We start from the raw sequence: 56297 nt of genomic DNA, 5'->3' as shown, positions 1-56297 counted from the left end.
TCGGCATCTACGCGATGGTCCCCGCCGTCCTCCTGAGCGTGCTGTGCATCCTGGCCTTCAACGGTCTGGGCAGGGTCAGCATCCACACGGACCGGCGCCCGACCGCTCTCACGTCGTCCGGCGCCACCGGCCGATCCGAGGCCCGGGGCCGCCTAGAATCACCACGGCGCACGCAGGACACGTGATGGGGGCATGGGCATGGGCAGACGCAAGGGCAGCGCGGTCAGGGAGCGCAACGCGCAGACGCCGCCACCCGCACCCGAGCCGTTGCGGGTCGCGGTGGCCGACAGCCACACCCACATGGACATGCAGACCCCCGGCGTCGAGGAGATCATCGCGGCGGCGCAGGCCGTGGGCGTGACCCCGCTCGTGCAGGTCGGCGTCGACCTGCCCTCCTCCCGCTGGGCGGCCGAGGTCGCCGCGAAGCACCCCGGCAGGGTGTGGGCGGCGGTGGCCCTGCACCCGAACGAGGCCCCCCGCGTCGTGCACGGTGACGGCGCCGAGGGAGTGGAGCCGGACGACACCGACTGGGCGGGCAAGGCGCGACCGGCCGGGGGCGTCGAGGCGCTGGAGGCCGAGCTCGCCGAGATCGACGCGTTGGCGGCGCTGCCGGAGGTGGTCGCGGTCGGGGAGACCGGGATGGACACCTTCCGGACCGGCCCCGAGGGCGCCCGGGCACAGGAGCTGTCGTTTCGCCGCCACATCGCCATCGCCAAGAGGCACGGCAAGGCGCTCATGATCCACGACCGTGAGGCGCACGAGGACGTCCTGCGCGTCCTGGAGGAGGAGGGCGCACCCGAACGGGTGGTCTTCCACTGCTTCTCCGGGGACGCCGAGATGGCGCGGGTGTGCGCGGAGCGGGGCTACTACATGAGCTTCGCGGGCAACGTCACCTTCGCCAGTGCCGAGCACCTGCGCGAGGCGGCGGCGGTCGCCCCACCGGAGCTGGTGCTGGTGGAGACCGACGCCCCCTTCCTCACTCCCAAGCCCTACCGGGGGCGGCCCAACGCCCCCTACCTGATCCCGCTGACCCTGCGGGTGCTCGCCGAGACCAAGGGCATGGGCGAGGACGAGCTGGCCGGGATCGTCGCCGACAACGCCCGGCGGGCCTTCCGGTTCTGACAGGGCCCCGGACGCGCCGCCAACCGGTTCGTACCGGGCGGTGACGGGCGGCGAACAGCGGGCCGGGACCGAACGGCCCCGGCCCGCCAAAGCCTAGTATCCGCGCTTGAGGCGGCCCGCCTCCCGGCCCTCCCGGGTGTTGCGCTTCGACTCCTGGCGCCGGGCGGCGCGCATACGCGCGTCGCCGCGGGACCGGTTCCACTCCGCCTCGCGGCGCAGCTTGAACCAGCGTTCGAGGCGCCGGGAGTCCAGCTCCCCCTCGTCCACGGCGGCGCGGACGGCGCAGCCGGGCTCGGTGTCGTGGGAACAGTCCCCGAACCTGCACGCGTCGGCCAGAGCGTTGACGTCCGCGAAGGTGCGGTCCACTCCGGTCTCGTCCCCGGGCACGTCGATGCGGCGTACCCCGGGGATGTCGAGGAACAGCGCGCCCCCGGGCATGGGGATCAGCTGGCGGTGGGTGGTGGTGTGGCGGCCGCGCCGATCGTCGCGGATCGCCCCCGTCTCCATGACCGTGCGTCCGGCCAGGGCGTTGAGCAGGCTGGACTTTCCGGCGCCGGAGGTGCCGAGCAGGACCCAGGTGGCCCCGGGGCGCAGGAGGGCGGACAGCTCCTCCAGCCCCTCACCGGTGTGCGCGCTGACGGCGTGCACCTCGGCCCCGGTCGTGACCGACGTGACCAGTTCGACCACCTCGGGGAGACGGTCGCCGGCGAGTTCGGACTTGGTGACCGCCACGACCGGTGCGGCGCCGCTGGTCCAGGCGAGGCTGAGGAACCGCTCCAGGCGGCCCACGTTGGGACCCTGGTCGGCGGCCTCGCAGATCAGGACGGCGTCGACGTTGGCGGCCAGGACCTGGTCGTGGGAGTCCTTGGCCACGCCCTGGCGGACGAGGGTGCCGGAGCGTTCCAGCACGGCCTCGACCAGCCAGGTGTCGCCCGAACGGCGGACGGCCACCCAGTCGCCGGTGGTCGGAGCGGTGGCGGGGTCGGTCTCCGCCGCCCTGCGCACCTCGGGTGCGAGCGCGGCGGTCGCGTGCTGGGGCAGCCGGACGCCGACGGCTCCCCGGCGGGCCTCGCTGACCCGGGCCGGGAGCAGGGCGTGCGGTGATCCGCCGGTGGCGGCGTCGAAGGCGGCGGCCACTCGGGAGTTCCAGCCCAGTGTGTCGAGCGGGTGGGTGGTACGGCCCTCGGTGTTGGTGTTGGTGTTGGTGCTGTGGTGACTCACGTTGCTCTCTCCGTGGAGCGCGAGCCGCCGCGGGGCGCGGTCTAGGGCTCGCTGACGAATGCGGTGCGGATGCTGGGGCCAGGCATGAGGCGGGCCATGGGCGTGCTCCTCTCGTCAGCGGCCGACGCGGACCGCGTGGCACGCACCGACCCTAGGGCAGGGGGCCGACGCCGTGCCAGCGATTTTCCCGGGGCCGTTCAGCGGCGCCGGGTCCACACGTCGTCGGTGGGGCGGGGTGCCACCGGTACTCCGTGGCGCGGGGTGTAGGCCTCCCCGGTGCCGGGTTCGGCCCGGTCCGGTGCGCGTTCGGCGGCGCGGGAGTAGTCCCGGCGCTCGTTCTCCTCGTCGTCCCCCAGCAGGAGGAAGAGGCTACAGATCAGCAGCAGGACGAACAGGCCGGTGATCACCGGCAGCAGGAGGTCCCACGCCTTGGCGCCGTCGGGGGCGCCCACAGGGGTGAAGTCGGGCGGGACGATCCGCATCCCGGCCATGCTCGTGTAGTGGGTGGCGGTGACGGCGGCCGCCAGCACTACCGAGGCGAGGACGGTCCCGGGCAGTCCGCGCGTCCGGCGGGCGCACCACAGGGCCGCGGTCCCGGCGACCACGGCGATCACCGTCGACACGGCCATGAGGTACGGGTCGTGGTGCAGGGTGCCGTGCAGGTTCATCGCGGCCACGCCGACGTGGTGCATGGCGACGATGCCGAGGCCGACGAGCAGGCCGCCGCCCAGGACGCGCACGGCGGTGGCCCCGCGCTGGAGTGGAAGCAGCGCGACCCCGGTGACCAGGACGGGGACCGCTCCGCTGAGGACGGTCAGCGGGACGTCGTAGCGCAGCGGGGTGCCGGGCACGGAGTAGCCCAGCATCGCGACGAAGTGCATGGCCCACACGGCCATGCCGCCCAGGGCCAGGGCGGCCAGGGCGTGCCACTGCCATCGGAAGAAGCCGGTCGTGCGGCGTGCCCTGGCGGCGAAGGAGAACCCGAGGAAGGCGCCGATCACCGAGATGGCGAAGGCGATGGTGGGGGTCGGCCAGCCTTGGGGGAGGAGTTCGGTCACGGTCCCAGCTCTCTGCATTCCATGACGTGGGTCACAGATGTGGCCCCGTTCATGGAGAGTAGGGACGCGCCGCCCCGTTGACCAGGGGGTACGTCGACGATCCGTTGGCCTGATGTGGCCAATGGGGGTGGTGGGGCGCGCCGGAGGGCTCAGTCCCGGTGCGACCGCAACCCTGCGAAGGCGATGCGGCACAGGGAGTCGGCGATCTCCTCGCACGACATGCCCCGGTCCGGCTTGTACCACTCCACGACGGAGTTGACCATGCCGAAGAGCAGTCGGGAGGCGACGGCCGGGTCGACGTCGCTGCGGATGTCGCCGTCCACGACGCCCTCGCGCACCAGGTCGGCGATGAGGTGGTCGAACCGGCGGCGCCGTTCGAGGGCGTGCTTCTCCACCTCGGTGTTGCCGCGCACCCGCAACAGCAGGGTGACGTGGGGGAGTTCCTCGACGAGCACCCGGACGCTGCCGCGCATCACGTGTTCGAGCCGCGCGATGGCCGGGCCGGTGGTGGCGCCCTCCTCGCGGGTGACCTCGAACAGCGCGTCCATGGCGAGGTCGAGGGACTGGCGCAGCAGCTCGGTCTTGCCGGTGACGTGGTGGTAGATCGCGGACTTGGTCACCCCGAGGGCGCGGGCCAGGTCCTCCATGCTGGTCCCGTCGTACCCGCGTTCGTTGAACACGCGCGCGGCCACGCGGAGCACGGAGTCGGCGTCGTGCCCGGGGCGGCCGGAGCGGCGCCTGCCGGTCTGTTTCGGGGCGGCTGGTTCGGGTGCGGAAGATCGGGACACGGTTGTCGAATCTACCTCGTGACGGGGTCGGACGTGCGCGGGGTCGGTGGTCCGGCCGCGTCGTCCTCCTGAGCACCGGCTCACTGAACGAACGGTCGGTAGGTATCCCACCCTAGACCCGGGGACGCGGTCCGGGAAGGGTGCGCACCCGCGACGACCTCGGCTTCCCGCGGTGCCGGTGCGCGCGGCCTCGTCCGGCGGCCCCTCGCGGCGTCGTCCGGGCGAGGGGAGGCGCCCGTATTCCCGCGTGGCTGGATGCGGCCACGCGGTGTTAGGGATGCGTCAATCCCCTTGTGATCGCTCGAGCACCAGGGGTAGCTTTTACCCGCTTTGCTGGCAAATGTCGTTTTGTTCGTGAAACGGAAAAAGAGCACATGGCCATCACCCGTCGCGGTGCCTTCAAGGCATCGCTGATCGGCGGCGTCGGCGCCGCCGTCGCCACCACCATCCCCGCCTCCGTGGCCTGGGCCGACACCCCCTCCGCGCCCCCCGTCGCCCGCGACGCCAAGGAGGCCCTGCGCCTGCTCAAGCGGGGTAACCAGCGCTGGGCGCGTTACGCGTCCACGCACCCGAACGAGAGCCGGTCCCGCCGGGCCCAGCTCGTCGACGGCCAGGCCCCCTTCGCGACCGTCCTCGGCTGCGCGGACTCCCGGGTCCCCCCGGAGCTCGTCTTCGACCAGGGGCTGGGCGACCTCTTCACCATCCGCTCCGCCGGTCAGGTCCTGGACGGCTCGGTGCTCGGGAGTCTCACCTACGCCGTCGAACACCTGCACACACCGCTGATCGTCGTCATGGGCCACCAGAGCTGCGGCGCCGTCGACGCCGCCGTGCAGGCCCACCGCACCGGCCAGCTCCCGCCCGGGCACGTCGGCGGCCTGGTCGCCGAGATCCTGGAGGTGGTGGAGTCCACCCCCGACGACGGTGAGGACTTCCTCGACGACTGCGTCCGCGCCAACGCCGAGCACATCGCCCGGCTGCTCGCCGAGGACCCGGAGATCGGCGAGTTCGTCACCAACGGCGAGGTGGAGATCGTCGCCGCCCGCTACGGGCTGGAGGACTCCCGGGTCTCCTGGCTCTGACGTCCGCTTCCATCCCTCCCGCCCCTTCCGCAGCCACCCTCCACCACGTTCCCCGCCGGCCCCGCCCCCGTCCCTGACCGTGCCCCGCCACCGTTCCGCCACTGGCCAGCCCGTCGCCTATGCGGGAGAATGCCGGTGACCATCCCCCAGCGGACCAGGGAGACCCGGTATGTTCCGGATCGCGATCAGTCGGCTCAGCGACGGCGGACAACGCATCACCCCCGAACACCGGTGCACTGCCCTGTCCGTGGACGAGGCGGTCCTCGCCCTCCGGAAGCACCTGCCCACGGTCGACACCAGTGCCTTCGGCAGCGACGCCGTCCAGCGCTCGGTCAACCGGGTCAACGACTTCCGGCACGACGTGGCCACCTCGGACGGCGGACGCTACCGGGTGGTCATCGCCCCGATGATGTGAGTCCGGTGCCACGGCGACCCCGTGGCACCGGACGGCACGGCCTGCCTCGGGTCGCCGACGACCCGGTCAGCCCGACCCGAACGCCGCGTCGAAGGACGCCGTAGGCGGGTCGAAGGCGTTGGCCCGCACGAACCGCACCGCCTCCGCCGCCCCCGCCAGCCGGTCCATGCCCGCGTCCTCCCACTCCACGGAGAGCGGTCCCTGGTAGCCGATCGAGTTCAGCACCCGAAAACACGCCTCCCACGGCACGTCGCCCCGGCCCGTGGACACGAAGTCCCACCCCCGGCGCGGGTCGCCCCAGGGCAGATGCGATCCGAGCCGTCCGTTGCGGCCGTTGCCCACGCGCTTGCGGGCGTCCTTGCAGTCCACGTGGTAGATCCGGTCGCGGAAGTCCCACAGGAACCCCACCGGGTCGATGTCCTGCCACACCATGTGGCTGGGGTCCCAGTTCAGCCCGAACGCCTCACGGTGCCCCACCGCCTCCAGCGCCGCCTCGGTCGACCAGTGGTCGTAGGCGATCTCCGACGGGTGCACCTCGTGCGCGAACCGCATGCCCACCTCGTCGAACACGTCCAGGATCGGGTTCCACCGGTCGGCGAAGTCCCGGTAGCCCGCCTCGATCACGTCCGCGCCCACCGGCGGGAACATCGCCACGTACTTCCAGATCGCCGACCCCGTGAAGCCCACCACCGTCGACACCCCGAGGTTCGCGGCGGCGCGGGCGGTCAGCTTCATCTCCTCGGCGGCGCGGCGGCGCACGCCCTCGGGTTCACCGTCGCCCCAGACCCGGGAGGGCAGGATGTCGCGGTGGCGGTGGTCGACGGGGTCGTCGCACACGGCCTGGCCCAGGAGGTGGTTCGAGATCGCCCACACCCCCAGGCCGTGCCGTTCCAGGATCTCCAGGCGCCCGCGGACGTAGGCGTCGTCCACGGCGGCGCGGGTGACGTCCAGGTGGTCGCCCCAGCAGGCGATCTCCAGGCCGTCGTAGCCCCAGGAGGCGGCGAGCGCGCACACCTCGTCGAAGGGCAGGTCGGCCCACTGGCCGGTGAAGAGGGTGACCGGTCGGGTCATCGGGCTGCCTCCAGAGTGGCGGTGGATGGGCGGGGCCGGTCGGCTCCGCCCCGGGGGCGGTCGGTTCAGGGCGGGGTCGGCCCCGCCGGTGCCGGCACACCGACGAGGCCGAGCATGAGGTCGCGCACCTCGGCGGCGGCGACGCGGTCGCGGGCGAGCCCCGGCTCGCTGCACAGCACGAGAGGCCCGTCCTGGGGGTCGTCGTGGGGTCGCCCGTGGGTGCCCCGCACACAGCCCGGGTCCAGGGGGACGACGTTCATGGCGTAGCGCAGGCCCACCCGCTTGCGGACGAGGTTGGCCGCCGCCCTCGCCTTCACCAGCGGGTCGGCGGGGTTCAGGAAGAGCTCGGCCGGGTCGTACCCGGGCTTGCGGTGGATGTCCACCCCGCGCGCGAAGTCGGGCGCGGACCGGTCGTCCAGCCAGTAGTAGTAGGTGAACCAGGCGCCCGGGCGGGCGAACAGCACCAGCTCCCCCGAGCGCTCGTGGTCCAGCCCGTACCCCGCCTGGGCCTCGCGGTCCAGGACCAGGTCGACCCCGTCCAGCCCGCGCAGGAGCTCGGTGACCCTCGGCAGGTCGGCGGGGTCGCGGACGTACACGTGCGCGCACTGGTGGTCGGCGACCGCGAAGGCCCGGGAGGCCCACGGGTCCAGGTACTCCATGCCCTCCTGCGTGTACACCTCCAGGAGTCCTTCGCGGCGCAGCAGCCGGTTGACGTGGACGGGCCGGTCGGCGGGGGTGATGCCGTACTCACTGAGCACCAGGACCGCCGCCCCGGCCGCCTCGGCGTCGTCCAGCAGCGGAGCGAGGGCGGTGTCCAGGTCGCCCACCGCCCGCCGGGCCTGCGCGGAGTCGGGTCCGAAGCGCTGGAGGTCGTAGTCCAGGTGGGGGACGTAACAGAGGGTGAGGTCGGCCCGGGGCAGGAGCCTGCGGGTGGCGGCCACGATCCACTCGGTGGAACGGAGGGACGCGGTCGGCCCCCAGTAGTGGAAGAGCGGGAAGGGCCCCAGCTCGGAGGTGAGCTCGTCGTGCAGCTCGACCGGCCGCGCGTAGCAGTCCGGTGACTTGCGGCCGTCCGCGTGGTACACCGGCCGGGGTGTGACGGTCCAGTCGGTGGTGGCGCCCATGGCGTACCACCAGCAGACGTTGGCGGTGCGAAAGCCCGGGCGGTGGCGTCGGGCGGTCTCCCACACCTTCTCTCCCCCCACCAGCCGGTTGTGCTGCCGCCACAGGTGTACCTCGCCCAGGTCCCGGAAGTACCAGCCGTTGGCGACGGCCCCGTGCTCGGCCGGGGCGGTCCCGGTGAGGAACGTGGACTGCACGGTGCACGTGACGGCGGGCAGCACCGTGTCCAGGGGAGCGCTCCAGCCGCGCTCGGCCAGGGCGCGCAGGCGTGGCGCGTGTTCGAGCAGGCGGGGGGTGAGCCCGACCGCGTCGACGACGAGGAGGCGGCTGGTCATGGGGCGTGGTTCCCTTCCGTGGCGGGCGCGTGGTGGGCGGGTACGGTGCGGAGGCCGGGGGCCGGGAGCCGGAGGCCCGCGGCTCAGAGCGGAACGAGCCCGAGCGCGGTGAGCCGGTCGCGCGCCCAGGCCAGTTCGGCGGCGATCCCGGCCACGAGCCCCGCCTCCCCGACCGGTCGTCGCTCCTCGGGCAGCACCGTCCAGGTGTAGGTCTCCACCTCCACGTGGTCGGTACGGGCGCCGCCGGGTCCCAGCAGGAGGGAGAGGGTGCGGTCGAGGTGGTCGGTGGTGCCGCGCAGGGGAGCGGCGGCGGGGGAGTGCAGGGGCGCGTGGAAGTGGGTGCGCCAGGGGCCCCGGCCCTCCAGCGGGCGGGGGCCGCCCAGGGCCTCGTGCAGGTCGTCCCTGGCCAGGGGGCGGCCGTCGACCAGCTCTCGGGTCTGGTGCAGGAACCGGTCCTCCGCGAAGGCGGCGAGGGCGGACCGGGTCGCGGGGTCGTTCGGGTCGGGCGCCTCCACGGCCGCCGACGCCTGGGTCTTGACCACCGGTAGCCCGGCCTCGGCCAGGCGGTCCAGGGCGGGGCCCGGTTCCTCGAACCCCACGGCCAGGTGACAGGTGTCCAGGCACACGCCCACGTGCGGGGGCGGGTCGGCGAGCAGGCGGACGGCGTCCTCGCTGGTCTCCACCGCGCAGCCGGGTTCGGGCTCCAGTCCGACCCGTACCGGGCGCCCGGCTCCGGCGAGCCTCTCCAGTGCGGCGGAGAGTTCCGCGAGGTGGCCTCGCGCTGTGTCCAGCCTCGCGGCGTCCCAGGGGTCCCGCCAGGCCAGCGGCAGGGTGGAGACGCTGCCGCGCGCCGCGTCGTCGGGCATCAGCCGGGCCAGCACCCGCGCGCAGTCCACCGTGTACTCCAGGCGGGCGCGCTCGGTCCAGTCCGGGGAGTACACCGCGTGCTTGACGACGGGTGCGTGGAACCCGGTGTAGGGGAAGGCGTTGAGGGTGACCGTCTCCAGCCCGGCGGAGGCCAGTCCGGCGCGCAGCCTCTCGGTGAGCGCGGGGGAGGCGGCCAGCTCGCGGGCGAGCGGCGCGGGCAGCCACAGGCCCAGACCGAGCCGTTCGGCGCCGAGCGCGGCCCGGACCCCGCCGCCGAACACCCGGATCTGGCGCAGGACGCCGTCCAGGTCCTCGGCGGGGTGGACGTTGGTGCAGTAGGCGAGGTGGACGACGGTGCCGTCGGGGTGCCGGAACCTCACGCGGCGCCCCCTGGTGCGACGGAGCGCGGGTCCGGGGGCGGCTCGGTGTCCGGGCGCTCGCCGCGCAGGATCGAGTTGCCCGAGAACGTGCCCCCGGCCTCCGGGCCCGCGCCGTCCTCCAGCAACAGGCGGCCGCTCCTCCCGAAGAACTCGACCGGGTTGCGCCACAGCACGCGGTCCACGTCGTCCTCGGTGAACCCCGCCTCCAGCATCCGCCGCCCCGTGTACGCGGTGGTCAGCGGGTCGCTGTGCCCCCAGTCCGCCGCCGAGTTCACCACGGTGCGGTCCAGGCCCCACTCGGACAGCACGCGCACCATCCGTTCCGGCGACATTTTCGTGTCGGGGTAGACGGAGAAGCCCAGCACGCACCCGGAGTCGCGGACCATCTCCACGGTGGTCTCGTTCAGGTGGTCGACCAGGACCGTCTCGGGGGCGATCCCCGACTCCTCGACCAGCCGCAGGGTGTGCCGGGTCCCCTCGACCTTGTCCCGGTGCGGCGTGTGCACCAGCACCGGCAGCCCGAACTCCCGAGCCAGCTCCAGCTGGTGCCGGAACGCCTTCTCCTCCTCGGAGGTGCGCGAGTCGAACCCCACCTCGCCCACGGCCACCACGCCGTCCTTGGCCAGGTAGCGGGGGAGGAGGTCGAGCACCCCGGTCAGACGGGGGTCGTTGGCCTCCTTGGGGTTGAGCGCGATCGCGCAGTGGTGGCGGATGCCGAACTGGGCGGCTCGGAAGCGCTCCCAACCGACCAGGCCGTCGAAGTAGTCCCGGAAGGAGCCCGCGCTGGTCCGGGGCTGCCCGAGCCAGAAGGCGGGTTCCACCAGGGCGCGGACCCCGGCGTCGTACATCGCCCGGTAGTCGGCGGTGGTCCGCGAGGTCATGTGGACGTGCGGGTCGAAGATGCGCATGACGCCTCCAGTCAGTGGGGGTCGGGGCCGGACGGGCGGGCCTGGTCGGGTGCGCGGGGGAAACGCCCCAGGAGCGGGTGGACGTCGGCGGGCACCGCCCGTCCCGCGCGCTCGCGCTCGCGGGCGAAGTCCGCGCACATGCGGGCCAGTTCGGCGTCGGCCCGCTCGCGCATGCCCGCCACCAGGCGCAGCGGGACGCCGACGAACAGGCACTTGAGAACGGTCTGGCGCCAGGAGTGGTCGTCCAGCAGGGACTGTGCCCCGCTGGCCGAGGCGGCCGCGACCAGTCGGGTGTCGTTGGTGCGCAGGGCGTCCGCGAGCAGGCGGCGCGTGGTGGCGGCGACCTCCGGCGCCCCGGTGTCGAGGGCGTCGAGTCCGCGCAGCACGGCGCGGCGCTCGTCGGCGTCGCCGTGGTCGTAGAGGGCGTCGACCTCCCGGGCCAGGCCGCCCGGGGGCAGCGCCGTCGCGAGGGTCCGGAGCAGTTCCACCCGGACCAGGTCGTCCAGGGTCGGGCCCTCGGTTCCGGTGGGGTCCCCGGAGGGGCCGGGGCCGCGCGCGACCCGGCGGGCGGCGGACGGGAAGAGGACGGCCACGCGCCCGGGGCGCTCGACGACCTCGGCGCGCATCCGGGCCAGCTCGGTACGGGCGGGTTCCGCCAGCAGGTCGTCGACGGCTACCACGCGGCGCCTCCTCGTTCCGGTCGTCGTGTCCCACGGCTCACGTGCGTCACTTCACTCACCATCACTCGTGCCCCTCCCGCCCCCGCGCCCCTCCAGCACCCGCGACCAGGCCGTGTCGAGCGCACGCTTGGAGCGCGCGGCCACCAGCGGCGCCGCGTGCCCGTGCCGGGGCAGTTCCACCGAGGCCAGCCCCGTGTACCCCACACGGTCCAGGGCGGCCAGCACCCCGGCCAGGTCGAGGTCGCCCTCACCGAACTCCAGGTGTTCGTGCACGCGCGGGCGCATGTCGTCCAGCTGCACGTTGGCGATCAGGTTCCCGGCGCGGGCCACCGCCCCCTCGGGGCCGTCGGGCTCGTTGCACACCCCGTGCCCCACGTCCAACGTCACCCGGAGCCGTTCGGGCCCGCCCAGCGCGCGCCGCAGCTCCAGGACGTCCTCCAGCCGCTCGGCGAACATGCCCGGCTCGGGCTCGAACGCGAGGTCGACCCCGAGCCCGTCCGCCGTCACCAGCACCTTCTCCACCCCGGACAGCAGCCGGTCCCGGCCCTCCTCCCGGGTGACACCGGCGGGCAGGACGCCGGACCAGAACGACACCGCCTCCGCGCCCAGCGTGTGCGCGATCCGCACCGCCCGGCGCAGCAGGTCGACCCGCACGTCGCGGTCGCGGTCCGACACCAGGGTGGGTTCGTGCTTGCGGCGCGGGTCCAACAGGTACCGGGCCCCGGTCTCCACCACCACCGCCAGCCCCAGCGCGTCCAGCCTGCGTCCGACCGCCGCCACCCGGGCGTTCACGTCAAGGGAGAACGGGTCCAGGTGCGGGTGGTCCAGGGTGAGGCCGACCCCCGCGTACCCGAGGTCGGCGATGATCGCCAGCGCGTCGTCCAGCCGGTGGTCCCAGAACCCGTTGGTGCCGTACCCCAGCCTCAGCTGCCCGCTCACGTGACCGACACCGCCCTGGCCGCCCGCGCGGTCGCCGGGGCCCCGGCGGACAGCGCGCACGCGGTCTCCACCGCCCCGTACCGGGACAGCAGCGCCGACTGGAGCGGGATCATCCCCCGGATACCCGTGCCGGTCGCCGCGCGGACCGGACCGGCCCCGGGGTCGGCCAGCGCCCGGGCCTGGGCCCACCCGACTGTGGTGGCGAACGCGCCCGCGAACGCCCCCGCGGCGAGCTCGCCCACCCTGCCCCGCGCGGTGACGGGGGCCGTGCGCGCCGGACACGCGGCCAGGACGGCCCCGGCCAGCGTGCACGCCAGCGACCCGGCCGCAACGCCCGGCCGGGTGCCGTGCACCTCGCCACGGCTCAGCGCCGTCACGCCGTAGGTGTGCACGGCCATCGCGGCGGCGGGCAGCACGGCCGCGCCCGGCCGGTCGCCGGCGCCCAACAGCACGTCCAGCCCCCGGTTGACCGCCATACCCAGTGGAGCCAGCGGCGTGGGCTTGAGCACGAGGTCGTAGGCCCACACGGTGCCCGCCAGCGCGGTCGCCACCCGTGCGGTCCGGCCTCCCCCGGCCAGCCCGGCGACCGTGACTCCCGCCGCCGTGAGTCCCGTGGCCACGGCCAGGGCCTGGCCCGGGGTGACGTCCCCGGAGGGGAGCGGGCGTTCGGGGCGCTCGACCGCGTCCAGGTCGCGGTCAGCGTAGTCGTTGAGAGCCATCCCGGCCCAGTACAGGCACGCCGAGGCCACCGGGAGCGCCCATACACGGGGCTCGCGCAGCCGGCCCGCGGCGGCCGCCCCGGCGAGGCTGTCACCGAGCACGGTCAGAGCGGCGGGCAGGCGCACCAGACGGGCCAGGGCGCGCGGTTCCGGGAACCTCCGAGACCGGCTCATCCGCGCCCCGCCCCCTCCGCCGGTGCCGCGCACCAGGCGGTCAGCTCCTCCCACTGCGCCGACAGCCCGTGCACGTCGCTCCCGGCCGGGTCCTTGAAGAAGAACCCCAGCTCCGGCACCGGTCCCGCCCGCCCGGTCCGGTGCGCGTGCGCGATCAGCCGGGCCAGGTCCAGGACCAGCGGCGCGGCCAGCGCCGAGTCGTACCCCGACCAGGTGAACTGGAGGCTCATCCGCGCCCCCAGGAAGCCCTCGAAGGACACGTGGTCCCAGGCGGTCTTGGTGTCGCCCAGGTCCGGAACGTAGTCGACGTGCAGGGGGCCGTCCACGGGGTGCCCCAGCATCCGTTCCAGCCCCCGCGCCTTGGAGGCGGTCTTGCTGTCGTTGCTGGCCGGGTCGGCCAGGGTCGCGCCGTCGCCCCCGCCCAACAGGTTGGTGGACGACCACGAGCGCACCCGCAGCGCCCGCGCCGCGAACATGGGCGCCAGCGCGCTCTTGACCAGGGTCTCCCCGGTCTTGCCGTCCGACCCCGCCCACGGCAGCCCGAGCCGTTCGGCCAGGGAGGCCAACGCGGGCGGTCGGGGGCCCGCGTTCGGAGTGAACTCCACGAACGGACACCCCGCCCTCAGTGCGGCGTACGCGTACACCGAACTGGCCGGGACCCGGGCGGTCCCCGCGTCCAGGGCCGCCTCCAGCACGTCCGGGTCGTCCAGTTCGGGCACGCGCTCCGGAACCGGCTCCGTACTGGACAGGTCCACCACCACGACCCGCTCCAGGCACTCGTCCTCGGCGAACGCGCGCAGGTCCCGCTCCAGCCGCTCCACGTGGCAGCGGGCGAACCCCTCGCCGCGGGGCGCCACACCCGCGCGAATCCGCCGGTCCACGGCGTCGAGCTCCTCCGCGAAGGCCTCGGGCAGGTGCGCCGGGACCACACCGGCCCGGGCCAGCGGCACCGCGCTCTTGACCAGGGGGGTCTCGGAGACGTCGTGTCCGCCGAAGACCAGGTCGCCGAGGCCGGGCAGGTCGGCGTCGGCGAACTCGGGGCGTTCGGTCACGCACCCCGTCCGCTCGGCGGCACCCGCCCGTACGGCCAGGGCGCCCAGGACGGCCGTGGTGGCGACCGACCCGCGCGCCCCGACCAACCACACTCCGATACGTGTCATGTGCTCCCCTGCTGGTTGTCGTGCTGGTACTGGTCTCCGGCGGGCCGCGCCCCGGTGGTTCCGGAGCGCGGTCCCGCCCGGGCGGTCGTTCCGGCCGTCGCCGCGTCGGTCCCGCGTGTTCGTCCTGTCCGTCTTGTCCGTCCCGTCAGTGGTCGTCGTGGGCGGGCGGACCGTCCCCGGTCGCCCCCTCGCCCTCCTCCGCCTCGTCCGGCTGGAGCGCCCCGCTGGCGGGGTCGGCGGGCAGGTACAGGTGGATGTGGCCGTGCCCGGCGTCCACGCTGACCATGTCGAGCTGGGTGGCCGCCACCGACCAGGCCGTCACCGCCTGGTCGCGCAGGTCGGCCGCGAGGTCCAGCAGGTCCGTGCGCTGGTCGTCGTCGGCCTGGGAGGCCGCGTGGTAGGCGCTCAAGGCCGAGCCGAGCAGGTCCACCGAGCCGTCCAGCCCGGCGACGGTGACGTTGAAGTCGGTCCGCCCCGACTCGCTGAGCTCGAAGTGGGCCCCGGCGTCGCGCACCGTGCCCAGCCAACCGTCGATCTCCTCGGAACTCGGAAACTCCTCGGCAGGGGCCGAGCCGTCGGCGGGCAGCACCCCGTTGAGGGACTCCAGGGCGGGGACCAGTTCCTCGTGGGCGGCCCTGGTGTGGCCCACCAGGCTGGCCACCTGGTCCACGTGGCGGGCGTCGGCGGAGGCCTCCAGCTCCGCCACCCGGGCGGGGTCGGGGGTGACCTGGTCGTCCCCGCCTCCGAAGAAGAGCACCACCGAGGCGACGACGGCGCCGACCAGCAGCACGGAGCCGCCGGTCAGCCACCAGGTGGTGGGGCTGGCGTTCGAGGTCCGGACCCTCTCGGTCCCCTCCGGGGCGGCGTTCTTCGCGTCCTCGGAGGACGGGGTCTTCCCCTGCTGGCTGCTCGAGGGATCGGTGCTCACGGGCACCTCCTGTCAGGTTGACACTGGCCGGGTCATGGGCGGCGTGTGCCGTGCGAACGACGCCGCGGGGGTGTGGCGGGGCCGGGGGGCGGCCCCGCCACGACGCGATTTCCGCGCTACTGCCGATCCGGGGTTACTCGGGTGGTGCGGTCAGGTGTTCGAGGCCGTCGGCCAGGCGCCCCAGCTCCTCTCGGGTGTCGGCGTCGGCGACGCTCTCGGCGGTCCTACGGAACCGGTCGAGGGAACGCCCCGCCTGCGCGGGCCGGTCCATGCTCACGTGGTGCTCGGCCAGTTCCAGCTGGCGGGTGAGGCGGGTGGCCTCGGAGAAGCTCAGGGAGCCCTCCTCGGCGAGCTCGCCGAGCCGCTCGTGGACCTCGGCGAAGGTGAACTCCTCCACCTCGTCCTCCAGGTCGGTGACCTGCACGTCGCGGAACCACACGAGGTCGTCCGCGCCGTGGTTCTGGAGCCCGACGCGTCCCGACGACAGGTCGCGGTCGGGGTCGGTGCTCTCGAACTCGTTGACCAGCTCACCGTTGACCCACACGCGGATCATCGGGTCGCTGACCTCGATCTCCATCGTGTTCCACTCGCCCACGACCTCCGGGTGGGAGGTGGCCGCCTGGAAGTTGTAGACGGCCCCGGTCCGGGTGAGGGGGTCGCCCGCGGGCGCGCCGAACGGGTCGATCTGGATCTCGTAGCCCTCGTTGACCGCGACCCACGGGTCGTCGCCCGGGTCGGGGAAGCCGACGAAGACACCGGAGTTGTCGGACTCCTCGTGCGTGAGGTAGTCCAGCTTCAGCCGGTAGGAGCCCAGCTCGTCCTCGTGCCAGAGCAGGCCCATGCCGCCCTCGGTCTGGAGGACGCACCCGTCGCCGCCGTCGACGACCTCGAAGCCGCCCGGACCCGCCATGGTCCAGCCGTCCAGCGACTCCCCGTCCCACAGGGCGCGGTACCCGTCGTCGAGGGACGGCGGGGCGCACTCCACGGGGCCCGGGTCGTCGCCGACCGTGATGGTGTGGGTGGCGGAGGTCCCGGTGCGGCCCTCGCCGTCGGTGGCCACCGCGCTGACCGCGTACTCACCGTCCGGAACGTCGGTCCAGGCGGCCTCGTAGGGGCCCTCGGTCACCGTGGCGACCGGTTGCCCGTCCACGAGGAACTCCACCTCCTCGATCCCGGCGTCGCCGTGGTCGGTGACCTCGGCCGCGAGCGGCACCTCCTCACCGGCCCCGAAGGACGCGCCGTCGGCCGGGCTGGTGAGCTCGGTCTCGGGCCCCTCCTCGTGGCCGCCGTCGTGGTCGGCGTTCACGTCGAAGTAGTTGACGTTGAACAGCGCCTCGTCCCCGGCCCCGTCGTTGACGAACACCAGGTGGAGGTCGATGGTGCCGCCGGGGTCGGTGACGTCCTCCATCGTGACGTCGGTCCACTCCTGCCAGCCGCCGGTGGGTTCCACGTCCACCGAGCCGACCAGCGTGCCGTCGGGGGAGTCGGCGCGGGCCTCGATGGTGCCGCCCGCCCCGTCCGACGCCACGCGGAAGCCGATCCGCTCCACCCCGTGCAGGTTGACCGGGTCGTAGGCGACCCAGCCGCCGTGGTGGACACCGCCGATGTTGCGCAGGCCGCCGTTGGGGTCCTCCGTGGACTCGGTCATCACCCCCTCACTGGAGGTGAAGTACTGCGCCTGCATCCGCGACGGGTTGAGCTTGACCCCGTCGCTGCCGGTCAGGGACGGAACGCCGTCCCCGCCGCGGTCGGTGTACTCGGCCTGGAGCACCCAGAAGATGTTCATGTCGTGGCCGTGGCCGCCGTCGGTCCCGGTGACGCTCACCCCCTCGCAGCCCTCGTACTGGGTCCAGGGGTGGGCGTGGGTGTCGTGGCCCAGCGACGAGGTCACCTGCACGGTGTCGCAGTCGATCCCGTCACCGATCGACCCGTCCTCGGCGTCCTCCACGGTCACGTCGAACGGGATCTCGTCGCCCCAGTCGAAGAACTGGCCGTCCCGGGGCGTGTCGAAGGCGACCTCCGGCGCGGTGTTGCCCGCGGTGATCGACACCGTCGCCGTGCCCGTGCGCTCCTCGGTGTCGGTCACGGTGAGGCTGACGTTGTACCGGCCCGCCTCCTCGAAGGTGTGCGTGGGCGACACCTCGGTGGAGGTGGTGCCGTCACCGAAGTTCCATGCGTGGTCGAAGGCCAGGCCGCCGGGGTGGAAGGAGTCCTCACCCGAGAACTCCACCGTCAGCGGGGCGGGGCCGGAGGTGGTGCTGGCGCCGATCCGCGCCACCGGGCTGTTGCCCGACCCGGAGTAGTCGATACGGGAGATCGCCGAGTCCTCGGAGCCGCCGAACCAACCCGAGCCGTACTCCAGCACGTACAGGGCGCCGTCCGGGCCGAACTCCATGTCCATGGGGTTGGCCAGGTCGATGTCCGGGACGGTCTCGGTGATGTCGAGGACGCCGCCCTCGTCGTCCAGGTGCACCTGCTTGATCCACTGGCGGCTCCACTCGTACAGCAGCGGGACGCCGTCGTAGTACTCGGGCCACTTGTTGTCGGAGTCCAGCTCCGGGTCGAAGGCGTAGGCCGGGCCGCCCATCGGTGCGCCGCCGCCGGTGCCCAGGTGCGGGAACTCCTCCGACTCGTCGTAGCCGTACCAGATCGCAGCCGGGGAGACCGGGGGCAGCTCCGTGAGCCCGGTGTTGCGGGGTGACTCGTTGACCGGGGCGTCGCAGTCGAACTTCTCCCCGGACGTGCCTGACCCGAAGTCGTACTTGTTGTAGGCGGAGTTGTCGCCGATGCAGTAGGGCCAGCCGATGTTGGTCGCCTCGGTGATGTGGTGCCAGGTGACCGTGTTCTCGGGCCCGCGCTCGGGGTCGGCCGCGGGCGCGTCCGGGCCGTAGTCGGCCAGGTAGACGCTGCCGTCGGTCTGGTCCACGGAGAACCGGAACGGGTTGCGCAGGCCCATGGCGAGGATCTCGGGGCGGGTCAGGTCGGGGTCGGAGCTCTCCTCCGGGAACAGGTTCCCCTCGGGGATCGTGTACCCGCCGTCGTCGTCCACCGCGATCCTGATCAACTTGCCGCGCAGGTCGTTGGTGTTGGCCGAGCTGCGCTGGGCGTCGAAGGCCGGGTTACGGCTCTCCCGCTCGTCGTGCGGGCTGAACCCGTCCGAGCCGAACGCGCTCGTGTCGTCGCCGGTGGACAGCAGGAGGTTGCCGTCCGGGTCGAAGTCGATGTCGCCGCCGACGTGGCAGCACATGCCCCGCGTGGCCTCGACCTCCAGGATCACCTGTTCGCTGTCCAGGTCCAGTACCGGTTCGTCACCGTCCACGAACTGGAAGCGCGACAGGTTGTTGTGCGCCTCGAAGGGCGCGAAGTCCTCCGGGTCGCCGTTCTCGGGCGCGGCCCCGGACGGGACTCCGTCGACCACGGGCGCGTAGTACAGGTACACCCACCCGTTCTCCTCGAAGTCCGGGTCGAGCGCGATGCCCTGGAGCCCGTCCTCGTCGTGGTCGTAGACGGGGACGTCCGCGAGCGCGTCGGTGCTGTAGGTCTCGGGGGACCACAGGGCCACCTGGCCGTCGCGGGAGGTGTGCATGACCCGGCCGTCCGGGAGCACGGCCATGCCCATGGGCTCGCCGACGTTCTCCTCACCCTGGGCGAGCGTGACCTTCTCGAAGTTGTCCCACTGGGTGGCGCCGCAGTCGCCCTCGGCCCGTCCGGCCGCCCACTGGAGGCCGCCCAGGAGGTGGGCGGTGAACTCCGGCTCGGAGTACGACTCGACGGTGTGGCCGCCGCCGGTGTACCAGGAGCGCCCGCCGTCGTACACCTGACACCAGGCGATCGGGTGGTCGAACCCCATCTGCCCGGCCGGGTCCACGACGTCCTCGTAGGAGGCCTCGTTCAGGCCCGCCAGAACGTGCACGTCACCGCGCGGGCTGACGTCGTAGTCGTACCACTCGTCGTGCCGGTCCCAGCTGGCCGGGAGCATCGAGGTGGAGGGGTGGGCGCGGTCGTTGACCATCACCTCGGCGTCCTGGGTGCCGGGCGGGTGGCTGGCGAAGTACGCCCCCACCAGGTCGCCGTACCACTCCCAGTCGTAGTGGGTGTCGGACGCGGAGTGGACGCCGACGTAGCCGCCGCCGTTTTGGACGTACTCCTCGAACGCGGCCTGTTGGCCCTCGTCCAGGACGTCGCCGGTGGTGGAGAGCCACACGACCGCGTCGAAGCGGGCCAGGTCCTCCGGGTTGAAGATGTCGGCGTCCTCGGAGTGCTCGGTCTCGAAGCCGTGCTCCTCGGCGAGGGCCTCGTACAGGGCGACGCCGTAGGGGATGGAGTCGTGTCGGAAGCCGGTGGTCTTGGAGAAGACGAGCGCGGTGAACGGCTCCTGCTCCTCCGTGTCGGCCTGGGCGGGGACCGAGGTCAGTCCGAGGGCCAGGGCGACGCTCGCCGTCAGGGCGCCCAGCGTTCGTAGGGGTCTCTTGATCACGGGAAACCTCACCTGGGGGTGGGGGGGTCGATGAGTCCGTGCGGCGTGCCGGCGCCGACGGCAGGGACGGGGGCCGCGTTCGCGTGTACGGCGGGGGCCGTACGGCGGGTGCGAACCGTCGCGGAGTTCCTGCTATCGCGTTCGGAAGCGGGGGGTGGCCGCCTCATCGGTGTGATCAGTCCACGGCGGTTCCTTTCGTCGGGGGCAGGGAGGAACGTGGGCGGGACCGGCTGCTGGCATTCTCGGGTGTGCCGGTCCCGATGACCAGGGGTCTCGGGTGACCTGTTGAGGCCCCTGGGTTCACGGTCGGTAACCGTTCCAGGTGAAGCGGGGCAGGGGCCTCTCGGTCATTCGTACAAACCTGGGCGGATGGGGCCTTTCGGTCGGTCCGTGTGGTCCTCGGCCGCGGGTACGTCGACCCAGCGGCGCTCGCGGGCCGAGACCAGGACGGCCTCGGCCAGCACGGCCGCCCGGAGCCCGTCCGCGAAAACGGGGAGCCCCTCGGGCTCACCACCCGCGACGGCGGTGCCGGTGTCGGCGACCAGGGCGTTGAAGCAGTCCTGGTAGCCCTGGGGGTGGCCGACCGGCAGCGTGACCAGGCGGGCGGCGTCGGCGCTGAGGCCCGGGTCGTCGCGGGAGACGGTACCGGTGCGCTCGCGCCCGCCCGCCCAGAGCGTCTCGGGGCGCTCCTGGTCGAAGCGGAGCGAACCCTCGGTACCGGAGACCTCCAGCACCAGCTGGTTCTTGCGGCCGGGGGAGACCTGGCTGACCACGGCGGTGCCGACCGCGCCCGACTCGGTGGCGAACTGGAGGGTGACCAGGTCCTCCGTGGTGACGGCGCGGCCGCCGTCGGTGCCCCGGCGCTCGTTGAACCGGGAGGTCTGCGCGCAGACGGAGGAGATCCGGTCGCCGGTGACGAACTCCATCAGGTCGCACCAGTGCGATCCGATGTCGCCGAACGCCCGGGTGGGTCCGCCGACCGCCGGGTCCACCCGCCAGTTGTCCTCCTCAGGGCGCAGCAGCCAGTCCTGGAGGTAGCCGCCGTGGACGAGCCCGACCCGCCCGACGGAGCCGGAGGCCACCCGGGCGCGTGCCTCGCGGGCCATGGGGTGGAAGCGGTAGACGAAGGGGACGACGGCGGTCAGGCCCGCGTCCCGGGCCGCCCGGGTGAGGTCCCGCGCGGTGGACGCGTCGGTGGCCAGCGGCTTCTCGCAGACCACGTGCTTTCCGGCCGCGAGGGCGGCCAGACTCAGGGGGGCGTGCAGGTGGTTGGGGGTGCACACGTGCACCACGTCGACGTCGGGGTCGCGGACGAGTTCGAGGGCGTCGGCGTGCGCGCGCCCGGCACCGTGGGAGGCGCTGAAGGCCTCGGCCCGGGCGAGGGAGGACCCGGCGACCCCGACGACCTCGCCGCCGTTGGCACGGACCGCGTGGGAGTGGACCCGCCCCATGAAGCCGGTACCGATCACCGCGGCGCGGTAGGTGGAGGGGGCGGTCGGTTCGGAAGCAGGCGCTGAGCCCAGACCTGTGACCTTCTTCACTGACATGTCCGAGACGTTACGTCTGACTTATGTCGAAGGTCAAGCATAAGTTGCCGGATGTGGACAAAATAGATGAATGACGGTCACTCAATAGATCCTGTGCTTCACTGGTCCCATGACGGAAGACGCGCTGACAGGCCCCGAGGGACCGGGGGCGACACCCCTGCGCACCCCGGCCGCCACCGCCGCGCCCGGCGCCGGGACCCTTCTCCGGCTGCTGCGCGACGGCCGCCCCCGCACCCGCTCCGAGCTGGCCGCCGTCACCGGCCTGGCCCGCTCCACGGTCACCCAGCGCGTGGACGCCCTCCTGGCCAGCGGGCTCATCGGCCCGGCCGGGGAGGCCGTGTCCACCGGAGGGCGCCCGCCCACGACCTTCTCGTTCCGCCCGGACGCGCGCGTCGTCCTGGCCGCGGACCTCGGCGCCACCCACGCCCGGCTCGCCCTCACCGACATGTCCGGCACCGTGCTCGCCCAGAACCGCGCCGACATCGACATCGCCCAGGGACCCGAACCCGTCCTCGACTGGGTCGTGGACCACGGCCGCGCCCTCCTCGACGGAGCCGGACGCGGCACGGACGACCTCCTCGGCGTCGGCGTGGGCCTACCCGGGCCCGTCCAGCACTCCACCGGGCGCGCCGTCAACCCGCCGATCATGCCCGGCTGGGACGACTTCGACGTGCCGGGCTACGTGCGCGGCCGCATTTCGCGGCCCGTGCTCGTGGACAACGACGTCAACATCATGGCGATCGGCGAACACCACGTCGCCTGGCCCACCGCCAGCCATCTCCTCTTCGTCAAGGTCGCCACCGGCATCGGCTGCGGGATCGTCAGCGAGGGCAACGTCTACCGGGGCGCCCAGGGAGCCGCCGGGGACATGGGGCACATCCACGTGCCCAGCGGCGCCGACCGGCCCTGCCGCTGCGGGAACACCGGCTGCCTGGAGGCCGTGGCCAGCGGGCACGCGCTCGCCGAGGCGCTCACCGCCCAGGGGGTGCCCGCCTCGGGAGCCCGCGACGTCGTGGAGCTCTCCCGCAACGGTTCCGTCCCGGCGCTGCGCGCCCTGCGCCAGGCCGGGCGCGACGTCGGCGAGGTCCTGGCCGCCTCGGTGAACATGTTCAACCCGTCGGTCATCGTGGTCGGCGGCGCGCTGGCCATGGCAGGCGACCACCTGCTCGCCGGGGTGCGCGAGGTCATCTACCAGCGGTCGCTGCCGCTCGCCACCGAGAACCTCAGCATCGTCTCGTCGAAGGCGGGGGAGGGCGCGGGCGTGATCGGCGCGGCCGTCATGGTGATCGAGCACTGCCTGAGCCCCGACCACGCCGAGTCCCTCGTCATGGGAGCCTGACCGCGTCGGGGCCCTCCGTGGCCTGGAAACACGCCATGAGCCAGAGGGCCTCGGACATGTTCAGGACGACGTCGCCGATCGTCGGCACGCTCATGACCGTGCCGAAGTCCCCGGCGGTGATGTGCTGGGGTGCCCAGCCGAGGTCGCTGTGGAGCAGGGTGGCACCCGGTTCGCCGAACCGCTTCCAGAAGATCAGAACCTCCTCGTACACGTTGACGAAGTGCAGGACCTGGTCCGTGTCTCCGAACTCGACCCCGGCCATTTCGCCCAGCTGTGTGTGGACGGCCCGCATACCGCGGAAGCGTCCGACGTAGGCACGCACCCGCGCGACGAAACGGTCGATGGAGTCCTCGTCCAGTCGATCGTCCGGATCGACCTTGATCGCGGGAAGCTCCTCCCCTTGCCGCCGGGCCAGACGGAGCTGGTCCGTGGCGTTGGCCCAGTAGAGGCCACCGGTGTCGGGGTCGTACACGACACACAGCACCGGCACGTTGCCCTCGGACCAGGTGGCGGCGTGCTGCCTGACCGGGACGGCGTAGCCGTTCGCCCGCTTCCAGCTGACGCCGCCCTTCACCTAGACCTTCACGACGTCTCCGGTGGTACGGCCGTCCTCGCCGAACGTGACGTAGAGGTCCTCGCCGAAGTCGTTCTGCCCGTCGATCTCCTGAACGACGTGGTCGTGCTCCTCCAACAGGCCGCGTAGGGCGTTCACCGCCGCCCGCCCGACCCTGCGCCCCTCCGGAATTCCCGCCACGTCGTGCTCCGTTCGCGTTGCCACCAGTTCCGGATCACCCTGCCAGGGCCCACGGACAAACGCGCGCGAAGGGGGCGGGGCCGTCAGAGCCCCGCCCTACGGTGAATCAGGAACGGACGAACGGGGCCCGCCACCACCAGTGCCCGTCCGGCACACCGGACGGAACCGCCTCGGGGGAGGCCTCCTCGTTCTCCGGCAGGTTCTCCTTGAGCTGTTCGTCGACCCCGTCGATCTCCTCCGGCTTGACCAGGGCGAACGTCACCGCGCCGAGGAAGCCCTCGAACAGGTTCTCCAGCATGGAGCGGTACAGGCAGGCCGCGTACCACCCCTCCTCAGGGCCGGAGGCCAACCGATCGGCACGGAACAGGAGTCCGCGGATCTCCTCGCGACGGACGGCGGCGCCCTCAGCGACGAGCAGCCGCTGATCCGGTGTGCCGACGAGGTCGGCCGCACCGATGCGGGCACCCCAGAGCAGAAGCAGCGACTGCCTCAGGGGGATTTCCGGGTCCGCCAGGTCGACCCGGGCGCGCTCCAGAAGTTCCTCCGGACTACCCGTGAAGCCGTGCACGGGCTTCGACGGCGGTGCGGGCCACCCGTGGTCGGCCAGGTAGGCGGTGCCGTCGCCCCAGATCTCCACCAGGGTGGAGAGAGTGACCGTGGCCAACGGGGTCATGGGTGCGACCCGCTCGAAAGAGATGCTCAGCACCTCGTCGTCGGCTCCCAGAGACCTGGCCCGTCCGGTGCGCACGGTCGTTCCAGCCGAGGCGTGGTAGGCGGGGATGGGGTCCCCGAGTTCCGCTGTGGGTAGTTCGTCCAAGCGGCGCATGACGTGTGTCGCGGCGTCGATGGGAGATTCGAAACCGATCCGGTCGGCGGACTCGCGCAGAGCCTTCACCACGGCCTTGGGCCCGGCGCTCAGGTCGACTCGCACACCGCCCCGGCCCAGGGCGTCCACCGCGGCGACGTCCTGCTGGAGTCGTCTCTCCACCAGGGAGAGGTTGTCGTCGGTCATGGGGTGTCCCAGTCCTCTTCGTAGTAACCGTAGAGCTTCTCGTTGATCTCGGCTTCGGTCCAGTCGTGGCGTGTGGGGACGCGCCACCACCAGTGCGACTGCGGTACCCACCAGGGGATGTCCTCGGGCGGGATCGGCACGATGTCGTCAGCATTCTCGGTGAAGAGCGCGTCGACCACATCCAGCTTGTCGGCGTCGGCCGGGTGCATCAAGTCAGCGAAGGGGACGAAGTCGTCGATGATGATCTGAATCTTACTTCGATATTGGCATGAATTCAGGAATCCATCCCCCGTGCTGCGCCTCGAATATTTCTGGCACATGCGGAAATAATGGGTGAATCCGTGTCGGTTTCCATGCCTCCTCAGGAGCTTGCCTGCTTCCTCCTGAAATTTCGACTCCCAGGTGCGGTTGTGTCTGCGATAAAGCTTCCACAAGGAAGCAATTCCATCCATGATCGCGGGAAATGCTGTGGCCGTGGTCGGAGTCTCGCCCTCGGCGTTCTCTCGAAGAAGTTCGAGGACTTCCTCCTCTTCGGGGTTAAAATTCTGGCCCATGGTCCTCCTTTGTTTCTTTCCGGTATGTCGTCGGTGCGATCACTCCCGCCTCTCGCGAGAGGATCGTCGGAGTGTAAATAGCGAATTTGCCTGCCAAAATCGACCTCTCAAACTGTACTTCAACTTCGGTGTTGTTCTTTTTGGAAAGGAAATTGACGACCTTTCCTTCTTTGATGGTCCGTCCCATGCTGTTGTGGTAGGCGGCGACCCGGTGGAGGCCCTCCCGTTCTTCGGTCGGCATCTCGCGCCCATGGGCGTACACGTGCCTGAGTGCAGTGAAGTCGTCTCCCATGCCGACGGCGTCAGCCTGATTGCGGAGGGATGCGATGATCTTCTCTTTGCTTTCTGTGATGTCGATATCGATTCGCGTCCCCCGTCCTAGTCCGTGGAGGGTTTCAAGGTCGGATTGAAGTCTGTCTCGGAATTCTTCCTCCGAGCTGAGGACTCGGTCTGCTGTGATCTTTATGAGTTCCGTTTCGGTCAAATAGGGGTTTCTCTCTGAAATGTACTCCTGTGTGCTGTCGTAGTAGGCCATGTAATAGGAGTACCTGTTGGCGGAGTCCTTGATTCCATCGCCTTCGAGTGCAAAGGAGAGACCTTGGGCCACCACGGGCCTTATTGCTTGCGCCTCACTCCCCATGGTGTTCGTGTACGGGTATTTGTTGTCTAGTACCACCTTGGCCAGTCGGCTCAATGTCTTGGTGCTGGGTGTCGATTCCCCGTGGAGCCTCAGGAAATCTTCTTTGTCTTTGCCAGCCCAATCAATAACTCTGAAGAGGTGGTTGACCTTCTCTTTCAGCTTCCTTTCTTGCTTCTCTCTCTTGGTGAGGGGAGGATTTTCTGACGAGTTGCTCACGGCAGTCTCCATTTGGGGGTGGGGAGAGGCGTGGTCGGGTGGGGTGGGGGCGATGCGGGCTATCGGCAGAGTTCTCTAGGAATCTGCTCGTCTTCGTCGTAGAGGTCGCTGAGGGAGTAGTCGTGGAGCTTCTCGTCGATTTCTTGTGGGCTCATGTCCAGGCGGGTGGGGGCACGCCACCACCAGTGGGATTCGGGGACCCACCAGGGGATGTCCTCGGGCGGGATCGGCACGATATCGTCGACGTCCTTGACGTAAAGGCCGTCGATCTTTTCCAGTGCTCCGCCGTCGGCCGGGTGCACGAGGTCGGCGAACGGTACGAAGTACTCGTTCAGGATCTGGATCTTGCTGCGGAGGTAGCAGGCGCTCACGAACCCGTCGCCTCGTCTGCGCAGGGAGTACCTCCTGCACGCTCCGAAGTAGGCCGAGAATCCGTGGCGGTTCCCCTCTTTTCTGAGGAGGTGGGACGCCTCCTGGACGAATTCCGGTGGCCAGGTGTGGCCGTTGCGGAGGTGGGTCTCCCACAGGCGCATGATTCCCTCGACGATCTCGGGGAAGTTCCTGGCGCTGTCCGGGGGGACGGCTTCGGCGTTCTTCTGGAGGAGCTCGATGACGGCCTGCTCCTCGGGGCTGAACGGGGTCATGGTCGTGACCGCTCCGGTCTCGTGAGTTGATCAGTACGTGCGGTGCCATCCGGGTCACGGCGTTCTGCCGTGCTTGAGAGAGGTCGAGCGCCCCGATCCACGGCGGTGGTCTCAGCTCGCCTACAGGTAATCCTCTTCGTAGTATCCGTAGAGCCTCTCGTTGATCTCGGTTTCGGTCCAGTCGTGGCGTGTGGGGACGCGCCACCACCAGTGTGACTCCGGTATCCACCCGGGGATCTCTTCGGGTGGGATCGGCACGATGTCGTCGGCCTTCGAGACGAAGAGTTCATCGACCTCCTCCAGTCCGTCGGTGTCGGCCGGGTGCACCAGGTCGGCGAAGGGGACGAGGTTCTCGATGAGGATCTGGACCTTGCTTCGGTAATAGCACGCGTTCCAGAAGCCATCCCCCGAGATGCGCAGGGAATAGTCTTCGCAATGGAAGAAATAGTACGTGAAACCGTGTCGGTTCCCGCTTTTCCTCAGGAGCTCGGCGGCTTCTTCCTGGAACCTCGGATGCCAAGATCGCTGGTGTCGGCGGTTGTCCGTCCACAGCAACACGATGTCGTCCCCGATCCCGAGGAAGTTCCTGGCGGAGTCAGGTGCGGCGGCGACCGCGTTCTTCCGCAGGCGTTCGAGTACGGCTTCTTCTTCGGGGCTCATCACCGCGGGCTCCCCTTCGCTGTGTGTTCGTGTCGGGTATGCGCCGTATCCCCCAGCGAGAGGAGGGCGGCGGTTCTCGCGCGGCTACCGGGAGAGATCCCCGGGCAGCTCCTCGTTCTCGCTGTAGAGGTCGCTGAGGGAGTAGTCGTGGAGCTTCTCGTCGATCTCCTGCCGACTCATGTCGACGCGGGTGGAGGCGCGCCACCACCAGTGGGACGCGGGGACCCAGGTGGGGAGCTGGTCCGGGGGGATGGGCGGGATGCCGTGGGCGTCCTCGACATAGAGCTCGTCGATGGCGTCCAGGGCTCCCGAGTCGGCGGCGTGCATGAGGTCGGCGAAGGGGACGAACTCCTCGACGAGCACCTGGATGTGGCTGCGGAGGTAGCAGGAGCGCTGGAAGCCGTCTCCCATGCTGCGTAGGGCGAACGCCTCACACTGGCCGACGTAGGCCTGGAAGCCGTGCCTGTTCGCGTCCGACCGGACGAGTTCGCGGACCCGCTCGACGAAACCCGGCGACCACTGCCCTCCGTCCCTGCGGTGGTACGCCCACAGGGTGACGAGGCGGTCCAGGGCCTCGTCGAAGACCCGGACCACTTCGGGGCCGGAGAGGTCGCCCGTGGTGCTTTCGAGGAGGGCCACGATCGTGTCCTCTTCACGGGAGGGGTCGTGCTCCACGCGTTGTGTCATGAGGGCTCCCAGCGGTCGACGTCGGAGCGGCCTGGCCCCACGCCACCGTGACGCGTGGCTCCGCTTCCGGACCGCTCCCCGGGTCCCCGCCGCGACGGGACGGGACCCGCGTTCTCGCCCTGTGCGACGCGGGGGCGCCCCGGTTGGTTCTCGCCAGCACGGCACGGGAAGGGGGCGGGGCCACGTGGCCCCGCCCCCGGCGGTGTCGGTCGTTCGGTCAGTCGTCGCGGGTGCCGTGTCGGGCACGCTCCTCCTCCGCGCGCTGGGCCCGCGCGCGGTCGCGGGCGTCCTCGTACTCGGCGTCCTCCTCCAGGGCGCGGTAGCGCGTGGGGTCGTACTCCCGCTGGCCCACGTCGGGCAGGACGCCCTCGTGGCGCAGGGCCGGGCCCGCGTCGCGTCTGGCCTGCCGGGGGACCCGGCTGATCACGGCGGTCCGCCCCACGCCGCGCAGCAGCGAGGCGATGGCGATACCGCACACCAGGTTGATCAGGCCCGTGGCGACCTGGCTGGAGATCTCGGCGCCCTGTGTGAAGGGCGTGACGGCCGCGATGGCCGTGGCCAGACCGACGATCCAGCCGAAGAACGAGAGCGCCCGGGGCGCGGAGAGCAGCAGAAGGTGGAGCAGCGCGGTCGCGAGCAGTGCGACCAGCCCCGCCAACAGCGCGTATCCGACCGTTCCGGCGTCACCCAGGTTCCCGGCCTCCTCCGGTGCGAGCACCGGGATGCCGAAGACCCCGCGAACCACCAGGGTCCCGGCGAAGATCACCAGGGCGGCGACCACCGCGGTGGCCAGTCCGCCGGACCACAGGCGGGTCACGTTGACGGCTCGTTCACTTCCGATTTCGTTCATACCGATATCCCCAAAATAGGGCTCGAACTCGGTCGTAGGCCACATACCCGCAGCTCCGCAGCGGTAACCCACGCGTGGAACACTGTGGGCATGGCTCCTTTCGCGCACGCTCGCGTCGATCTCGACGCGATCACCTCCAACGCCCGGCTGCTCCGTGATCTGGCCGGGGGGACCCCTCTCATGGGCGTGGTCAAGGCCGACGGGTACGGGCACGGAATCCTGCCCGCCGCGCGCGCCCTCGTCGCGGGCGGCGCCACGTGGCTGGGGACCGCGCTGATCAAGGAGGGGCTGGAGTTGCGCCGGGCGGGGATCACGCTGCCCGTGCTGTCCTGGATCATCCCTCCGGGGGAGCCGGTGGGGGAGGCGATCGGGGCCGACATCGACCTGGGGGTCAGCGACCGTGCCGTCCTGGACACGGTGGTGGCCGAGGCCGCGCGCCTGGGCCGGGTCGCCCGGGTCCAGCTGAAGGCGGACACCGGCCTGAACCGGGGAGGCGTCGGCCGGGGCGCGTGGGCGTCGGTGGTCGAGGCGGCGGCGCGCGCGGAGGAGGACGGCCTGATCCGGGTCACCGGGGTGTGGTCGCACTTCGCCTGCGCGGACGAGCCGGGACACCCCTCGATCCGGGCGCAGCTGGAGGTCTTCCACGAGGCTCTCGCGGTGGTGGAGAAGGCAGGACTGTCCCCGGAGGTCCGGCACATCGCGAACTCAGCGGCGCTGTTGACCCTGCCCGAGGCCAGGTTCGACCTCGTCCGGGGCGGGATCGCGAGTTACGGTCTGTGCCCTATCCCGGATATGGACGTGCCCGGATTGCGTCCCGCGATGACTCTCGCGTCGAAGGTCGCGCTGACCAAGCGCGTCCCGGCGGACAGCGGCGTCTCCTACGGCCACCGGTACGTCACCAAGGAGGAGACCACTCTCGCCCTGGTGCCGCTCGGGTACGCGGACGGCGTCCCCCGGGCCGCCACCAACCGGGGTCCGGTCCTGCTCGGCGGCTCCCGGCGCACCATCGCGGGAACAGTCTGCATGGACCAGTTCGTTCTTGACGTGGGAGACGACCCGGTGCGCGCGGGCGACCTCGCGGTGCTGTTCGGCGACCCGACCGAGAACCCGGACGTGCCCACCGCGCAGGACTGGGCCGATGTCCTGGACACCATCCCGTACGAGATCATCACGCGAATCGGCGCCCGGGTGCCGCGCACGTACGTCGGCGGGTCCTGACGCTCTCCCCGATATCGGTCACGAACCTTCCCCACCCGACCTAACCTGGGTGAAGAGGGACCTTCGGCGCGCCCCGACGCGGGCCGAACCACGACACGACCACTCTGCGAGAGCGATGACAGACACCACAGCCACCACCGGGGGCACGTCCCGCGTCCACGCGGTCACCGCCGCGACGGGCGAGGAGATGCGCGTCCTGGGCCGTGACCTCGCCGCCCTCTCCCGCCCCGGGGACCTCCTGATCCTCTCCGGGCCGCTGGGAGCGGGCAAGACCACCCTCACCCAGGGGCTCGGACAGGGCCTGGGCGTACGCGGGTCGGTCACCTCGCCCACGTTCGTCATCTCCAGAATCCACCCGTCGGTGGTGGGCGGTCCCGCGCTCGTGCACGTGGACGCCTACCGGCTCGGCGGCCCCGACGAGATCGACGACATCGACCTGGACATGACCCTGGCCGAGTCCGTCACCGTCGTCGAGTGGGGCGAGGGCGTGGCCGAGGGGCTGGCCGACGACCGCCTGGAGATCCGGATCGAGCGCCACCCCGACGACACCCGCACCGTCCACCTGCGCGCGGTCGGCGCCCGGTGGACCGACATCGACCTGCCCGGCACCGCCGCCGGGAACGGATAGGCGGACCCACCCGTGCTGCTCCTGGCCTTCGACACCGCCACCCCGGCGGTCACCGCCGCCATCGGGGAGACCACCTCCGACGGCACCTTCTCGCTGCGCGCGAGCGCGAGCTCCGTGGACGCCCGCCGCCACGGCGAGCTCCTCACCCCCACCATCCAGAACCTGCTCACGGCGTCCGGGCTGGTGCTGGGCGACATCGACCACATCGCGGTCGGTGTGGGCCCCGGCCCCTACACCGGGCTTCGGGTGGGTCTGGCCACCGGTCACGCCCTCGCGGACGCCCTGGGCGTGCCCTGCCACGGGGTGACCACGCTGGACGCCCTGGCCTTCGCCACCCGGCGGACCGGACCGTTCCTGGGCATGACCGACGCCCGCCGCAAGGAGGTGTTCTGGGCGCGCTACGACGACCACCTCACCCGGGTCGGCGAGGTGCGGGTGGACCGCCCCGCCGAGATCGACACCGGCGGCCTGCCGCTGGTGGGCGACGGTGCCCGGATGTACGCCGAGGTGCTGGGCGCCGACCCCGAGGACACCGCGGCCCTGGAGCCGCTCCACCCGGACGCCGCGGCCATGGCCGAGCTGGCCCTGCTGCGCCTGCGGCGGGGCGAGGAGCTGCCCGAGCCCGCGCCGCTCTACCTGCGCCGACCCGACGCGGTCGAGCCGGGCGCGCCGAAGAGGGTCCGCCAGTGGGTGAGGTGACCGAGGCGGTGCGCCTGCGCCCGATGACCGCCGACGACGTCCCTGCCGTCATGGCGCTCGAACGCGCGCTGTTCCCGCAGGACGCCTGGAGCGAGGGCATGCTCCGCGAGGAGCTCGCCGAGGTCTCCACCCGGTACTACGTGGTGGCCGAGACTGAGACCGAGACTGAGACCGAGACCGAGACCGCTGACGGGGCCGCCGGGGCGGACACCGCGACCGCCACCGGTGCGGACCTGGTCGGCTACGCCGGGCTGAGGTTCGTCCCGCCCGAGGGCGACGTCCAGACGATGGCCGTCGCGCCGGACGCGTGGGGGAGGGGGATCGGCCGGGCGCTGCTCACCGAGCTGCTCGACCAGGCCGCCGCCCGGGGCGTCACCCACATGTTCCTGGAGGTGCGTTCGGACAACCCGCGCGCCCAGGACCTCTACACACGTTTCGGCTTCGAGGCGATCGGCGTGCGCCGGGGCTACTACAAGGGGGCGGACGCCATCGTCATGCGCCGCGTCGCGGAGAGGGGAAGCCATGAGTGAGCCGTTGATCCTGGGGATCGAGTCGTCCTGCGACGAGACCGGGGTGGCGCTGGTCCGGGGCTGCGAGCTGCTGGGCGAGTCGGTCGCCTCCAGCGTCGACCAGCACGTGCGGTTCGGCGGCGTGGTGCCCGAGGTGGCCAGCCGCGCCCACCTGGAGGCCATGACCCCCACCGTGCGCCGCGCCCTGGACGACGCGGGAGTGAAGCTCTCCGACGTGGACGCCGTCGCGGTCACCGCCGGGCCCGGCCTGGCCGGCGCGCTCCTGGTGGGCGTCTCCGCGGCCAAGGCCTACGCCATGGCGCTCGGCAAACCGCTGTACGGGGTCAACCACCTGGTCGGCCACGTGGCCGTGGACCAGTTGGACCACGGGCCCCTGCCCAAACCGTCGATCGCCCTGCTGGTGTCGGGCGGCCACACCTCTCTGCTGCTGGTCAACGACCTGGCCACCGACGTGGTCTCGCTCGGTGACACCGTCGACGACGCCGCCGGTGAGGCCTACGACAAGGTGGCGCGGCTGCTGGAGCTGCCCTACCCGGGCGGTCCGCCCATCGACCGGGCGGCGCAGAGGGGCAACCCGAAGGCGATGCGCTTCCCGCGCGGCAAGTGGGGCGACGGCACGTACGACTTCTCCTTCTCCGGGTTGAAGACGGCCGTGGCCCGCCACGTGGAGGACGCCGAGCGCCGGGGCGAACCGCTGGTGGTGGCCGACATCGCCGCCGCCTTCCAGGAGTCGGTGGTGGACGTACTCACCCGCAAGGCGGTCGACGCCTGCGTGGAGAACGGGGTGAGCACCCTGGTGATCAGCGGTGGCGTGGCGGCCAACTCGGCGCTGCGGGCCCTGGCCGAGCAGCGCTGCCGGGAGGCCGGGATCGAGCTCCGCGTGCCGCGTCCGCGCCTGTGCACGGACAACGGTGCCATGATCGCGGCCTTGGGCGCGGAGGTGGTCGCGGCGGGGCTGCCGCCGTCCTCGCTGGACCTGGCCACCGACACCTCGCTGCCGGTGGAGTCCCCGCTGGCCGTGTAGTCGTCGTGCCGGTCGGGTGGCTTCGCGGCCGCTCGGCCGCCTCGGGCCCCGCCGATCCGCACCGGACCGGCGGGGCCCGCGTGTGCCCGGGCCGGGTCCGCCCCCGTCCCGGTCCCGTGGTCCTGTCCCCGCGCTCCCCGTTCCCGCGCCCCGTCCCCGCGCCCACGCACCCACCCGGTCGGAGACACCTCCGGGCCCCTGTGGTTGGGTGCGGTCATGTTCGCGATCACGGCAGCACGCATCTCGTTCGACGACCCCCTGTCCGGACTGGAGGCGGGCGAGCGGCCCGACCCCGAGCCCCGCGAGGGGTGGACCACCGTCCGGGTCCGGGCGGCGGCGCTCAACCACCACGACCTCTGGAGCCTGCGCGGTGTGGCGCTGCGGGAGGACCGCCTCCCGATGGTCCTGGGCGGAGACGCCTCCGGGGTGGACGAGGACGGCAACGAGGTGATCGTGCACGGGGTGGTCACCGAACCTCCCCGACCCGGGCGCTCGCCGCGCTTCTCCCTGCTCTCGGAGATCCATGACGGCACCCTCGCCGAACGCGTGCTCGTCCCCCGCGAGAACCTGGTGCCCAAGCCCCCGGAACTCTCCTTCGAGGAGGCGGCCTGCCTGCCCACCGCCTGGCTCACCGCGTACAGCATGCTGTTCGGCAAGGCGGACCCGCTCCCCGGTTCCACGGTCCTCGTCCAGGGCGCCGGGGGAGGGGTCTCGGCGGCCCTGATCGCCATGGCGGCGCAGGTCGGGCACCGTGTCTACGTCACCAGCCGGAGTGCGCGGAAGCGGGCCCGCGCCCTCGAACTGGGCGCGCACGCCGCAGTGCCCTCCGGCGAACGGCTCCCGGAACGCGTGGACGTGGTCTTCGACTCCGTGGGGCAGGCGACCTGGAAGCACTCGATCCACTCGCTCAAGCCCGGCGGGGCGATCGTCACGTGCGGTGCGACCAGCGGCGACGCCCCCTCCGCGGAGCTCACCCGGGTGTTCTTCCTCCAGTTGAGGGTGCTGGGCTCCACGATGGGCACCCGCGACGAACTGGTGGCGCTCACCCAGATGTGCGTGCGTACCGGGCTGCGCCCCGTGATCGACCGGGTCCTTCCGCTGACCGAGGCCCGGGAGGCCTTCCGGGCCCTGGAGGCCGGTGAACAGTTCGGCAAGATCGTCCTCGTGCCCTAGTGCGTGTTCCGCGGATCATTCCGGGCTCGCGACCACCAGGCTGCCTCTCGCTGCGCCGACTTCGCTCGGACAGCCAAACCCGGGCTGACCTTCGCTCCTCGTCTTGCGAGAGATTGCCTGTAGGCCGCTCGCGTCGATCGGCGCAAGCGCCGAACCAACCGAAAGCATCCACGGAACACGCCCTAGCCGGATCGGGGCCGGAACCCGCCCGAACCAAAGGGGCCTCCCGTGCGTCTACTGACTGTCCGGGGAGCGACACGGGCAGCCGGGAGGATGTCCCGGAGCGTGCCGAAGGGGCGTGAACATGTCGGGTGAAGTGGCGGCCAACACGCAGGACGCCGACAGCGGGGGCGAGAGCGCGGAGATCGCCGCCTCCTACCTGCGGGAACTACCGCAGGACTTCCAGGAGGCCGTGAACGAGGCCAAGGGTCTGCTCACACACGACCCCACCATCGGGGGCTGGGGCGGGTTCGCGGAGGACCACGAGAGCCACATGAACGAGGTCCAGCGGCACGCCGCGACCCTGGCCTCCAACGTCCGCAGCGGGGCGGGTCGGATCAGTGCCACCGACCAGTCCTCTGAGGACGGCTTCACGGGGAGCCAGGCGTCGGCCCCGATGGACGCGTCGCGGCACCTCAACCCCAACATTCGGGTGAACCGGCACCACGTCGGACCGGTCTAGGAAGATTCGGGAGTCACGGACGTGTCCTTACTGAATTACACCGAGTGCGAGTTCGACACCGCGAAGCTCACCACGGCCCGGGACGGGTTCCAGGCGCTGCACGCCAAGATCGCGGGCAGGTCCGAGGGGTACGAGTCGATCACCTCGCCGGTCGGGTCGGAGTTCAGCGACCTCGTCGACACCCAACTGAAGGGGCTCGCGACGCGGAACCAGCAGGCGTGGAGCAGCGCGCTCCTGGCCTGCCTGCACGCTTACGGTGTGCTCGACAAGGCGATCGAGGACACCGACTGGTACGAGGAGCAGATCGCCGACGTCAAGTACCGGCTCTCCTCGGCCGTGAACGCCATTCCCTCAGTGGAACAGGACAGCTACACGCGGGTCGAGTCCGTCAGGAGGACCTTCGACGCCGAGGCGCGCACCCTCTGGACGAAGTTCGAGGAACGGTGCCAGGAGACCGAGGACACGCTGAAGGACGGGCCGACGCCGCAGCGCATCCGTCAGCTCTCCGAGGGCGGCCACTTCGGCGACAACCAGCAGATCGGCTACCAGACCACGGGCGACATCAACTACTACGTCGTCGACGAGGACTTCAACACCGCCGTGCTCACGGTCCACCTGTTCGACGCGGTCTTCCACGGCCGCGACGGCAGCATCGACATGCTGAAGACGGACCCGATGACTCTCGCGCTCCTGGAGAACATGATCCTCCGGGCGGAGCAGGCCCGGGAGTCCGGCACCGAACTGAGCGCTGGGGAACTCGCCTATCTGCAGAGCGTCTATGACGTCCTCGGCCGCGACGGCAGGGGGCACGAGCCGGGGTTCCTGTGGTTCATGGGGGAGGTGGCCGACAGCGACCACATCGACGACGAGCTGCGCGCGACCATCCAGCGACGGCTGGCGGACGGCATGCTCGTGCTCTCCGACGAGGAGGTCGGCGGCGGCATGTCGCGTCTCCCCGAGGACGTGCGCCGGGCCGCCGTGGGACCGGACCGGATCGAACCCTCCCGGGAGGGGGACGACCCCGGTATCGACCTGTCGAGCTACTCCGGGTGGTCGAACGACTGGCAGGACCTGAGCGAGTTCCTGACGCACTCCGACCCCGAACTCCAGGGGGGCACGGAGTTCTCGACGAGCCTGTTGCGCACCGGCTCTGACATGCTCCTGCGCAGCACCCTCGACGGGGTTCCGCCGGTGGAGACCTTCCAGGACGTGATCGAGGTGGCCACCCGCAACAAGGAGGCCAACCACGTCATCCTCACCGGTGAGGGGTCGGACGGCAAGAAGTATCCGGTGCACGAGAACCACGAGCACCTCACCCCGGCCCGGATGGTGGAGAACCTCTACACCATTCCCTGGCCCGACGAGGGCGAGGCGGTCCGCGGGCTCACCGACTGGATCTCCGCGGACGCGGACTCCGACTCCCAGGAGGACCGCGACCGCGCCGGTAGGTCGGCGAGCGCGCTGATCGAGATCCTGACCACCACGGAGAACGAGGACGGCGACAACCCGTTCCTGGACACGGCGGTGGGCGGCAAGGACTACCAGCCCTCGGTGGCCGAGATCAACCCCGAGGTGCTCAAGAGCCTGGCGTCGGTGTACGGCGCCTATCTGGACGACATCTCCATCGACACGACCGAGCGGGGATACCGGAGGTTGGACGGGGCACGAGACGACCTGCACCTTTTCCATGAGAACGGTGACATGGCGTTGCACCTGCCCCAGGGAGACCACCAGAAGTTCCTCCAGCTCCTGCTCTCCAACGAGGAGTACTCCGCACCGATCGTCAGCCTGGTCGAACACCAGGAGCGCCGCATCCTCGGTGCCAACCTCGATCACGCCCAGGTCGGACACCAGGTTGCGGGGTCGGCCACCGCCGACCTGAGGTCCGCCATGTCCAACGCGCTCATCGCGGAGTACATGTCCCGGCACGACGACGTCGAGGAAGCCCGGGAACGGGCGGACCAGATGGTGCAGACCGGCTACAACATCCTCATCGCGAACACCGTCCAGGCGACGGGCGCCAAGTCCACCCCCGCGGGAATGGCTCTGGAGACCTTCCTCCGCGTCATGGAGCAGCCGACCAAGGACTACTTCAGCAAGCGGAACGAGGAGGACATCGACTTCACGTACATCGAGGACATGAACGACCATCTGCTGGACACTCCGGCGAACATCCGCAATCACGCCAACCTCCAGATCCTCGAAGGCATGGTGGAACGGGGCATGGTCGACATGGAGACCCTGGAGGACAAGGGGTTGCTGGTCGACGACGGTGACGGGGGCAGGCGGCTGCCCACGGCCGTGGCGGAGTGGAAGACCGGTGTCACGGGCTACACGTCGGCGATGGAGGAGATCGTTCTGGAGACCGATCCCGAGGTCGCGCGGCTCGCCACCAGTTACATCACGAGCTTCCAGGAGCGGTACGAGCAGAAGTTGGCCGACGAGTGGGAGGACTGAGCCGCTCGGCCTCCTGACGAGACGAGGGGCCCGGGACGTCCACCGTCCCGGGCCCCTCGTTCACGCTGGCGCGCGGTTACTCGTCGTCGTCCTCGTCGCGGCGGCGCTTCTTCTTGCCGTCGCGGCCCGGGCGCAGCAGCGCCTCGGCCAGGGCGAGCACGGTCTCCTCCAGCGAGGAGAACCGCTTGGTGATGTCGTCGTGCGAGTTCTCGACCGCCTCGGTGACGGTCTCCTCCAGCTCGTGGCGGTCGGGCCGCTGCTTGAGTTCGCGGATGACCGGGTCGACGGCCGAGGTGACGTGGGAGTCGATCTCGTCGAGCTTGCCGGTGTGGTCCAGCAGCGGGCGGTCGACCAGCTCGGTGAGGCGGCGGTGCAGCTCGCTGACCTCCAGGGTCTGCGGCAGCTGGTTGAGGCGCTGGTTGAGCGCCTCCAGCCGGTCGTCGATGGCCTCCATACGGCCGTCGACACCCTCGAAGTGTCCGCTGACGCCCTCGAACTGGCCCTCGACGCCGTTGACGCGGCCGTCGATCCCGTCGAGGCGGCCGTTGAGGCCGTCGATGCGCCCGTCGACGCGGTCGATCTTGCCTTCGACGCCCTCGAAGCTCCCCTCGAAGTGGCCCTCGAAGGTGTCGAACCGGTCGGTGAGGCGGCCCAGCTCGTGGTCGACCTTGCCGGTGATCTGCGACAGGTGGTTGTCGACCTTGCCGGTGAGCCCCTCGCGGTGGCGCTCCAGGCGGTCATCGAGCGCCGTCCGGTGGGAGTCGGCCTGGTCGGTGAGGGCCTCGGTGAGGCTCTGGTGCCGCTCCTCGGCCTCGATGGCGAGCCTGGCGTTGTCCTCCTGCACGAACGCGCGCAGCTCGGCGAGGTCGGCCGCGACCTTCTTGGCGTCCTCGGCGATCCGTGCCGAAAGGGCGTCGGTGCGCTGGGTGAGCGACTCGCGCAGCCCCTGGGCGGTGGTCTCGGCGTGTTCGCGGGTCTCGGTGCGGCCCAGCTCGATCTGCTCGTCGAGCTCGGACAGGCGCTGACGCAGGTGCGTGCGCACCTCGTTCAGGGACTTGTCGTGGTTCTCCCGCAGCTTGGCGAGCGAACCGGTGACGTCGGCGACGGCGGCGACGGCCTCGGCGTGGTTCTCCTCGGCCTGGGTGTTGAGGTGCCCGGCGCTCTCGGTGACCTTGCTGGTGAGCTCCTCGTGGCGCCGCAGGGAGGCGGCGGCGTGGTCCTTGAGCTCCTGGGTGAGGGCGTCGTGGCGTTCGCCGGAGGCGGTGGCCAGGGCGCCCAGCTCCTCGGCCAGGGCGGTGGTGCGCTCGCCGAGCTCACCGGTGTTCTCCTGGAGGCGGGAGAGCAGGGTCGCGTGCTGTTCGGCGGTGCGCTCCTCGACGAAGCCGCGCAGTTCGGCGGTGCGCTCCTCCAGGGCGGAGGTGAGGGTGGCGGTGACGCGCTCGTCGAGCTCGGTGGTGACCCGCTCGCCGAGGGCGGCGGTGGCGGTCTCCTGGGCCTCGCGGTGCTCGCGCACGGCGGTGGCCAGGGCCTCGTGCTGTTCCCGGCCGGTGGTCTCCAGTGCCTCGCGGTTCTCCCGGCCCGCGCTCTCCAGAGCCTCGCGGCTCTCGCGCACGGCGGTCTCGACGGCTGTGCGGCTCTGGGAGACGGCCTCGGACAGCTCCTCGCGGCTCTCGGCCAGGGTGGTGCGGACGGTGGCGGACAGTTCCTCGTGGCGTTCGCCCAGGGTGGTGTCCAGGGCGGTCAGGGCGGCCTCGATGGCCTCGGTCCGGGTGCCCAGTTCGGTCAGGGCCTTGTCGAGGGAGTCCAGGCGGGTGCTCATGGTCTCGCCCAGCTCGGTGACGCGCTCGCCGACCTCGGTGACCTGCTCGGCGGTCCGGTTGCCGGTCTCGCCCATGCGCTGGAGCCGGGTGAGGGCGGTGTCGAGGTGACCGGCCACGCGCTGGGTGTCGGCCCGCAGGGTCGACATCTCCGACAGCGGCTTGACCTGCCTGCCGACCACCTCTATGTGCTCGGCGAGCGCCTCGGCCCACTCCGGCGGGCGGGCCAGGAAGTCGTCGATCCGACCGTCGACGGCGGTGATCGCCTCGGCGAGCGCGGTGAGTTCGCGTTCGCGCAGCTCGCGGAGCAGCCACTCCATGCCCTCGAGGCGCTGGCGCATCTCCTCGCTGACCGCACCCTGCGACTTCTGCTCGGAGACGTGCTCCTGGGCGGCCTGGGAGAGCAGGTCACGCATCCGGTCGGAGACTCCGGCCTGACCTCCTCCGTTGAGGAAGTTGTGATTGGTCTGTTCCACCGAGGTGCTCCTTATGGTTCTGGCGCTCCCGCCCGCTGTCGCCGCACGGTGGTCGCGCGGACGGGTTCCCGATGGTCCCCGGGTGGGCGTGGCCCCGCACGATGTGCGTCCCAATGTGACGGAAACGTGACTGTGCGTGCGTGTGGAGGGCGCGGTTCGAGCGCCGACCGAACCGCTGGGCGGATCGAACGGACACGGCCTTCCGGGTGAACCCATGAGAAGGGAAAGGAATCTGCGGCGCCAGTTTAACGACATCGCCCCGCTCGACCCCAGGGGTCGGCGAAAGATATGGGTGTGGAAGATAACGATATGGTCCGTGCGCCCCGTGCCGATGTGATCCGGCCCGCATCGGGCTCGGGGTGGAGTCGGAGGCCTTCCGGAGCCCCTACGCCGCCTCGGTTTCGCGGCACAGCAGGTAGAACGGTTTCTCTCCGATTCGGGTGAGCGCCACCGTCACGGATTCCGGCCCGGAGGCACGCAGGTCGCGCCGGAGTTTCTCGGTGTCCACCGCCGAACCGCGTTTCTTGATCGTTACCGTTCCGGCCTTGTGCGCACGGACCGAGGAACGCAGCCGTTTCAAGGAGAACGGCGCGAACTCCAGTACCTCCAGGACCCGCCACAGAGGTGAGCGCTCGGCACGGTCCGAGGTGAAGTAGGCGATCCGCTCGTCCAGCAGGGCGCCGTCCACCCGAGCCGCCGCCTCCGCCACCAGGTGCGAGCGGACCACCGCCGGGTCGGGGTCGTACAGGTAGCGCCGGGCCGGGGCGACCGGCGCCGGGCCCAGGCCGGGCACCTCGTCCAGGTGCGCCGACGCGCCCTCGCTGGCCAGCAGGCCCTCCCGCTCGTGCAGGACGGTCGCGCGCCGCCGGGGGGCGCCGTGGCCCGCGCTCGGGCCGGGGCCGCCGCCGGAGCCCTTGCCCGCTCCCGGTCCCGGGGCCTGGTCGAAGCCCAGGCCACCGAACCACAGCGCGGTCTCCTTCAGTTCGCCGTCGACCGAGATCCACTCGGCCGAGGCGGCGGGGGAGAGGACCTCGTGCGGGATGCCCGGCGCGGCCTTGAGACAGGCGGCCTCCGCGCCCTCGGCCAGCCGGGTGGCCACGTCCCACGGCGGCGAGTAGGCGGACGGGTCGAACACCCGGCCGCGCCCGCCGCGCCGGGCGGGGTCGCAGAACAGCAGGGGGTGGTCGCCGGGGGCCACCGCGTTCACGTCGCCCTCGCGGACCCGCGCGTACTCCGCGAGCCCCAGCGCCTCGATGTTGGCGCGGGCCACCGCCACCGTCAGGGGGTCGGCGTCCACGCCCTCGACCGGCACACCGCGCGCGGCCAGGGCGAGCAGGTCCGCGCCGATCCCGCAGCACAGGTCGCCCGCGAACGCGCCCCGGGCCACCGCGTCGGGCAGGTGGCGGGCGGTGCGCTCCGCGCGGTACGCGGCCACCGTCCGCCGGGTGGACTGCTCCAGCCCGTTCGGGGTGAAGAACATGCGTGCGGCGTTCTCCCCGAACTTGGCCCGGCCGCGACCGCGCAGGCTCACCTGGGTCATCACCGCGTTGACCAGCTCGGACACCGGGATGTCGGGGGCCAGTGCGGCGACCCTGGGGTCGGCTCGCAGCCGGGAGGCGGCCGCCAGGGGGTCGCGGGCCACGGTCTCGGGGTCCGCCTCGCGCAGGATCTCCCGGCCCTCGTGGGTGAGCAGCGCCGAGAACGCCGGAACGCGCATGGAACCTCCTGCTGTGGGCACGACGGTGGGGTGGGTCGGCCCCTCGGTCCGGTGTCCCACCACATTTCCATTCTGGCACTCTCGGGGGTAGAGTGCTAAACGCGACGAGGCCGGTCTGGCACCCGCGACGACAGGCCGCCGCGGTCGCCCCTTTTACGTGGTTGGTCCGTGCCCACGCGCGGGCCGACATCAGTGACACCGAGACTTTGAAGGGGGAGGTCACACCGTGTCGACCGCCACCAAGACCGTGCTGAAGCCGCTTGAGGACCGCGTCGTGGTCAAGACCCTGGAGGCCGAGCAGACCACCGCGTCTGGCCTGGTCATCCCGGACACCGCCAAGGAGAAGCCCCAGGAGGGCGAGATCCTGGCCGTGGGTCCCGGTCGCCTCGACGACAACGGCAAGCGCGTCGCCCTCGACGTGAACGTCGGCGACGTCGTCCTCTACAGCAAGTACGGCGGCACCGAGGTCAAGTACGACGGCCAGGAGTACCTGGTTCTCTCCGCCCGCGACCTCCTCGCGGTCGTCGAGAAGTAGCTCTCGGCTCAGAGCCTTCGACATCCCGCACCGGTCGGCCTCGCGGCCGGGCGGTGCGGGATGTTCTCTTTCGACCCGAACCGCTAGAGGAAGTACTGACACATGCCGAAGATCCTGGAGTTCGAGGACGACGCCCGCCGCGCCCTCGAACGGGGCGTTGACCGCCTCGCCAACGCCGTCAAGGTGACGCTCGGCCCGCGCGGCCGCAACGTCGTCATCGACAAGAAGTTCGGCGCCCCCACCATCACGAACGACGGCGTGACCGTCGCCCGTGAGATCGAGCTGGACGAGCCCTACGAGAACCTGGGCGCGCAGCTGGTCAAGGAGGTCGCCACCAAGACCAACGACGCCGCGGGTGACGGCACCACCACCGCCACCGTGCTGGCGCAGGCGCTGGTCCGCGAGGGCCTGCGCAGCGTCGCCGCCGGCGCCTCCCCGATGTCCCTCAAGAAGGGCATCGACGCCGCGGCCGCCCGGGTCTCCGAGATCCTGCTCGACCGCGCCGTGCCGATCAAGGAGCGCGCCGACATCGCCTACGTGGCGACCAACTCGGCGCAGGACGCCCAGATCGGCGACCTCATCGCCGAGGCCTTCGACAAGGTCGGTAAGGACGGCGTCATCACGGTGGAGGAGTCCCCGACCTTCGGTCTGGAGCTCGACTTCACCGAGGGCCTCCAGTTCGACAAGGGTTACATCTCGCCCTACTTCGTCACCGACGGCGACCGTCAGGAGGCCGTCCTGGAGGACGCGCAGATCCTGATCAGCCAGGGCAAGATCGGCAACCTCAACGAGCTGCTGCCGCTCCTCGAGCAGGTCGTGCAGAGCAAGAAGCCGCTGCTGATCATCGCCGAGGACGTCGAGGGCGACGCCCTGGGCGCCCTGGTGCTCAACCGTATGCGCGGCACCCTCAACGTCGCCGCGGTCAAGGCGCCCGGCTTCGGCGAGCGCCGCAAGGCCATGCTCCAGGACATCGCCGTCCTCACCGGCGGCCAGGTCATCTCCGAGGAGGTCGGCCTGACCCTGGAGAACGCGGACCTGTCCGTGCTGGGTTCGGCCCGCCGCATCACCATCACCAAGGACACCACCACCGTCGTCGACGGTGGCGGCCAGCAGTCCGAGGTGGAGGACCGCGTTCGCCAGATCCGCAAGGAGATCGAGGCGAGCGACTCCGACTGGGACCGCGAGAAGCTCCAGGAGCGCCTGGCCAAGCTCGCGGGCGGCGTGTCGGTGCTGAGCGTCGGCGCGGCCACCGAGGTGGAGCTCAAGGAGAAGAAGCACCGCCTCGAGGACGCCATCTCGGCGACCCGCGCGGCCATCGAGGAGGGCATCGTCGCCGGTGGCGGCGCCTCCCTGGTGCACGCCTCCACCGCCCTGGACGACCTCGGCCTGACCGGTGACGAGGCCACGGGTGCGGCGATCGTGCGCCGCGCGCTGGTCGAGCCCGCCCGGTGGATCGCGGAGAACGCGGGCGCCGAGGGCTACGTGGTCACCCACCGCGTCTCCGAGATGGAGGTCGGCCACGGCTACAACGCCGCGACCGGCACCTACGGCGACCTGACCGCCGAGGGCATCCTCGACCCGGTCAAGGTCTCCCGCTCGGCCGTCCAGAACGCCGCCTCCATCGCGGGCATGCTGCTGACCACCGAGGTGCTGGTTGCGGACAAGCCCGAGGAGGACGAGGACGACGGTCACGGCCACGCCCACTAGGACGGTGGCCGGTGTCCGGTAGGACCCGGTTCGGGGGTGGGGCGATCCGTCGCTCCACCCCCGCCCTTTACCACGGGAGAGCCGATTCACACCCGTAACTTCGTACCGTTTTCGGGCTATTTTCCCAGAATGTGACCATTCTGTAGTTGCTGATTGGAGTGGTTGAGTCCCCAACTGCGGGCATCATTCCTAACGTGACGGATGCAGGCGCCCGGTTGGGCGTTACCGCGCAGCGGCCAGGTACGCCCGGAGGGCGCGAGGAGGCGGACCCCGCTCCACGTGACGCGGGGTTGAACCGTCTGGGATCACTCGCCGTCCAGGGCGACGACCGAGCCCTGGACTCCTTGTTGCGCGAGGTCAGACCCATGGTGGTGCGGTACTGCCGTACCCGGTTGGCCCGGGTCTCGGGGCTCGCGCACTACTCGGACGACGTGGCCCAGGAAGTGTGCATCGCCCTGCTCACGGCCATCCCCCGCTACCAGGACCGGGGGCGGCCCTTCGCCTCCTTCGTGTTCGGCATCGCCGCGCACAAGGTCGCCGACACGCTGCGGGTGGCCGGGCGGGTGGAGACGGTGCCGACCGACGCCGTCCCCGAACAGCCCGACGACGGCCCCGGGCCGGAGGAGTCGGCGGTGCGCGTCTCGGAGGCCCAGCGGGCGCGGGCGCTCCTCGACGAACTGCCCGAACACCAGCGCACGCTGCTGGTGATGCGGGTGATCACAGGACTTACAGCAGACGAGACGGGACATCTCCTTGGCATGTCGGCAGGTGCGGTACGGGTTGCCCAGCACCGAGCTATTGCTCGGCTTCGGAAGATGGCCCTGGCGAACCGCGTCCTCCCCTGAACACCGCCGTGCCGCCCGCCCCGGTCGGCGCCGCTGCCCGGAACGGCCCAGGCCGCGCGGGTACTGCCTCTACCCCCGTTGAGGGCGCCGGGGTCGTTCCCGACACCGTGCGGAACGGCCCTCGCAGCGGTTAGCCGTCGCTCTTGAGGGTCTTCATGGTCAGGTGGGACTCCACTCTCAGTACGGCTGGATGCCCCATCAGCCTGCTGGTGAGGAAGGCCTCGTAGGCGACGTGGTCGGCGACCCTCACCCGGAGGAAGTAGTCGGGGCGGCCGTACATCCGGCGGAACTCCACGATCTCCTCGTAGGCCGCGACGGTCTCCTCGAACTCCTGGACGGTCGCACTGTCCTGGGCGTAGATCTCCACGTCGAGGAGCACCTCCAGCCCCCGGCCCAGCTGCTCGGAGTCCACCACGGCCCGGTACCCCGTGATGACCCCCGACTCCTCAAGCCGCTTGACCCGGCGCAGGCAGGGAGGCGGGGTCAGCCCCACCCGACGCGCCAACTCGACGTTGGACAACCGGCCGTCCTGGCGCAGTTGGAACAGGATTTCACGATCGACCTCATCGAGTGTATGTTCGTTGCTCATTCAGCCATTATAGGGCTCAAGTACGAAACCATATAAGGCGCGAACTTTCCTAGAATGTCCTCATGCCTGGGAAATCCGACCTGCGGTCGGCCTTCGTCGACTCCGCGCCGGTGGGCCTGGGGCTCGTCCCGCTCGGTCTGGCGTTCGGAGTGCTCGTGGTCCAAGCGGGCCTGGACTGGTGGTGGGCCGGGCTGTCGGCCGCGCTCGTCTACGCGGGATCGTTCGAGTTCCTGCTGATCGGCATGGTCACCGCCGCCGCCCCGCTGACCGCGATCGCCGCGGCCGCGTTCATGGTCAACTTCCGCCACGTCTTCTACGCCCTGTCGTTCCCCCTGGACCGGATCAGGGGGCGCGCGGGCAGGGCCTACGCCACCTTCGCGCTCACCGACGAGGCCTACGCCCTGACCGCTTCTGAGCGCTCCCGCGCCTGGTCCGGTCGGCGCGTCCTCTACTCACAGCTGTTCATGCACCTGTACTGGGCCGGGAGCGCGACCGTCGGAGCCCTGCTCGGCGGCCTCATTCCCGAGGGCGTCCACGGGTTGGACTTCGCCCTCACCGCCCTGTTCACCGTGCTGGCCCTGGACGCGCTGCGCGACCTCAGGGGCGAGGTGTCCACCCCGGTGCTCGCGTTGGCGAGTGCCCTGGTCGCGCGGGTCCTCTTCCCCGACCAGATGCTCCTCGTCGCCTTCTCCCTGTTCACGGCCGGTCTGCTCGCTCACCGGCTCGTACGCCGAAGGAAGCCCGCTCATGTCTGACACCCACTACGCCGTGGCCGCCGTCCTGGTCACGGCGGTCATCACCTGGACTCTGCGGGCGGCGCCCTTCGCCGCCCTGGCACCGCTGCGCGCCAGTGAGACCATGGGCCACCTCAGCGCCCGCATGCCCGCCGGGGTCATGGTGATCCTGGTCGTGTACTGCCTGAGCGACCTGCCCCTGCCGCAACCGCAGTCCCTGGTGCCGCTGGCCGCCCTGGCCGTCACGGTCGGCCTGCACCTGTGGCGCCGCGACGCCCTGCTGAGCATTCTGGGCGGCACGGCCGTCCACGTGGTGCTGGCCAGCACCCTCGTGCCCCAGTGACTCCGTCACCGCCCCCGTGCCCTCCGGTCCGACCAGCAAACCCGGCCCGTGGCGGTGGCCGATTCGTGACCGAGGTGACCGGGCGAACATCCCATTCCACCGGGGCGGCACCCGACGACAACCTAGGATGAGACGACACGCGGGGGCGATCCGCGCAGGTGCCGGGAACAGCGGAGGTTGTGTCATGAGCCAGGATCACAGCGACTACGGGAACAAGCTCCTCCCGCCGGGGCTGACCTACGACGACGTCCTGCTGGTACCGGCCTACTCGGACCTCCAGCCCGGCGAGGTCGACACCGCCACGAAGCTCTCCCGCAACATCACCCTCAGCATTCCGCTGCTGTCCGCCGCCATGGACACCGTCACCGAGGCCCGCATGGCCGTCGCGATGGCCCGCCAGGGCGGCGCGGGCGTCCTGCACCGCAACCTCTCCGCCGAGGACCAGGCCGCCCAGGTCGACCTGGTGAAGCGCTCCGAAGCGGGCATGGTCACCGACCCCGTCACCTGTCACCCGGAGGACGACCTCGCCGAGGTCGAGCGCCTGTGCGCCCACTACCGCATCTCCGGCGTCCCGGTCACCGACGCGCAGGGCTCCCTGGTCGGCATCGTCACCAATCGCGACATGCGCTTCGAGGACGACCGTTCCCGGCTCGTCCGCGACGTCATGACCACCGAGAACCTGGTCACCGCCCCCGTCGGCGTCAGCCGCGAACAGGCCTTCGAGCTCCTCCGCAAGCACAAGGTCGAGAAGCTCCCCCTGGTCGACGCCCAGAACCGCCTGCGCGGCCTCATCACCGTCAAGGACTTCATCAAGAGCGAGCAGTTCCCCAACGCCACCAAGGACTCCGACGGCCGCCTCGTGGTCGGCGGCGCGGTGGGCGTGGGCGCCGAGGCCGAGGAGCGCGCCAAGCTGCTCATCGACGCCGGGGTCGACTTCGTCGTCGTCGACACCGCGCACGGCCACTCCGCCGGGCTCGCCGACATGGTCTCCAAGCTCAAGGCCAACTCCCGCGCCGACGTCGTGGCGGGCAACGTCGCCACCCGCGCCGGAGCCCAGCTGCTCATCGACGCCGGAGCCGACGCCGTCAAGGTGGGCGTGGGCCCCGGCTCCATCTGCACGACCCGCGTCGTCGCCGGTGTCGGCGCCCCGCAGCTCACCGCCGTCCTGGAGGCGGGCCTGGCCTGCGGCCCCGCCAACGTCCCGCTCATCGCCGACGGCGGCCTCCAGTACTCCGGCGAGATCGCCAAGGCCATCGTCGCCGGAGCCAGCACCGTCATGCTCGGCAGCCTCCTCGCGGGCGTCGAGGAGAGCCCCGGCGAACTCATCTTCATCAACGGCAAGCAGTTCAAGGCCTACCGGGGCATGGGCTCCCTGGGCGCCATGCGCGGCCGCTCCTTCTCCAAGGACCGCTACGCCCAGGCCGACGTCGCCTCCGAGGACAAGCTCGTCCCCGAGGGCATCGAGGGCCAGGTGCCGTTCCGCGGCCCCCTCGCCGCCGTCGCCCACCAACTCGTCGGCGGCCTCCACCAGTCCATGTGGTACGCGGGCACCCGTACCGTGCCCGAGCTGCGCGAGCGCGGCCAGCTCATGCGCATCACCAGCGCCGGGCTGCGCGAGAGCCACCCGCACGACATCAAGATGACCGTGGAAGCGCCGAACTACAACGCGCGCTAGCCGACGCGGGGACGGGGCCGCCGAGGCCCCGACCGCGGCCGGATAGACTCGCGTCCGCGGTCACGCGACGGTCGACCGACCGGCGCCGCACGTCAGAGGGGAATCGAACAGTTGGCTCAGGTGGAGATCGGGCTGGGCAAGAACGGGCGTCGCGCCTACGAGCTCGACGAGATCGGGATCGTCCCCGCGCGCCGGACCCGCGACCCGGAGGAGGTGTCGATCGCCTGGCAGATCGACGCCTACCGGTTCGAGACGCCCCTGGTCGTCAGCCCCATGGACAGCGTCGCCTCGCCCAAGACGGTCGTCGCCGTCGGTGAACAGGGCGGCCTCGGCGTCCTGGACCTCGAAGGCCTCTGGACCCGCTACGACGACCCGGAGCCCCTGCTCCAGGAGATCCGCGAGCTCGACGACGTCGCCGCGACCAAGCGCCTCCAGGAGATCTACGCGGCCCCGATCCAGGAGGAGCTGATCGGCCGCCGCATCGAGGAGATCCGCGACGCGGGCCTGGTCACCGCCGCCCGGCTCTCGCCGCAGCGCACCGCCCAGTACCACAAGGCCGTCGTGGACGCCGGGGTCGACATCTTCGTGATCCGCGGCACCACCGTCTCGGCGGAGCACGTCTCGGGTCGCGCCGAACCGCTCAACCTCAAGCAGTTCATCTACGAACTCGACGTTCCCGTCGTGGTCGGCGGCTGCGCCACCTACACCGCCGCCCTGCACCTGATGCGCACCGGCGCCGCCGGCGTGCTCGTGGGCTTCGGCGGCGGCTCCGGCCACACCACCCGCTCCGTGCTGGGCGTGGCGGTCCCCATGGCCAGCGCGATCGGCGACGTCGCCGCGGCCCGCCGCGACTACCTCGACGAGTCCGGCGGCCGCTACGTGCACGTCATCGCCGACGGCGGCATGACCGGCAGTGGCGACATCGCCAAGGCCCTGGCCTGCGGAGCCGACGCCGTCATGGTCGGCTCGCCGCTGGCCCGCGCCACCGAGGCGCCCGGCGGCGGCTACCACTGGGGCAGCGAGGCGCACCACAACGAGCTGCCGCGCGGCGAGCGGGTCGAGGTGGGCACCATCGGCGACCTCGAGTCGATCCTGCACGGCCCGGCCTCCACCAGCGACGGCTCCATGAACCTCATGGGCGCGCTGCGCCGGACCATGGCCACCTCGGGTTACACCGACCTCAAGGAGTTCCAGCGGGTCGAGGTCGTGGTGAACCCGCACCGGTAGGGGCCTTCGAGGGGGAGACCCCGCAGGTCGGAAACGACGCGAGAACACGGTGGGGCGTCCCGGGAGACCGGGGCGCCCCACGCGTCGTCCCAGGGGGGTGCGACGCGGGGGCGCCGGTGTGCCACTATGGGGCGTGTTTTTGACTCTCGTGATCCGATGGTGACTTTCTCTTGGAGGACCGCATGACCGACAGTGAGTCCGGTGCCCCCGAGGCCACCGGTTCCTCCGAGGGGTCGCTCGCTCCTGAGGAGCCCCGCGCAGCCGGACACCGCCGTGGCCGACGCGGCGACCGCCGGGCCCGCAAGGAGCGCGGCCGCCGACGCGGGCCGGCCATCGCGGTCAGCCTGACCCTGGTGGTGTGTCTACTGGTCACGGCGGGCGTCGTGGTGCTGGTCGGCAGGGTCACCAGCGCCCTGAACGACTGGGAGGCCCCTGCCGCCGACGCCACCCCCGAGGTCGGCACCATCGAGACCCCTCCGCACGACCAGCTCACCGGACCCCCCTCCCAGAGCGGGGTCACCGCCCGCGAGGACGAGGGGACCACCGGGGAGGCGGTCGCGGGAGCGGACGAGCGGTCCGGGCCCGCCGGTCCGCCCCGCCCGAGTGAGGCCTGGCTCGACGAGGTCTCGGCCAGCACCGGGGTGCCGCGCCGTGCCCTGGAGGGGTACGCGAGCGCACAGCTCGTGATCGAGGCCGACCAGGCGTCGTGCCAGCTGTCCTGGCCCACCCTGGCGGGCATCGGCTACGTGGAGTCGCGCCACGGCACCTACGCGGGCGGCGAGCTCGGGCCCGACGGCAACACCACCGTGGACGTGATCGGCATCCCGCTCGACGGGACCAACAACACGCAGGCCATCCCGGACACCGACGGCGGTGTGCTGGACGGCGACACCGAGTGGGACCGGGCGATCGGCCCCATGCAGTTCATCCCCAGCACCTGGGAGCGGTGGGGCGAGTCGCTGGAGGGCGGCACCCCCGACCCGCACAACATCGACGACGCCGCCCTGAGCGCGGGCCGCTACCTGTGCGCCGGGGGCCGCGACCTCACCTCCGCGCACGACTGGGAGTCGGCGATCCTGGAGTACAACCGCTCCTCCGCCTACGTGAGCGACGTCCTGGCGTACGCGCACGCCTACGCCGACGCCGCCGCCTGAGCCGACCGGCGCGTCCGCCCCGCCCGACCCGTCGCCGGGCCCGGGGCGTCGCGGGGCCCGGGGCGTGCGGGCCCGCCCGGGTAAAGCGCCGGTACGGGGTGTGGCAACGCACAGCCCCGGTGCCCTCCGGTTAGCCTGAGGCCCCACCACTCCGGGTATGCGCCTTGGTGGGACACCGATCGAAAGGGAGGACCATCCATGGCGACCACCTGGTTGGGGCCGAAGGGGCGCGCCGAGGCGCTCGCGTCGATGACCGACGAGGAGCTGGACGTCCTCGTCGTGGGCGGCGGGATCGTCGGCGCGGGCATCGCGCTGGACGCGGTCTCGCGCGGGCTCTCCACCGGCCTGATCGAGGCGCGGGACTTCGCCTCCGGGACCTCCAGCAGATCCAGCAAGCTCATCCACGGCGGCCTTCGCTACCTCGAACAGCTCGACTTCGAACTGGTCCGCGAGGCCCTGCACGAGCGCGGTCTCCTGCTCACCACCATCGCACCGCACCTGGTGCGCCCGGTGCCGTTCCTCTTCCCGTTCCAACACCACTGGGAACGCTTCTACATCGGCGCGGGCGTCACCCTCTACGACACCCTCGCCCTCACCTCGCGCAACAACCGGGGGCTCCCCTCCCACCGGCACCTCACCAGGTCCGGCGCGCTCCGGGTCTTCCCGGCCCTCAAACGCGGCGCCCTGGCCGGGGCGGTCCAGTACTGGGACTGCCAGGTCGACGACGCGCGCTTCGTCACCACCGTCCTGCGCACCGCCGCCGGGCTCGGAGCCAGCATCGCCTCCCGGGTCCAGGCGGTCGAGTTCCTGCGCGAGGGCGAACACGTCGTCGGCGCGACCGCCGCCGACCTGGAGACCGGCGAGAAGAAGCAGATCCGCGCCCGTCAGGTGGTCAACGCCGCCGGAGTGTGGACCGACGACATCCAGGAGATGGTCGGCGGCCGCGGGCAGATCCACGTGAGTGCCTCCAAGGGCGTCCACCTGGTCGTGCCCCGGGACCGCATCCAGGCCTCCTCGGGGATGATCCTCCAGACGGAGAAGAGCGTGCTCTTCGTGATCCCGTGGGGCCGCCACTGGATCATCGGCACCACCGACACCCCCTGGGACCTGGACAAGGAGAACCCGGCGGCGTCGCGCGCCGACATCGACTACGTCCTGGACCACGTGAACCAGGTGCTGCGCACTCCGCTGGGCCGCGACGACGTGGAGGGCGTCTACGCCGGTCTGCGCCCGCTGCTCTCGGGCGAGTCGGAGGAGACCTCCAAACTCTCCCGCGAGCACACCGTGGCGCACCCGGTGCCCGGGCTCGTCCTCATCGCGGGCGGCAAGTACACCACCTACCGGGTGATGGCCAAGGACGCGGTGGACGCGGTCGCCCACGGTCTGGGCGGCGCGGTTCCGGAGTCGGTCACGGACAAGCTCCCGCTGGTCGGCGCGGACGGCTACGCGGCCCTGTACAACCAGCGGCACCGGCTGGCCCGTGACTCCGGGCTGCACGTCTCCCGGGTCTCGCACCTGCTGCGCCGGTACGGCTCCGGCGTGCACGACGTCCTCGACCTCATCCGCGAGCGGCCCGACCTGCGCGAACCGCTCAAGGGCGGTGAGGACTACCTGCGGGCCGAGGTCGTCTACGCGGTGGAGGCCGAGGGCGCCCGCCACCTGGAGGACGTCCTGTCCCGCCGGACCCGCATCTCCTTCGAGACCTGGGACCGGGGCATCGCCGCCGCCGAAGCCGCCGCCGAGCTCATGGCCGAACCGCTCGGGTGGACCAAGGAGCAGGTCGAGCGCGAGGTCGAGTACTACCGCAAGGGCATCGAGGCCGAACGCGCCGCCCAGGAACAGGACACCGACCAGGAGGCCGACGCCGTCCAGCACGGCGCCCCGGAGATCGTCCCCGACGTCCGCGTGGGGAAGCAGAAGAGGCGCTCCTGACGGGCGTCCCGGGGGCGCGCCCGGGGCTGGGTACACGTCGGCCGGTGCGTATTGTTGCTGATCACTGATCCGGCCGTTGTGGCTTGTGGCACACCGTGGGGTTAGGGTGCGTGGAGTCACACCCACCGCTCCCGCCCCCCGAAGGACCGCCGCCCATGATCAAGGTGCTGCTCGTAGAGGACGACGTCCGTCTCGCCGACGCCCTCGCCGGGGCGCTGGAGGCGTACGGCTACGAGGTCGACCAGGCGAGGACCGCGGGGGGCGCGCTGGCCGCGCCCCCCGCCGACATCGTCCTGCTGGACCTCGGCCTGCCCGACATGGACGGCGTGGAGCTGTGCCAGCGCATACGCGAGCGGCCCGACTCCGCCGACACCGCGATCATCATGGTCACCGCCCGGCGCCAGCAGCGCGAACGCATCCTGGGGCTGCGCTCGGGGGCCGACGACTACGTGGTCAAGCCCCTGGCCATCGAGGAGCTGTGCGCCCGCATGGAGGCGGTCCTGCGCCGCACCGGCGGCCGGGTGGGCACCGTCCTGGAGTCCGGGCCGCTGCGGGTCGACCTGTCCACGCGCTCCGTCGTGTGCTCGGGCCGCCCCGTGGAGCTCACCCGCAAGGAGTTCGACCTGCTCGTGGTCCTGCTCAGGGAGGCGGGCGGGGTGGTCTCCCGCGAACACCTCCTGCTCCGGGTCTGGCAGACCGCCTGGCCGGGCACCCTGCGCACCCTGGAGGTCCACATCGGGACCCTGCGCTCGAAACTGGGGTCACCGGGACTCATCCGCACCGTGCGCGGGGTCGGGTACCGACTGGGCACCGCCGACACCACGGCGGCCGGGGCCACCGCGGCCCCGGCCACCCGGTGAGGGCCGCGGCCTGGCGCGGGACGGACCCGTCCGGTACGGAGGTCCCGCGCGCGGAAGAGGGGCGCTGATGCATCGGCGCGTGGTCATCGTGTACGTGTCCCTGCTCGTCGCCGCCTGTCTGGCGCTGGCCTTCCCCCTCTGCGGGAGCATCGCCGCCCGGGGCACCTCCGACATGGCCCTGGACCGGATCAACGACACCGCCCGGTTCGCGGGCCTCGCCGAGCCGGGTGTGCTGTCCGGTGCGGAGGGGGCGCTGTCCGGCCTGGTCAGCGAGTTGTCCGTCTACGAGCAGGTGTACGGGATCTCCGCCGTGGTGGTGGACCGCGACGGGACGGTCGTGGCCGCCTCACGGCCCGGACTCACCCTCGCCGACCTCGACCCCCAGGGGTGGCCCGACAGCGACGAACCGCTGCCCGGCCCCGTGCGCAGCGCGCTGGCGGGCAACCGCACGGGTGTGGACGGGGTGGTGTGGCCGTGGCAGAGCGGCCCCCTCGTCGTCGCCGAACCCATCGGCACCTCGGGCGAGGTGGTCGGCGCCGCCGTCACCGCGTCGCCCACCGGGGCGCTGCGCCGCGCGACCCTCGGCCAGTGGTTCCTGGCCTGGATGGTGGTGACCGCCCTGATGGTGGCGGGCATCGCCGTCGCAGGTCCGCTCACCCGGTGGATTCTCCGCCCCATCGCCGACCTGGACCAGGCCACCCGGGCGGTGAGCGGCGGCAGCCTGGACACCCGGGTCCGCACGGCCGCGGGCCCCGAGGAACTGCGCAGGTTGGGGGAGTCCTTCAACCAGATGGCCGACACCATCACGTCCATGCTGGAGAGCCAGCGCACCTTCGTCGCCTACGCCGGACACCAGGTGCGCAACCCCCTGGCGGCGCTGCGGCTGCGGGTCGGCGGGCTGGCCCGGCACCTGGGCGACGAGGGCCTGCGCGAGCACGGGCTGGCACTGGACGAGGTCGACCGGCTCACCCGTATCTGCGACAGCCTGCTCACCCTGGCGCAGGCCGAGGACGCCGAACACTCCACGGTGTGGGAGGACGCCCGCGACGTCGCGGAACAGCGGGTGGGCGCGTGGGGGCCCATCGCCGAACGCGCGGGCGCCGTCCTGGAGTGCGCGGGCGCGGAGACCGCCGTGGTGCGGTGCGTGGAGGGAACCCTGGACCAGGCCCTGGACGCGCTCATCGACAACGCGCTGAAGTTCGGCGGTCCGGGGGTGCGCATCACCGTGCGGGTGGGCGAACCCGAGGGGGTGGGGGACGACGCCCGCCTGGACGTGCACGTGCTCGACGACGGTCCGGGCCTGCCCGACGACCAGCTGGCCCAGGCCACCCGGCCGTTCTGGCGGGACGGCGGCGGGGGAGGCTCGGGCCTCGGGCTGTCCATCGTGGTGACCCTGCTGGAACTCCAGGGGGCGAGCCTGTCCCTCACCCCGCGTGAGCCGAGCGGTATCGACGCGCGCCTGCGGTTGCGCCCGAACGGGCCCGTGTGAGAACGGAAGGAGCGCACGGGCGGTTCCGTCCGTCCGGCGCGCCCCGTCAGACGGAGGTCGGGGTCCCGGAAGCGGGCGAGGGGCGGTCATTGGCGTACTTCACCGACTGGTAGTAGCTGACCGCGCCCGGATGCAGCGGCACCGGAAGCGTCGAGATCGCCGACCTCGGGTGCAGGTGCAGGGCCACCGGGTGGATCTCCACCAGGTCGGCCTGGAACTCGAAGAGCAGGCGGGTGAACTCCTCGGCCTGCGCGTCGGGCATGGCGGAGTTCACCACGAGCAGGCTCGGCACCCCGATCGTGCGCACCGCCGGAACGTTCGCGTAGGTTCCGGCGGGTACCGGCAGCTCCGTGAAGTACTCCCCATACTGCTCGGTCAGGGCCGGGACGTGGCTCGACAGGTCCAGCAGACGGATCGGCGTCCGCTCGGCGAGGTCGCCCACCGCCTGGGTCGGCAGCCCCCCGGACCAGAAGAACGCGTCCACGCGCCCCTCCTCCAGGGCCCGCACCGACTCGCCGATGGACAGCTGGAGCCGCACCACCCCCTCGCCGGGGGCGGGCCCCCTCCCGTCGGGGGCCACAGCCAGGCCGGAGAGCGCCAGGAGCCGTTCGGCCATCATCTCGGTGCCCGACCCGGCCGACCCCACCGAGACCGTGCCCCCGGCCAGGTCGGCCACCTCCTGCACGGGAGAGTCCGCCCGCACCACCACGTGCGTGTGGTTGTCGTACAGGCGGGCGACCGCGGAGATCGGGAGGGGGCCCTCGAAGGGCGCGCCGCCGCTCACGGCCAGGGCCGCCACGTCGGCGAGGGTGAAGGCCGCGTCCAGGGTCCCGTCCGCGACCAGCAGGTTGTTCTCCACGCTCGCGGCGGTGGTCAGCGCCGTGATCCAGGTGTCCTGGCGGGCCTCGGTGACCTGGGCGAGGCCGCTCCCGTACACGTGGTAGACGCCGCCCGTCCCGCCGGTGCCGACGGACAGCCGAAGCGGAGCCGTGTACGGGGGAGACCCCCACGTGAGCACCACGACCGCCAGGACGCACACGGCGAGCGGCCTGGTGAGGCTCCAGAGGCGATGGGGGAGGGAGGACGCCATGGCCGAACGATACCAACGAGAGCGAAAGCTCAGAAGAGCCTCAAATCCCCCTCCCGGACCTGCGGGTTTCGGCGAGATGACGGTTACGTTGCTCGCGGTGGCCGGACGGGTGTCGCGACGGCGTCCACAGGCCCCGGCACCTGGATCGATCGCACGATCCGGGACCGGAGGGAGGGCACCCCGACGCCCCCGCCAACCCCAGCACGACGTTCCCCCGAGAGGACCCCACCACCATGCGACGCTCCAAGCTCTCCCTGGCCGCCATCCCCGCCAGCGTGCTCATGCTGGCCGCCTGCTCCCAGCCCGCCGAGCAGGCCGCGGAGGACGTCGAGGTCGGCGGTGCCGACGTCCAGAGCAACCTCAGCATCGTCACGGGCGGCACGACCGGTGTGTACTACCCGATCGGCGGCGCGCTGAGCGGCATCATCGGCGACAACCTGGAGGGCCAGTCGGCGTCCGTCGAGGCCACCGGCGCCTCGGTGGAGAACATCCGCCTGCTCGGCTCGGGCGAGAGCCACCTGGCCATCGTCCAGGGCGACGCCGCCGACCAGGCCTTCACCGGCACCGGCGACTTCGAGGGCGGCGCCGTCGAGACCTACTCGCTCGCGGTCCTGTACCCCAACGTCTTCCACGCGGTGACGCTCCAGAGCATCGCCGAGCGCGAGGATTTCAACTGCTTCCGCGACGTCATCGGCACCCGCTACTCGGTGGGTGACATCGGCAGCGGCAACGAGGCCACCACCACCCAGGTCTTCAGCTCCCTGGAGATCGGCCCCAGCCAGGTCGAACTCCAGCAGCTCGGCTACGCGGAGACCGCCAACGCCCTGACCAACAACCAGCTCGACGCCGGTTCCTGGGTCGTCGGCGAGGGCCACTCGGGCATCACCGAGCTCGGCACCACCGAGGACATCGCGCTCATCGAGATCTGCGACGACGAGCGCGACGCCATCGTCAGCGGCTACGGCGGCTACACCGAACACGTCATCGAGGGCGGCACGTACCCGGGCATCGACGAGGACGTGCAGACCATCGCCGTCTGGAACGCCCTGGTCGTGCCGGGCTCCTTCAACGACGACCAGGCCTACGAGATCACCAAGGCCATGTTCGAGAACATCGACCAGGTCGTCGGCGTCTACGCCCCGGGCGAGCAGTACCTCGTGCCGGAGACCATCGAGAACAGCCCCGTCCCGGTCCACCCCGGCGCCCTGCGCTTCTACGAGGAGCAGGGCGTAGGCGTCCCCGAGGACCTGCGCCCCGAGGGCGCGCCCACGCCGCCGGAGCCACCGCGCAGCCGGGTGCCGCCGATGACCAGGGCCGCGATGGACCCGAGGGTGAGTTCGGTGCCCAGGG

Annotated in this window: 52 protein-coding genes; 25 read left to right on the top strand and 27 right to left on the bottom strand. The window is 71.5% G+C overall.

Features of this window, described 5'->3' with window-relative positions:
• Together ABZ635_RS19310 and ABZ635_RS19305 are read left to right on the top strand one after the other, a co-directional pair.
• Window positions 1-185, top strand: a 185-nt coding sequence (locus tag ABZ635_RS19310; RefSeq protein ID WP_357766844.1) for a hypothetical protein, incomplete at its 5' end; no start/stop codon positions are given.
• A gap of 13 nt (window positions 186-198) precedes the next feature.
• On the top strand, window positions 199-1122 hold the full coding sequence (locus tag ABZ635_RS19305; protein ID WP_357766841.1) for a TatD family hydrolase: 924 nt from the start codon (window positions 199-201) through the stop codon (window positions 1120-1122).
• Window positions 1123-1215: 93 nt separating this feature from the next.
• Here ABZ635_RS19305 and rsgA read toward each other — a convergent pair whose 3' ends face one another.
• From rsgA to ABZ635_RS19290, 3 genes are all read right to left on the bottom strand, one after another.
• A complete protein-coding gene (gene rsgA, locus ABZ635_RS19300) occupies window positions 1216-2343 on the bottom strand; it encodes a ribosome small subunit-dependent GTPase A (RefSeq protein ID WP_357766838.1) in 1128 nt (375 codons plus the stop codon).
• Window positions 2344-2540: 197 nt separating this feature from the next.
• A complete protein-coding gene (locus ABZ635_RS19295; protein WP_357766835.1) occupies window positions 2541-3401 on the bottom strand; it encodes an MHYT domain-containing protein in 861 nt (286 codons plus the stop codon).
• A gap of 149 nt (window positions 3402-3550) precedes the next feature.
• Entirely contained in the window at window positions 3551-4093 is a 543-nt protein-coding gene (locus ABZ635_RS19290) for a TetR/AcrR family transcriptional regulator (RefSeq protein ID WP_357766854.1), read from the bottom strand.
• A 470-nt stretch (window positions 4094-4563) separates the two neighbouring features.
• Here ABZ635_RS19290 and ABZ635_RS19285 point away from each other — a divergent pair, with 470 nt between their 5' ends.
• Window positions 4564-5268: a carbonic anhydrase gene (locus ABZ635_RS19285; protein ID WP_357766832.1), complete on the top strand. Its 705-nt coding sequence runs from the start codon at window positions 4564-4566 to the stop codon at window positions 5266-5268.
• 169 nt (window positions 5269-5437) lie between these two features.
• On the top strand, window positions 5438-5683 hold the full coding sequence (locus ABZ635_RS19280) for a hypothetical protein (protein WP_357766829.1): 246 nt from the start codon (window positions 5438-5440) through the stop codon (window positions 5681-5683).
• Window positions 5684-5749: 66 nt separating this feature from the next.
• Here ABZ635_RS19280 and ABZ635_RS19275 read toward each other — a convergent pair whose 3' ends face one another.
• The 11 genes from ABZ635_RS19275 to ABZ635_RS19225 form a co-directional block, all read right to left on the bottom strand.
• On the bottom strand, window positions 5750-6754 hold the full coding sequence (locus ABZ635_RS19275) for a sugar phosphate isomerase/epimerase family protein (RefSeq protein ID WP_357766826.1): 1005 nt from the start codon (window positions 6752-6754) through the stop codon (window positions 5750-5752).
• A gap of 65 nt (window positions 6755-6819) precedes the next feature.
• Window positions 6820-8211, bottom strand: a complete 1392-nt coding sequence (locus ABZ635_RS19270; protein ID WP_357766824.1) for a nucleotide pyrophosphatase/phosphodiesterase family protein — start codon at window positions 8209-8211, stop codon at window positions 6820-6822.
• Window positions 8212-8294: 83 nt separating this feature from the next.
• A complete protein-coding gene (eboE, locus tag ABZ635_RS19265; RefSeq protein WP_357766821.1) occupies window positions 8295-9458 on the bottom strand; it encodes a metabolite traffic protein EboE in 1164 nt (387 codons plus the stop codon).
• Window positions 9455-10366, bottom strand: coding sequence for a TatD family hydrolase (locus ABZ635_RS19260; protein ID WP_357766818.1), 912 nt, complete (start codon window positions 10364-10366; stop codon window positions 9455-9457). The genes eboE and ABZ635_RS19260 overlap by 4 nt, the downstream gene beginning before the upstream one ends.
• 11 nt (window positions 10367-10377) lie before the next feature.
• Window positions 10378-11046, bottom strand: coding sequence for an EboA domain-containing protein (locus ABZ635_RS19255; RefSeq protein ID WP_357766815.1), 669 nt, complete (start codon window positions 11044-11046; stop codon window positions 10378-10380).
• A gap of 51 nt (window positions 11047-11097) precedes the next feature.
• Entirely contained in the window at window positions 11098-12045 is a 948-nt protein-coding gene (locus ABZ635_RS19250) for a sugar phosphate isomerase/epimerase family protein (protein ID WP_357766812.1), read from the bottom strand.
• A complete protein-coding gene (locus tag ABZ635_RS19245; protein WP_357766809.1) occupies window positions 11982-12878 on the bottom strand; it encodes an SCO3242 family prenyltransferase in 897 nt (298 codons plus the stop codon). Before ABZ635_RS19245 ends, ABZ635_RS19250 begins: the two co-directional genes overlap by 64 nt.
• Window positions 12875-14038 (bottom strand): inositol-3-phosphate synthase, encoded by a 1164-nt coding sequence (locus ABZ635_RS19240; protein ID WP_357766806.1) that lies wholly within the window; start codon window positions 14036-14038, stop codon window positions 12875-12877. The genes ABZ635_RS19245 and ABZ635_RS19240 overlap by 4 nt, the downstream gene beginning before the upstream one ends.
• Window positions 14039-14183: 145 nt before the next feature.
• Complete coding sequence (locus ABZ635_RS19235; protein ID WP_357766803.1) at window positions 14184-14966, bottom strand: hypothetical protein; 783 nt, start codon at window positions 14964-14966, stop codon at window positions 14184-14186.
• A 133-nt stretch (window positions 14967-15099) separates the two neighbouring features.
• Window positions 15100-19443, bottom strand: a complete 4344-nt coding sequence (locus ABZ635_RS19230) for a ThuA domain-containing protein (RefSeq protein ID WP_357766800.1) — start codon at window positions 19441-19443, stop codon at window positions 15100-15102.
• Window positions 19444-19790: 347 nt separating this feature from the next.
• Entirely contained in the window at window positions 19791-20984 is a 1194-nt protein-coding gene (locus ABZ635_RS19225) for a Gfo/Idh/MocA family oxidoreductase (RefSeq protein WP_357766852.1), read from the bottom strand.
• A 115-nt stretch (window positions 20985-21099) separates the two neighbouring features.
• Here ABZ635_RS19225 and ABZ635_RS19220 point away from each other — a divergent pair, with 115 nt between their 5' ends.
• Entirely contained in the window at window positions 21100-22329 is a 1230-nt protein-coding gene (locus tag ABZ635_RS19220) for an ROK family transcriptional regulator (protein ID WP_357766797.1), read from the top strand.
• Here ABZ635_RS19220 and ABZ635_RS19215 read toward each other — a convergent pair.
• The 9 genes from ABZ635_RS19215 to ABZ635_RS19175 all read right to left on the bottom strand — a co-directional run bounded on the left by ABZ635_RS19215 (window position 22316) and on the right by ABZ635_RS19175 (window position 28346).
• A complete protein-coding gene (locus tag ABZ635_RS19215; protein ID WP_357766794.1) occupies window positions 22316-22903 on the bottom strand; it encodes a DUF4365 domain-containing protein in 588 nt (195 codons plus the stop codon). The genes ABZ635_RS19220 and ABZ635_RS19215 overlap by 14 nt on opposite strands.
• On the bottom strand, window positions 22904-23083 hold the full coding sequence (locus ABZ635_RS19210) for a hypothetical protein (RefSeq protein ID WP_357766791.1): 180 nt from the start codon (window positions 23081-23083) through the stop codon (window positions 22904-22906).
• Between the two features lie 106 nt (window positions 23084-23189).
• Complete coding sequence (locus tag ABZ635_RS19205) at window positions 23190-24095, bottom strand: hypothetical protein (RefSeq protein ID WP_357766788.1); 906 nt, start codon at window positions 24093-24095, stop codon at window positions 23190-23192.
• A complete protein-coding gene (locus ABZ635_RS19200) occupies window positions 24092-24649 on the bottom strand; it encodes a hypothetical protein (RefSeq protein ID WP_357766785.1) in 558 nt (185 codons plus the stop codon). The genes ABZ635_RS19205 and ABZ635_RS19200 overlap by 4 nt, the downstream gene beginning before the upstream one ends.
• Window positions 24633-25505, bottom strand: coding sequence for a hypothetical protein (locus ABZ635_RS19195; RefSeq protein ID WP_357766782.1), 873 nt, complete (start codon window positions 25503-25505; stop codon window positions 24633-24635). The genes ABZ635_RS19200 and ABZ635_RS19195 overlap by 17 nt, the downstream gene beginning before the upstream one ends.
• Window positions 25506-25564: 59 nt before the next feature.
• Window positions 25565-26149 carry a hypothetical protein gene (locus ABZ635_RS19190; protein WP_357766779.1) on the bottom strand — a complete coding sequence of 195 codons (585 nt, stop codon included), beginning with the start codon at window positions 26147-26149 and terminating at the stop codon, window positions 25565-25567.
• 120 nt (window positions 26150-26269) lie between these two features.
• Complete coding sequence (locus tag ABZ635_RS19185) at window positions 26270-26809, bottom strand: hypothetical protein (protein WP_357766777.1); 540 nt, start codon at window positions 26807-26809, stop codon at window positions 26270-26272.
• An 84-nt stretch (window positions 26810-26893) separates the two neighbouring features.
• On the bottom strand, window positions 26894-27496 hold the full coding sequence (locus ABZ635_RS19180) for a hypothetical protein (protein ID WP_357766774.1): 603 nt from the start codon (window positions 27494-27496) through the stop codon (window positions 26894-26896).
• Between the two features lie 217 nt (window positions 27497-27713).
• A complete protein-coding gene (locus ABZ635_RS19175; RefSeq protein ID WP_357766771.1) occupies window positions 27714-28346 on the bottom strand; it encodes a DUF6069 family protein in 633 nt (210 codons plus the stop codon).
• Between the two features lie 90 nt (window positions 28347-28436).
• Between ABZ635_RS19175 and alr the strand changes: the two genes are divergently transcribed.
• The 8 genes from alr to ABZ635_RS19135 all read left to right on the top strand — a co-directional run bounded on the left by alr (window position 28437) and on the right by ABZ635_RS19135 (window position 36757).
• Window positions 28437-29564, top strand: coding sequence for an alanine racemase (gene alr, locus ABZ635_RS19170; protein WP_357766768.1), 1128 nt, complete (start codon window positions 28437-28439; stop codon window positions 29562-29564).
• Window positions 29565-29679: 115 nt separating this feature from the next.
• On the top strand, window positions 29680-30192 hold the full coding sequence (gene tsaE, locus ABZ635_RS19165) for a tRNA (adenosine(37)-N6)-threonylcarbamoyltransferase complex ATPase subunit type 1 TsaE (RefSeq protein WP_357766766.1): 513 nt from the start codon (window positions 29680-29682) through the stop codon (window positions 30190-30192).
• Between the two features lie 12 nt (window positions 30193-30204).
• The gene (gene tsaB, locus ABZ635_RS19160; protein ID WP_357766763.1) at window positions 30205-30891 is read left to right on the top strand and encodes a tRNA (adenosine(37)-N6)-threonylcarbamoyltransferase complex dimerization subunit type 1 TsaB; all 687 of its coding nucleotides are present in this window, start codon (window positions 30205-30207) and stop codon (window positions 30889-30891) included.
• Entirely contained in the window at window positions 30879-31421 is a 543-nt protein-coding gene (gene rimI, locus ABZ635_RS19155; protein WP_357766760.1) for a ribosomal protein S18-alanine N-acetyltransferase, read from the top strand. The genes tsaB and rimI overlap by 13 nt, the downstream gene beginning before the upstream one ends.
• The gene (gene tsaD, locus ABZ635_RS19150; protein WP_357766758.1) at window positions 31414-32445 is read left to right on the top strand and encodes a tRNA (adenosine(37)-N6)-threonylcarbamoyltransferase complex transferase subunit TsaD; all 1032 of its coding nucleotides are present in this window, start codon (window positions 31414-31416) and stop codon (window positions 32443-32445) included. Before rimI ends, tsaD begins: the two co-directional genes overlap by 8 nt.
• A gap of 216 nt (window positions 32446-32661) precedes the next feature.
• On the top strand, window positions 32662-33618 hold the full coding sequence (locus ABZ635_RS19145; protein WP_357766755.1) for a zinc-binding dehydrogenase: 957 nt from the start codon (window positions 32662-32664) through the stop codon (window positions 33616-33618).
• Between the two features lie 304 nt (window positions 33619-33922).
• A complete protein-coding gene (locus ABZ635_RS19140) occupies window positions 33923-34300 on the top strand; it encodes a hypothetical protein (protein WP_357766752.1) in 378 nt (125 codons plus the stop codon).
• Between the two features lie 21 nt (window positions 34301-34321).
• Window positions 34322-36757, top strand: coding sequence for a hypothetical protein (locus tag ABZ635_RS19135; protein ID WP_357766750.1), 2436 nt, complete (start codon window positions 34322-34324; stop codon window positions 36755-36757).
• A 76-nt stretch (window positions 36758-36833) separates the two neighbouring features.
• Here ABZ635_RS19135 and ABZ635_RS19130 read toward each other — a convergent pair whose 3' ends face one another.
• Both ABZ635_RS19130 and ABZ635_RS19125 read right to left on the bottom strand, forming a co-directional pair.
• Complete coding sequence (locus tag ABZ635_RS19130) at window positions 36834-39050, bottom strand: hypothetical protein (protein ID WP_357766747.1); 2217 nt, start codon at window positions 39048-39050, stop codon at window positions 36834-36836.
• A 385-nt stretch (window positions 39051-39435) separates the two neighbouring features.
• Window positions 39436-40767: an SAM-dependent methyltransferase gene (locus ABZ635_RS19125; protein WP_357766745.1), complete on the bottom strand. Its 1332-nt coding sequence runs from the start codon at window positions 40765-40767 to the stop codon at window positions 39436-39438.
• 226 nt (window positions 40768-40993) lie between these two features.
• On the opposite strand from ABZ635_RS19125, the gene groES reads away from it, so the two are divergent.
• From groES to ABZ635_RS19110, 3 genes are all read left to right on the top strand, one after another.
• A complete protein-coding gene (gene groES, locus ABZ635_RS19120) occupies window positions 40994-41302 on the top strand; it encodes a co-chaperone GroES (RefSeq protein WP_017582507.1) in 309 nt (102 codons plus the stop codon).
• A 102-nt stretch (window positions 41303-41404) separates the two neighbouring features.
• Window positions 41405-43009 carry a chaperonin GroEL gene (gene groL / locus ABZ635_RS19115; protein WP_357766741.1) on the top strand — a complete coding sequence of 535 codons (1605 nt, stop codon included), beginning with the start codon at window positions 41405-41407 and terminating at the stop codon, window positions 43007-43009.
• A gap of 290 nt (window positions 43010-43299) precedes the next feature.
• Window positions 43300-43854: a sigma-70 family RNA polymerase sigma factor gene (locus ABZ635_RS19110; protein ID WP_357766849.1), complete on the top strand. Its 555-nt coding sequence runs from the start codon at window positions 43300-43302 to the stop codon at window positions 43852-43854.
• A 130-nt stretch (window positions 43855-43984) separates the two neighbouring features.
• On the opposite strand, the gene ABZ635_RS19105 is transcribed toward ABZ635_RS19110, so the two are convergent.
• Window positions 43985-44443, bottom strand: coding sequence for an Lrp/AsnC family transcriptional regulator (locus ABZ635_RS19105; RefSeq protein WP_357766739.1), 459 nt, complete (start codon window positions 44441-44443; stop codon window positions 43985-43987).
• Between the two features lie 62 nt (window positions 44444-44505).
• Between ABZ635_RS19105 and ABZ635_RS19100 the strand changes: the two genes are divergently transcribed.
• From ABZ635_RS19100 to ABZ635_RS19065, 8 genes are all read left to right on the top strand, one after another.
• Entirely contained in the window at window positions 44506-45198 is a 693-nt protein-coding gene (locus ABZ635_RS19100) for an AzlC family ABC transporter permease (protein ID WP_357766737.1), read from the top strand.
• Window positions 45191-45520 (top strand): AzlD domain-containing protein, encoded by a 330-nt coding sequence (locus ABZ635_RS19095; protein ID WP_357766734.1) that lies wholly within the window; start codon window positions 45191-45193, stop codon window positions 45518-45520. Before ABZ635_RS19100 ends, ABZ635_RS19095 begins: the two co-directional genes overlap by 8 nt.
• Window positions 45521-45704: 184 nt before the next feature.
• Window positions 45705-47195: an IMP dehydrogenase gene (guaB, locus tag ABZ635_RS19090; protein WP_357766731.1), complete on the top strand. Its 1491-nt coding sequence runs from the start codon at window positions 45705-45707 to the stop codon at window positions 47193-47195.
• 120 nt (window positions 47196-47315) lie between these two features.
• Entirely contained in the window at window positions 47316-48422 is a 1107-nt protein-coding gene (locus tag ABZ635_RS19085; protein WP_357766846.1) for a GuaB3 family IMP dehydrogenase-related protein, read from the top strand.
• A gap of 182 nt (window positions 48423-48604) precedes the next feature.
• On the top strand, window positions 48605-49576 hold the full coding sequence (locus ABZ635_RS19080) for a lytic transglycosylase domain-containing protein (protein ID WP_357766728.1): 972 nt from the start codon (window positions 48605-48607) through the stop codon (window positions 49574-49576).
• 198 nt (window positions 49577-49774) lie between these two features.
• A complete protein-coding gene (locus tag ABZ635_RS19075; RefSeq protein ID WP_357766725.1) occupies window positions 49775-51508 on the top strand; it encodes a glycerol-3-phosphate dehydrogenase/oxidase in 1734 nt (577 codons plus the stop codon).
• A gap of 155 nt (window positions 51509-51663) precedes the next feature.
• On the top strand, window positions 51664-52368 hold the full coding sequence (locus ABZ635_RS19070; RefSeq protein ID WP_357766723.1) for a response regulator transcription factor: 705 nt from the start codon (window positions 51664-51666) through the stop codon (window positions 52366-52368).
• A 67-nt stretch (window positions 52369-52435) separates the two neighbouring features.
• Window positions 52436-53857, top strand: a complete 1422-nt coding sequence (locus ABZ635_RS19065; RefSeq protein ID WP_357766720.1) for a HAMP domain-containing sensor histidine kinase — start codon at window positions 52436-52438, stop codon at window positions 53855-53857.
• A gap of 46 nt (window positions 53858-53903) precedes the next feature.
• On the opposite strand, the gene ABZ635_RS19060 is transcribed toward ABZ635_RS19065, so the two are convergent.
• On the bottom strand, window positions 53904-54947 hold the full coding sequence (locus tag ABZ635_RS19060) for a TAXI family TRAP transporter solute-binding subunit (protein WP_357766717.1): 1044 nt from the start codon (window positions 54945-54947) through the stop codon (window positions 53904-53906).
• Between the two features lie 233 nt (window positions 54948-55180).
• Between ABZ635_RS19060 and ABZ635_RS19055 the strand changes: the two genes are divergently transcribed.
• Window positions 55181-56297: TAXI family TRAP transporter solute-binding subunit (locus tag ABZ635_RS19055; protein WP_357766714.1), on the top strand; the 1117-nt coding region annotated here is incomplete at its 3' end.

It is taken from the genome of Nocardiopsis sp. NPDC007018 (genome assembly GCF_040635075.1).
In the GTDB taxonomy this organism is placed as follows: Bacteria; Actinomycetota; Actinomycetes; order Streptosporangiales; family Streptosporangiaceae; genus Nocardiopsis.
This window is presented reverse-complemented; position numbering and strand designations above follow the sequence as displayed.

Bases quoted from the DNA above. Each gene is read 5' to 3' on its own strand.
- ABZ635_RS19285 (WP_357766832.1), top strand. From the start codon at position 4,564: ATGGCCATCACCCGTCGCGGTGCCTTCAAGGCATCGCTGATCGGCGGC.
- tsaE (WP_357766766.1), top strand. From the start codon at position 29,680: ATGACAGACACCACAGCCACCACCGGGGGCACGTCCCGCGTCCACGCG.
- ABZ635_RS19140 (WP_357766752.1), top strand. From the start codon at position 33,923: ATGTCGGGTGAAGTGGCGGCCAACACGCAGGACGCCGACAGCGGGGGC.
- ABZ635_RS19205 (WP_357766788.1), bottom strand. From the start codon at position 24,095: ATGACCGACGACAACCTCTCCCTGGTGGAGAGACGACTCCAGCAGGAC.
- ABZ635_RS19075 (WP_357766725.1), top strand. From the start codon at position 49,775: ATGGCGACCACCTGGTTGGGGCCGAAGGGGCGCGCCGAGGCGCTCGCG.
- ABZ635_RS19245 (WP_357766809.1), bottom strand. From the start codon at position 12,878: ATGAGCCGGTCTCGGAGGTTCCCGGAACCGCGCGCCCTGGCCCGTCTG.
- ABZ635_RS19200 (WP_357766785.1), bottom strand. From the start codon at position 24,649: ATGGGCCAGAATTTTAACCCCGAAGAGGAGGAAGTCCTCGAACTTCTT.
- ABZ635_RS19060 (WP_357766717.1), bottom strand. From the start codon at position 54,947: ATGGCGTCCTCCCTCCCCCATCGCCTCTGGAGCCTCACCAGGCCGCTC.
- ABZ635_RS19125 (WP_357766745.1), bottom strand. From the start codon at position 40,767: ATGCGCGTTCCGGCGTTCTCGGCGCTGCTCACCCACGAGGGCCGGGAG.
- ABZ635_RS19260 (WP_357766818.1), bottom strand. From the start codon at position 10,366: ATGCGCATCTTCGACCCGCACGTCCACATGACCTCGCGGACCACCGCC.
- ABZ635_RS19175 (WP_357766771.1), bottom strand. From the start codon at position 28,346: ATGAACGAAATCGGAAGTGAACGAGCCGTCAACGTGACCCGCCTGTGG.
- ABZ635_RS19275 (WP_357766826.1), bottom strand. From the start codon at position 6,754: ATGACCCGACCGGTCACCCTCTTCACCGGCCAGTGGGCCGACCTGCCC.
- tsaD (WP_357766758.1), top strand. From the start codon at position 31,414: ATGAGTGAGCCGTTGATCCTGGGGATCGAGTCGTCCTGCGACGAGACC.
- ABZ635_RS19240 (WP_357766806.1), bottom strand. From the start codon at position 14,038: ATGACACGTATCGGAGTGTGGTTGGTCGGGGCGCGCGGGTCGGTCGCC.
- ABZ635_RS19270 (WP_357766824.1), bottom strand. From the start codon at position 8,211: ATGACCAGCCGCCTCCTCGTCGTCGACGCGGTCGGGCTCACCCCCCGC.
- ABZ635_RS19185 (WP_357766777.1), bottom strand. From the start codon at position 26,809: ATGAGCCCCGAAGAAGAAGCCGTACTCGAACGCCTGCGGAAGAACGCG.
- ABZ635_RS19145 (WP_357766755.1), top strand. From the start codon at position 32,662: ATGTTCGCGATCACGGCAGCACGCATCTCGTTCGACGACCCCCTGTCC.
- ABZ635_RS19095 (WP_357766734.1), top strand. From the start codon at position 45,191: ATGTCTGACACCCACTACGCCGTGGCCGCCGTCCTGGTCACGGCGGTC.
- alr (WP_357766768.1), top strand. From the start codon at position 28,437: ATGGCTCCTTTCGCGCACGCTCGCGTCGATCTCGACGCGATCACCTCC.
- ABZ635_RS19305 (WP_357766841.1), top strand. From the start codon at position 199: ATGGGCAGACGCAAGGGCAGCGCGGTCAGGGAGCGCAACGCGCAGACG.
- guaB (WP_357766731.1), top strand. From the start codon at position 45,705: ATGAGCCAGGATCACAGCGACTACGGGAACAAGCTCCTCCCGCCGGGG.
- ABZ635_RS19190 (WP_357766779.1), bottom strand. From the start codon at position 26,149: ATGACCCCGTTCAGCCCCGAGGAGCAGGCCGTCATCGAGCTCCTCCAG.
- ABZ635_RS19080 (WP_357766728.1), top strand. From the start codon at position 48,605: ATGACCGACAGTGAGTCCGGTGCCCCCGAGGCCACCGGTTCCTCCGAG.
- ABZ635_RS19070 (WP_357766723.1), top strand. From the start codon at position 51,664: ATGATCAAGGTGCTGCTCGTAGAGGACGACGTCCGTCTCGCCGACGCC.
- ABZ635_RS19065 (WP_357766720.1), top strand. From the start codon at position 52,436: ATGCATCGGCGCGTGGTCATCGTGTACGTGTCCCTGCTCGTCGCCGCC.
- groL (WP_357766741.1), top strand. From the start codon at position 41,405: ATGCCGAAGATCCTGGAGTTCGAGGACGACGCCCGCCGCGCCCTCGAA.
- ABZ635_RS19280 (WP_357766829.1), top strand. From the start codon at position 5,438: ATGTTCCGGATCGCGATCAGTCGGCTCAGCGACGGCGGACAACGCATC.
- ABZ635_RS19100 (WP_357766737.1), top strand. From the start codon at position 44,506: ATGCCTGGGAAATCCGACCTGCGGTCGGCCTTCGTCGACTCCGCGCCG.
- ABZ635_RS19180 (WP_357766774.1), bottom strand. From the start codon at position 27,496: ATGACACAACGCGTGGAGCACGACCCCTCCCGTGAAGAGGACACGATC.
- ABZ635_RS19220 (WP_357766797.1), top strand. From the start codon at position 21,100: ATGACGGAAGACGCGCTGACAGGCCCCGAGGGACCGGGGGCGACACCC.
- ABZ635_RS19105 (WP_357766739.1), bottom strand. From the start codon at position 44,443: ATGAGCAACGAACATACACTCGATGAGGTCGATCGTGAAATCCTGTTC.